Below are 57,671 nucleotides of genomic sequence, written 5' to 3'. Positions count from 1 at the left end.
ACAGTCGGTATTTTATAAAAAGAAAAGGACGTGAATCAGATGGGCGTAGTAAATTTAGCAAGAGTAGATGAACGATTAATTCATGGACAAGTGATGGTGACCTTGTCCCAAAAAAGTGGCGTTAATTCCATTTTCGTTGTCGATGAAGTGGTGGCAAAGGATAAATTTATGCGTGATTTATACAAAAGTGCAGGCAGTCGGACAGGACAAAAAACCATTGTCATTACGCCGGAAAAAGCTAAATTTTATTGGGATGAATACCAATTCAAAGAGTACAACTGTATTTTAATCGCTAAAACCGTCTCTGTAATTTATGACTTAGTAAAACACGGAGTCCCTATGAAGGAGTTAAATATCGGCGGTATTGCACAGAAGAATCCAGAAAAAGATTTATTAGTAACCAAATCAGTTTATTTAAACAAAGAAGATGCTGAAAAATTAAAAGAACTACATGAGGTGTATGGCGTAGAAGATATTTATTTCCAAGCAACGCCTTCTGCACCAAAAACTAGTTTAAAAGAGGTTTTAGGCAAATTTAATTTATAAAAAAGGCCAGTCGCTTGAGTCATTGCATGACTGTTTGAAGTAATGACTCAAGCCACTGAATTGAAGGAGGAACTTTTATGTTAGGGATTGTGATTGCTACACACGGTGCACTAAGTGACGGTGCGAAAGACGCAGCTACCGTGATTATGGGCGCAACCGAAAATATCGAAACCGTTAATCTAAATAGTGGCGACGATGTCCAAGCACTAGGCGGACAAATTAAAACAGCGATTGAGAACGTCCAACAAGGGGATGGCGTGTTGGTCATGGTTGACTTATTAAGTGCGAGTCCTTACAATCAGGCAGTTTTGGTGATTAACGAACTCGAACCAGCTCTACAAAAGAAAATCTTTGTGGTGAGTGGTACCAACCTACCAATGGTCTTAGAAGCGATAAACCATCAATTATTGGGCACACCGATTGCTGAAGCGGCGCAAGCGATTGTTGCGCAAGGCAAAGAAAGTGTGCAAGCATGGGATATTTCTATGACTTCCTTTGAGGACGAAGAGGATGAGGACGATGATTTTTAAGAATGTAGTAAAGGGTGAAAGCAATGAAATGGGGATTTAGATGGTACGGAGCGGCAGGCGATGCCATTCCGTTAAAACATATTCGACAGATTCCAGGAATTACTGGTGTTGTCGGTACCTTGTTAAATAAACTACCAGGTGATGTTTGGACAGTAGCCGAAATTCAGGCACTTAAACAATCGGTGGAACAAGAAGGATTAGCACTTTTAGGAATTGAAAGTGTCGCTATTCATGATGCCATTAAAGCGGGGACGGATCAACGAGACCACTATATTGATAATTATCGCCAGACGTTGCGTAACTTGGGGAAATGCGGAATTTCCTTAGTGTGCTACAGTTTCAAACCTATTTTTGGTTGGGCTAAAACGGACTTGGCGTATGAGAATGAAGATGGTAGCTTATCGTTGTTATTTGATCAAGCTGTGGTAGAGAACATGCAGCCAGAAGACATGTATCAATTAATTCACAGTCAGTCAAAAGGATTCCGGTTACCAGGTTGGGAAGAGGAGCGTTTGCAACAATTTCAAGAATTGAAAGCCATGTATGCCGGCGTAACGGAAGAAGATTTGGTCGAAAATTTGCGCTACTTTTTAGAACGTGTGATTCCTGTCTGTGAAGAAGAAAATATCAAAATGGGGATTCACCCTGATGATCCACCTTGGGAAATTTTTGGTTTGCCAAGAATCACTAAAAATTTAGCGGATTTAAAACGGATCCTTTCCTTGGTGGACTCACCAGCAAATGGGATTACATTTTGTACAGGTTCCCTCGGTGCGGACCCGACGAATGATTTGCCTACTATGATTCGTGAAATAGGTCACAGAATTAATTTTGTTCATTTCCGCAATGTGAAGTATTTAGGTGAGCATCGTTTTGAAGAAACGGCGCATCCGAGTGTCGCTGGTTCGTTAGATATGGCGGAATTAATGCAAGCACTGGTAGACGTAGGGTATGAAGGCGTTATTCGTCCTGATCATGGGCGGGCAATTTGGGATGAAAAAGCGATGCCTGGTTATGGTTTATATGATCGAGCAATGGGGTTGACCTATATTCAAGGACTGTACGAAGCAACCAAAGCCAAACAAAATAGGAAGTGACAGAATGGAAACAAAAGTTGAAAAAAATCAACTGTATCAACAATTAGCGACATGTAAACTTTTACCACTATACACTGCAACAGATTTACGCTATTTGCCACAAGTAGAATCAGTCTTAGTAGAAAACGAATTACCGTTTATTGAAGTCACTTTTCGGAGTCAGCTGGCCTTGCCTGCCATCAAACAACTTGCTGCTTCAGGGAATTTAATTGTGGGCGCAGGAACTGTTAGAACCTTGAAAGAAGCCCAAGAGGCAGTAGCGAACGGTGCACAGTTCATTGTTTCCCCAGCGATTGTTCCAGAAGTCATTGATTTTTGTCTGGCAAATGAGGTGCCTATTTTTCCAGGAACAGCTACGCCTGGGGAGATTCAGCGAGCGCTGGCGTATGGCTTACGAGTGGTTAAATTTTTCCCAGCCGATATTTACGGCGGGTTAAAAGCCATTAAAAGTTTAAGCGGTCCGTTTTATGATGTTCAATTTTTACCAACTGGTGGGATTGATGAAACAAACTTTATAGAGTATGTGGAAGCAGAAGAAGTATTAGCAGTGGGCGGCTCCTTTATTTTATCGGAAAAGATGCTTCAAGAAGATGAAGCTTCGGCACGCCAGCATGTTCAATCTTTACTCACGAAAATCAAAGAACGACAAGCAAAATAAAAAGATGAGGTCGGGACAGAAGCGTTTAACTCCGAGAAATAAGAAGGAATTTCCGAAAATTGTTCTGTAATTTTTGGAGAATTTCGGCTTATTTCCGAAGGAGTTGCTTCTGTTCCCGCCGTTTATAAGTTTTTGAGCGTGGAGCAAAAATCCAAAGTGATTTTTGTCCCACGCTCTCTTTTTTTTCTGTCCAAATACTACTGACATTATTTTAGTTTTCATTTTGTAAAAATAGTATAGGAGAAAAGCAATCAGTTATGTATAATTAGTGAAAGAAGGTTGCGTGAAGTAAAAATAAAAAGGAGAGCAAAGGATGTTAAAAAATGTAGAAGTGTTCTGGCAAAACTTTTTAGATAAACATGAATTAGATATTTTGATGCCCGATGTGTGGATGTTTGGTGATGGCTCTTCTGAGATGGGTAATCGTTTGGGTCAATTGGTTGTTTCTGGTCGTAAGACAGCGACATGTTCTTCTTTAGATATTTATAAGATGGAAGAAGAACAACTCCCTAAAGCTGGTCAATACGACATAATTTTAGATGGTCAGTCTCAACCGCTGGCTATTATTCGAACAACCAAAGTTGAAATTATGCCCATGAATAAGGTCTCAGAATCTTTTGCACAAGCGGAAGGTGAAGGAGATTTGACGTTGGATTATTGGTATGAAGAGCATGCACGGTTCTTTAAAGAAGAACTGGCCCCCTATCAGCTACAATTTTATCCCGACATGCTGTTAGTTTGCCAAAGTTTTGAAGTGGTGGATCTTTATACAGAAAAAGAATAGACAGAGAAGTGGTGACTGACACGATTGAAACGAGCAGTCGCCGCTTTTTTTTTACTGATTTTTTGAAAAAGTTGCGTATGTTTATATAGACAGGGTGATAGAAAAGAGATGTATATTTTAAGTGTCGAGGAAAAGATGGTACAATAACCTAAGGAATACTAACAAGGAGTGAATGTTATGAAAGAAGAATTTTCATATGAAATTTTAGAAGAAGTCGCTGTGTTATCTGAGAATGCTCGTGGCTGGCGTAAAGAATTGAATTTAATTAGTTGGAATGGTCGTCCACCAAAATTTGATTTGCGTGAGTGGGCCCCTGATCACGAAAAAATGGGTAAAGGCATCACCTTAACCAACGAAGAATTTGCTGAATTAAGCAAAACAATTAAATCCATGTAAAAGGAGCACCCTGTCAATGAAAAGTATGACTGGATTTGGAAAAAAGACCATTCAAAATGAAAATTATCAATTGGATATCGAAGTCAAAAGTGTCAACCAGCGGTTTTTAGATATTCAATTGCGTATGCCAAAGGAACTGAATGCCTATGAACTGGTGATTCGGCAAGTAATCAAACGCACGTTAAAACGTGGACGTGTGGAAGTCTATGTAAATCTCCAAAAAATCGGCAACAATCAAAAAGAAGTGCGCGTGCAGTGGGACTTAATTGATCAATTATTAAATTCGGTAGATCAACATTTAAAGGAAAACTATCCGGAAGCAACGTTTGATGCAGGGGACACGGTCAACCATTTATTAAAGCAAAATGATTTTGTCGAAATAGTGGAAGCAGAAATTGCTGATCAGACATTTGAACCATTTCTTGTTCAAGCATTTGAAGCAGCCATCGCTAGTCTTGACCAAAGCCGTGTGCAAGAAGGAACGCAAATTAAACAAGTCCTGCTTGACTATGTAGCAGTGTTGACCCAATCAATTCAAGAGCTGCAAGCGTTTGTGGGCGTTTTTGAACAAGAATACCGTCAACGTTTTGAAGCGAAATTAAACGAATGGTTAGGTAGCCAAGTGGATGAAACACGCTTATTAACAGAAATGGCCATTTTATTGGAAAAAGGCGATATTCATGAAGAATTGGATCGTTTGAATATCCATATTGATAAGTTGCATCAGTTGCTTGACGAAACAGAACCAGTGGGCCGAGAACTAGATTTCTTAATTCAAGAAATGAACCGTGAAGTCAATACGATTGGTTCGAAATCAAGTCCAATTGAAATAAAAAATAGTGTCGTTCAAATGAAAACAACCTTAGAAAAGATTCGTGAACAAATTCAAAATGTCGAATAGAGAAAATGGTTTCGTGTTTTTCCAGAAAACGCTATAATATAGAAGTAACGAATAAATGACAGAGGTGAAAGCAATGACTAAATTTTATGATGTAACCTTTCAAGAATTAAGTGGTCGTTCTGTGGTAAAAACAGAAGTCGCTTCAGACAGAGAACCATTTGACGTCTGGCAAGATGCTTGTGCAAGCTATTCTGAAACAGAATTAAATATCCAAATTAACGAAGACACGTTTGTTACTTTGAATCGTCACTTTGTTGTTCGCATTGACGTGAAAGAAGTTGACGGCCCTGTCGACAAACAAGTTCGTCGTCGCGATGAATTGATGAACGTGGTCAATACGCTTTCTAATATGGGCTTATAAAAAATGCCACCAAGCATTTCACGCTTGGTGGTATTTTTTTTTAATTAGAATAAAAGAAACAAGCCAACGGCGCATAGGAAAGAAAGAACTGCGGCACTTAAAAAGATTGTCCGCATGGCTGCAGTTTTACTGCTTTCTTTGCCGTGTTTTTTCTGACGTTCTAAACGTTTTTGAAGCTGACGGGTAATTACTGAGAAGATCAGCCCGAAAAGGACTAAAACACTTGTGGCAATCGATTTGGGAATAAAATGATTCGGTTCTGCAACGGTGGTATCCCCAGAATGTTCGTTTGATTCTTCCGCAGCTTCAGCTGTTGTTTGTTTTGGCTTAACTTCTTGGTAAGCCACTTTAGGCGCTTGAACAGTACTATTTAACAATGTCAAAGGCGTGTCGACTTGCACCTGCCCTGCTACTAATTTAAAAGTAGGCTGACTGCCTTTGGGAACGACACCGTATAAATCGTTAGCCAAAGTGACTTTTTTGTGATCAATGGTTTGTGGTCCTTTGTCTAAAAGTTTTTTGCGTTCGTATGTCGTATAGGCATAGTCCAGCAAAGCATTCCCAGCAACATGCCGTTCGTATTCACCATCTTGGTTTTGCCAATTACCAACGCCTAAAATGACTTCAATTAAACGGAAATCTCCTTGTTTGACAGTCGCAATATAGTTAAAGCCGCCTGTTGGACTAGAGCCTGTTTTTAAACCATCCACGCCTTGATAACCATACTTAGCGCCTGGTAAAGAATAATTGTACGCTTCAAACGTTTCCTCGTAAGGCGTGCCGACCATTGTTTTCACCACTGGTTTATTGGTGATTTCTAAAATTTCTGGATAATTTTTCAGAAAATGATAGGTTAGTGAAGCTAAATCTCTAGCTGTAGAGACGTTATCGCCATTTGGGTCAATTCCTTGCATTTGATACAGGCCGTTAAAGGCACTTGCTTGCGCCCCACTGCAGTTGTAATAGGTAGTATTTGTCATCCCTAATTCAGCCGCTTTTTGATTCATTAAATGAACAAAGTCAGTAGGCTGGTTCCCTGAAATTAAGTTTGCCAACATGAGAGTCGCCACATTAGAAGAGGGGACAGCAATCATTTTTAACAGTTCACGGACTGGATAAGCAACACCTAACGTAATTTTGTTATTACTAATGGCATATATTTTAGAAATATCGACATCTTTTTGCGTAGCAGTCACAGTCGTATCCATTGTAAATTTTCCTTGCTCCATTGCTTCAAAGGCCAAGTACATGGTCATCACTTTGGCAATACTGGCAGGATTCCACGCTAAATCTGGTTGCTGCGACCAGAGAATTTCTCCAGAATCAGCATCAACAACGATGGCTGCTTTGGGAATGCCATCCGCTTTCAGGGTCGTCCCCATTTTTTTAGCAATCGCGGTAATATCTTCTTCTGCGTGAGTCACAGTAGGTTGGGCAAAAAAGGCCCCACAACTGACAACTAAGCCTAGCAGAAACAATGTAAATGGTTTAATTCGTGCGATGTTTCTCAGTCCTTTCTTATTCACGTTTTTTCATCCTAAAGGAGTCATCACTTCATTTTACTTAAAAAATGGCTGCCTGTATAGGAATTCTAGGTAATTTGTTTAAAAAAAGAACAAGTTATGAAAGCCAAATTAAAGAAGAAATGTTATTTTTTCAGTGAATCTCCAAGAAAGTCTTGAAAATTGCAGAAAAAAAGTGCAAAATAGAACTAATACTGTGAAATTATGTTTTGAAAGGAAGTCGTTATGTCAGAGCGCGGGTTATTAATCGTATTGTCAGGTCCTTCAGGAGTGGGGAAAGGGACTGTAAGAAAGGCTATTTTCGACAGTGAAGAAAATGATTTTCAATATTCAATCTCAATGACCACTCGGAAACAGCGAGAAGGCGAAGTGGATGGAGTAGATTACTATTTCCGTTCAAGAGAAGAATTTGAAGCGATGATTGAAGCTGGAGAAATGTTGGAATATGCGGAATATGTTGGTAACTATTATGGGACACCATTAACGTATGTTAACCAGACGCTAGATGAAGGCAAAGACGTCTTTTTAGAAATCGAAGTCCAAGGGGCTAAACAAGTCAAAGACAAAGTGCCTGATGGCGTATTTATCTTTTTGACACCCCCCGATTTAGCGGAATTAAAATCAAGAATTATTGGCCGCGGAACAGACGAAATGTCTGTGATTGAAGAACGAATGGCTGTGGCCAGAGAAGAAATCGAAATGATGGCGCTGTATGATTATGCGGTAGTGAATGATGAAGTTCCTTTAGCCGTGCAACGAATTAAAGACATTATCGCGAGTGAGCACTTCCGTGTTGACCGTGTAATTGGAAAATATATTAAAATGTTAGAGGAGATGTAGCCTTATGATGTTAAAACCGTCAATTGACTCATTGTTAAAAGAAGTCCCTTCAAAATATTCTTTGGTTATTTTAGCAAGCAAACGTGCGCATGAATTAGATGAAGGCGTTCAACCAACCGTTGAATCCTTTGATTCTGTAAAAAGTGTGGGTCGTGCGTTAGAAGAAATCGAAGCAGGAACAGTGATCAGTGATCCAAATCCTGAAGAAAAACGCGAACGTCTACGCATTGAACGTGAAGAACGCAAACGCCAACGTGAACAAGAACAAAAAGAATTAGAAAACCGTTTACGTGACGAAAAAAATTAATTGAATGAAAAACAAGTCTATGATTGAAGCTTTCTTCAAGTAAAGGCTTGTTTTTTTGTGATTGCAAATGTTGTGGGATGACTTTTGTGGTATACTGTTTTTGTAGATAAGTTATGACGGTGGCAAGCGCAAAAGAAAATGTGCTTTGCGACGAGAATCGCAATGAAATGAGAATCGTAGGAGCATACTGGAGACCCTTTTGGTGGTGCTTATGAGCATAAGTACTGAAATCTATGAAAGGGGAAAGCCGTATTTGTCCGCATTAGATGTAATTGGACTAATTTTCGACTTTGGTTTATATACCATTGCGTTGATTAGTTTGGTTGTCACTTTGCTAAAAAAAGACAAAAAGAAATAACCAGTCATAAACTTTGAACGGTTAACTGGTTATTTCTTTTTAATTAAGTAAAAACTAAGTTACTGTCATGATTCTACAGTTAGAGAGATGGACCAACATCTCTCTTTCAAAATGATTATACCATAAAAAAATGTAGAGTGCTAACACTAGTTAGCAGTGTAAGTTTCAAAGTATTTTAAGAGGATTACTAAAAGCTACTTTCTTAGATCATTTGTTTAGGAAAGCTAGCTTTTTATATTTTAAGGAGAAATTAACTAAGCTTAACAACAACGAGACACACAAGACAAATCAGTCAATCTTTAGTACAATAGGCAAAGAGAATTTACATAAAAAGGAGGACGCACCATGCAAAAAGTAGCCAAAGTTATTGTGGATGTACCAACGATGCAAACCGATCAACCATTCACTTATTTAGTTCCTGAAAATTTAAATGAGCAATTGGCTGTCGGCATGCGTGTAGAAGTGCCTTTTGGTAACGGTAATCGGCATGTTCAAGGGTTTGTTCTAGCCATTGAACCAATGGCTGCAACGGTTCTTGACGAAGCCAACGTTCAGTTGAAAGAACTAGTGGCGGTGTTGGATTTAAAACCTGTCTTAAATACAGAAATGTTGGCTTTAGCTGATTATATGAAGGAAAAAACGTTTGCCTTTAAAATCACTTGTTTGCAAACCATGTTGCCTAGCGTAATGCGTGCCGATTACCAAAAATATATTTATTTAACGGATGAGCTTTCTGAAGAATTACAAGATCAGTTATTTTATGGTTTAGAGGAAATTTCGTGGGACCAAGCGCAAGAACGTGGGCTTTTGCCTCAACTAATGGCGTTGCGTAAACAGCAAAAAGTCGATATTCGCTACGAAGTTACGACGAGAAATAAAGTCAAAATGGTCCGCTTCATTCAAGCCGCTAAGGAATTTGAACAACTAGAGGAAATTCGTTTGGGGTTACGCAAGGGAGCTAAGAAGAAAGAGCAACTTCTTTACTATTTACAACGCTTGGGCACTGAAAAAGTCACCGCTGTGAAGGAAATGAAAGAATTAGGTTTCAGTACCGCGCTTTTAAATGAAGCGGCCAAAAACGGCTGGTTAACGTTCATTGAAAAAGAAGCGTATCGTGATCCGTTTGCCAATCAGACGTTTGAAAAAACGACTGCGTTATCTTTGAATACAGAACAACAGGTGGCTGTGGAAACAATCTTACAATCGGTCCAAGAACAGCAAAGCCAAACCTACTTATTGGAAGGTATTACAGGAAGTGGGAAAACAGAAGTTTATCTACAGGTCATTGCAGAAGTTCTTAACCAAGGCAAAACAGCCATTATGCTTGTCCCTGAAATTTCTTTAACTCCACAAATGGTACAACGCTTTAAAAGTCGCTTTGGCGAACATGTTGCTGTAATGCACAGTGGCTTATCGCAAGGTGAAAAATACGATGAGTGGCGGAAGATTGAACGAGAAGAAGCGGAAGTTGTGGTTGGTGCGCGTTCTGCCATTTTTGCGCCAATCGAAAACATCGGTGTGATCATTATTGATGAAGAACACGAGGCAAGTTATAAACAAGAAGAAACCCCCCGCTACCACGCGAGAGATTTAGCGATTTGGCGTTCGGAGTACCATCATTGCCCTGTTGTTTTAGGTAGTGCCACGCCGTCCTTGGAATCACGCGCTCGCGCACAAAAAAATGTTTATCAGCGGTTACGATTAACACAGCGTGCCAATCAAGCGGCAACCTTGCCTACGATTGATGTAGTGGATATGCGGCAAGAAGTAGAAAATGGCAATGTCTCTTCTTTTTCCATGTCGTTGCAAGAAAAACTCCAAGAACGCTTAGAGAAAAACGAACAAAGTGTTCTCCTACTTAATCGCCGTGGCTATTCGTCATTTGTGATGTGTCGCGATTGTGGCTATGTGTTGCCGTGTCCGAATTGTGATATTTCCTTAACTTTGCATATGGATAGTAAAACAATGAAATGTCATTATTGTGGACATGAAGAACGGATTCCTTATCGCTGTCCTAACTGTGGCCAAGATAAAATTCGCTACTACGGAACAGGCACACAAAAAGTAGAAGAAGAATTACAAACGTTGTTACCAGACAGTCGTATTCTCCGAATGGATGTTGATACGACCCGTCGCAAAGGTGCACATGAAAAGATTTTGCGAACATTTGGTGAAGGACAAGCGGATATCTTATTAGGCACACAAATGATTGCCAAAGGACTGGACTTTCCAAATGTGACGTTAGTCGGTGTCTTAAATGCTGATACCGCCTTGAATTTACCCGATTTTCGTTCCAGTGAACGGACCTTCCAGTTATTGACACAGGTCAGCGGTCGCGCTGGTCGCGCTGAAAAACCGGGGGAAGTCATCATTCAATCTTTTAACCCCGAGCATTATGCGATACAATTGGCAAAAGCCCAAGATTATGAAGATTTTTATACAAAAGAAATGTATATCCGTCATCGTGGGGATTATCCGCCGTACTATTTTACGGTCCAAATTACGGCTAGCCATCCTGAAGAAAATGAAGCAGCGAAACAAATGTTTCAAATTGCGACGAAATTAAAACAAGGCTTATCGCCGCAAGCTATTTTGTTGGGACCAACGCCTAACGCAATTATGCGTGTCAATAATCGATACTTTTATCAAGTGATTATCAAGTATAAACAAGAACCAATGCTTCAACCATTATTGAAAGAAATTTTAACCGATACACAACGAGCAACGGCTCGTGGTTTAAAGCTTTCCATTGATGCAGAACCCATGAATTTTATTTAAAAAATACAGCTTTGAAAGGAGCACTTATGCGCTATCCAGTTGTGATTCACCCGAACGAACACTTAAAAATGAAGGCTCAACCTGTGACGATTATTACCGATGAAATTGTGCAGTTACTAGAGGATATGTATGAAACAATGCTGGCCCATGATGGGATTGGCTTAGCAGCCCCGCAAATTGGCAAAAATTTGCAAATGGCAGTAATTGAAATTGATGAAGAATCTGGTCGTTTTGAACTAATTAATCCAGTGATTATTGAAAAAAAGGGAACCAGTATTGATGTGGAAGGCTGTTTAAGTATTCCAGAAACATATGGAACCGTTGAACGAGCAGATGAAGTGACTGTCCGTTATTTTGACCGTGAAGGTGAAGAAATGGAAGTTACGGCTTACGGTTATTTAGCTCGAGCTTTTCAACACGAAATTGATCATTTGAACGGCGAGTTATTTATCGATAAAATGATTGAGAAAATTGCACCAGAAGATTTAGAAGCGTATATGGAGGAACATTTTGATGACTAAAATTGTATTTATGGGCACACCAGCCTTTTCTGTTCCGATTTTAGAAAGTTTAATCGAGGCAGGCTATGACGTTCAAGCGGTTGTCACGCAACCAGATCGACCAGTTGGCCGAAAAAAAGTGATTACCCCAACGCCTGTCAAAGAAGCAGCTTTAAAACATAACTTATTAGTCTTACAACCAGAGAAAATTTCAGGTTCTCCTGAAATGGAAAAAGTGATTGACTTAGCACCAGATTTAATTGTGACAGCAGCCTTTGGTCAATTTTTACCAGAGAAAATCTTAAAAGCGCCCAAACTAGGTGCGATTAATGTCCATGCCTCACTTTTACCAAAATATCGTGGCGGCGCACCTGTACATTACTCGATTATTGAAGGAGAAAAAGAAACAGGCGTCACGATTATGGAAATGGTGAAAAAAATGGATGCTGGCGCGATTTTATCGCAACGTGCAATTCCGATTACGAAACAAGATGATGTAGGCACCATGTTTGAAAAATTAAGCATTCTAGGAAAAGAACTTTTATTAGAAACGTTACCTAAGCTAATTGCTGGCGAAATTACGCCTATTCCACAAGTGGAAGAAGAGGCTACTTTTTCACCCAATATTACCCGAGAACAAGAACGAATTGACTGGCAAAAAACTGCTGAGGCAATTGATAACCAAGTGCGTGGTATGCGTCCTTGGCCAACAGCGTTCACAACCTATCAAGGGACCAACTGGAAAATTTGGGCAGTGACACCACTGACTGAAACAACAACCAGCGCCCCAGGAACGATTATCCAGCGTAGTAAAAAAGTGCTATGGATTGCTTGTGGTGAAGGGACAGTCCTTCAAATTGATCGCCTGCAACCAGCAGGTAAAGGTCAATTAACGATTCAAGAATTTTTAAATGGCGTTGGTCAAAATGTCGCAGAAAAAGATAAGGTGGACTAACAAAAATGGCTGAAAAAATCCCCAAGAAATTAAAACGTTCTGTTCGATACGTTGCTTTAGAAACCATCGAACGTGTGGATAAAGGTGGGGCGTACTCCAATCTTTTACTTAATGAAATGATGACAAAATCAGAACTAAGCGAGAAAGATGGCCGCTTGTTTACAGAACTTGTCTACGGCACAATTAGTCGCAAATTATTGTTGGAATACTACTTAACACCATTTGTTAAGAAACCGCAAAAAGTCGATAATTGGGTGAGAAATTTATTGATTTTATCGTTATATCAATTACTTTATTTAGATAAAGTGCCTGATCATGCAGTCATTAATGAAGCGGTTGAAATTGGCAAACGTCGTGGCAATCCTGGGATTGGTAAATTCGTGAATGGCGTGCTGCGGGCGTTCCAACGAAATGGAGCACCTAGTTTGGCAGCAATTAGCGATCCAGTTGATCGTTTAGCAACGGAAATTAGCATGCCACGTTGGTTAACAGAAAAATTACTTGCCCAATTAGGCGAAGAAGAAACACGGCAGTTAGGTTTATCATTATTTGAAAAAAGTCATGCGAGTGGCCGAGTAAACACACGGTTTATTTCACGAGAAGAAGCGCTGGAAGAATTACAAGAAACAGGGATTGCCGCGAAGGAAAGTCAACTTTCCCCTTATGGTGTTGTCGCTGAAAAAGGCTACTTAGCTGGCAGTGAACTGTTTATTAACGGTTGTTTAACCATTCAAGATGAAAGCTCTATGCTCGTGGCTCCAGCGATGCAAATTGAACCGCATCATCGTGTCTTGGATGCTTGTGCGGCTCCTGGTGGCAAAACGACTCATATCGCAACTTTTTTAGAGGCTGAAGCAGGTGGTCGTGTGACTTCTTTAGATATTCATGCGCACAAAATTAAGCTAATTAATGAAAATGCGCAACGCCTCCATGTGGCGGATGTCGTCCAAGCAGAAAAGCTTGATGCGCGACAAGTGGCCGAAGAATTTCCCGCAGAAACCTTTGATCGGATTTTAGTTGATGCACCATGTTCAGGCTTAGGGCTAATGCGCCGTAAACCAGACATTAAATACCATAAAACGGCCAATGATTTTCAAAATTTACCTAAAATTCAGTTAGAAATCTTAGAAAGTGTTGCCCCAACACTAAAACAATGGGGTATAATGGTCTATAGCACTTGTACTATTACGCCAGAAGAAAATCAGGAAGTAGTGGCAGCCTTTTTAGCCAAACACCCTGAATTTGAAAAAATTGAAATTGTTGCAAATGAAAATGTCCAAGCAGTAGTAAAAGAGCAAGAACTGGTTCTGTATCCCCATCAATACATGACAGATGGCTTCTTTATTTGCTGTATGCGGAAAGTTAGTTCAAATGAGGTGAAATAATTTGGAAATCAACGTTCAATCAGATGTCGGTCGCAAAAGAAATACGAACCAAGATTATGCCAACGTTTTTGAGAACCAACAACACATAACCTTTGCTGTTTTAGCAGATGGCATGGGTGGCCACCAAGCAGGTGATGTCGCTAGCCAAATGGCAGTCAATAATTTAGGTGAGAGTTGGTCCAATGCGTCTGTCGACTCAGCTGAAAAATCTGCACAGTGGTTAATTCAAGCAATTCAAAAGGAAAATGAAAAAATTTATGAACGCGGACAATCGAAACCAGAGTATTTAGGAATGGGGACAACCGTGGTTGGTGCCATTCTTTTACCGGATTCATTTGTCTTAGCAAATGTGGGGGACAGTCGTGCTTATTTAGTTCGTGACCAACACATGTTACAATTAACAGAAGATCATTCTTTAGTGAATGAACTAGTAAAATCAGGGGAGATTACTCGTGAGATGGCTGCAAATCATCCACGAAAAAATGTCCTAACACGTTCTTTGGGAATGCCTGGTACTGTCGAAGTCGATGTAACCAATCATGAATGGCTGCCTAATGACTATTTACTGTTATGTTCGGACGGTTTAACCAATATGGTTCCTGAGACAAAAATTTTAGAGATTTTAGAGACGTCAGATCCCTTAGAATCCAAATTAAGCCAACTCGTTGCCCAAGCAAATGAAGCGGGTGGTTTAGATAACATTACCGTGTTAGTGATACACTTTGACGAACAGAAGGAGGAAAACCAATGATAGAAATCGGCAAGAAGCTGAATGGTCGATATCACATTATTGGCAGCATCGGAAGCGGCGGCATGGCCAACGTCTATTTAGCACACGATTTAATTTTAGACCGAGACGTTGCAGTAAAAGTCTTGCGCTTTGACTTCCAAAACGATCAAGCCGCCATCCGACGTTTTCAGCGTGAAGCACTAGCCGCAACTGAGCTGGTTCACCCGAATATCGTCAGTGTGTACGATGTAGGCGAAGAAGATGGACTACAATATTTAGTCATGGAATATGTGAAAGGAATGGACTTAAAACGTTACATCCAAACGCATTTCCCAATTCCTTATTCCACAGTTGTGGACATTACGCAACAAATTTTATCTGCTGTCGCAATGGCACATGAACATAGAATTATTCACCGGGATTTAAAACCGCAAAACATTCTGATTGACGAACACGGCACAGTCAAAATTACTGACTTTGGGATTGCGATTGCCTTGTCAGAAACGTCAATTACGCAAACGAACACAATGTTAGGTTCGGTGCATTACTTATCGCCAGAACAAGCACGCGGAAGCATGGCGACCAACCAATCAGATATTTACGCTGTGGGAATTATTCTCTATGAAATGCTAACGGGGAATGTACCTTTTGATGGTGAATCAGCCGTAACGATTGCCTTAAAACATTTTCAAGAAGAAATTCCCTCTGTTAAAATGTTTGATCCAGGGATTCCTCAATCATTGGAAAATGTGGTTCGTCACGCAACCGCAAAAGACCCAAGCGATCGCTACAAAACAGCGAATGAGATGGCAGAAGACTTATACACGTCCTTGTCAGCCAGTCGTTTAAACGAACCTGCGTGGGAACCAACGGCTTTATTAGGAGAAACGAAAGTATTAACTCCGATTCCCGAAGACATCGCTGAACCGGAAGAGACAACGCCTGTCGAAGTCCCAGAAGATATCGCAGATGACATTTTAGCTGAACAACCACCGAAGAAAAACCGCAAAAAATTGTGGATTGGCTTAGCAATTGCGGCATTAATTGCTTTAGCAATAGGTGGCTTAGCCTTTGCAATGTCGGGTGGTAAAGACGTTGAAGTTCCTGATGTTACAAATGAAACGAAAGCGGACGCTTCACAAGCGCTACAAAGTGCTGGGCTGAAAGTCGATAGTGAAACCAAAAAAATTCCCGATGATAAGATTGAAGAAGGCAAGGTGGTCAAAACAGACCCCGAAGCAAAATCATCTGTGAAAAAAGGCCGATCTGTTACTTTGTACATCAGCTCTGGAACAGAAAAAATTGAGATGGCCGATTATACAAACGAATCGTATGAATCTGCTGTCGAAGCCTTGAAAAAACTAGGGTTTTCAGAAGACCAAATTACAACGAAAAAAGAATATAGTGATTCTGTGTCTACAGATAACATTATTAAACAAAAACCAGCTGCAGGTAAAAAAGTTGATCCGAAAAAAGACAAAGTCACTTTAACGGTCAGTGAAGGACCAGAAGCGGTTACTTTGCCTAGTTACGCCGGTTATTCTTACACAAATGCAGTAAATGCACTGGCACAGTTAGGCATTTCTGAATCTCAAATTACGCGTGTCGACCAAGCAAGCGATACGGTAGAACCAGGTTTAGTCATTACGCAAGACCCCGCACCAGGTGGCACCGTGACACCTAAAAATGGCCAAGTGACGTTATATGTAAGTAAAGGTAGCGACAAAGTGACACTTTCTGATTATAGCGGAATTTCTTACGATAATGCGGTAAGTCGCTTAATTGCTTTAGGTATCCCAGAATCTCAAATTAAACGAGTGGACGAAGAAAGCGACAAAGTTGAAAAAGATACCGTGATTAGTCAAGAACCAGCTTCTGGTACCGCTGTTGATCCGAAAAATGACACGATTACTTTACATGTCAGCAAAGGCAGTGACTCAGTAACTGTTCCTGATATTTCAGGTTATTCGCCAAAAGCTGCAGAAGACAGCATCAATAACGCTGGCCTTAAAATCAATGAACAAGGATTATCTGGCTCTGGCGATGGCCAAGTCGTTGAACGAACTAGCCCATCCGCTGGCAGCAAAGTCAAAAAAGGCGACTCTGTTACAGTTTATTATTCAAAAGCAAATGATTCAAAAAGCACCACTAGTGAAAGTAGTACGAGTAATTAAGACAAGAGGTTGGGATAGGAGGGTTTAGCTTCAAGAACCAAGTAGGTACTGTTTAACATCTATTTGCTTTTCAAATAGTGTTTCTCAGCAATAAGAAGAAGCTGTTCCTGTCCCGCCATTTATCTTAAGATTTAGGTCTAGGAAGGTAAGTCATTTCGACTTATGTCCTAGGCTCTTTTTAATTAATAGAATCGAGAGGCTCCCTTGATTTCTCTGCCACTATCCTGTATATTCGAAAGTAGTTAGGAGTGGTTTATCTGAAAGGTCAAATCAGAAAAGCGTTAAGCGGTTTTTATTATGTATACGCAGATGGAGAAACATATCAAACAAGAGCGCGAGGGAATTTTCGTAATCGAAAAATTACGCCACTCGTGGGAGATGAAGTACTTTTTGAAAGCGATAATTTAACAGATGGTTATGTGTTGGAAATTTTACCAAGACGAAATGAATTAGTGCGCCCGCCTGTTGCAAATGTGGATCTAGGCGTGGTTGTCATGAGTATGGTTTCGCCAAATTTTTCGTTTAATTTGTTGGATCGTTTCTTAGTCAGCTTAGAGTATAAGGATATAGAACCAGTTATTTATTTAACGAAAGTTGATCTATTAGATGAGCCGCAACGTCAAGAAGTCACTGAAATTAAACAGATTTATGAAGCGTTAGGTTATGCGGTAATCGCTTCGGAAGACGTAGAAGCCACCAAAGAATTAGAACGCTTTTTCCCAGAACGATTGACTGTTTTTATGGGACAATCAGGCGCTGGAAAATCAACATTGTTGAATCAAATTTCACCAGAATTACAACTAGCAACTGCGGAAATTTCCCAATCTTTAGGACGGGGCAAACATACGACCCGTCACGTGGAATTGATTCCGTTATACGACGGTTTGGTTGCTGATACACCAGGATTTAGTGCCATCGATTTCTTGGAGATGGAAGCAGTGGAATTACCAAAGCAATTTCCTGAATTTGTTGCCGCGGCCTCTCACTGTAAGTTTCGTGAATGTATGCACCACAAAGAACCTGGTTGTGAAGTGAAACGTCAAGTGGAAGCGGGAACCATTGCGACGAGTCGTTACGAAAATTATTTACAGTTTTTAATGGAAATCGAGAATCGACGACCTGTTTATAAGAAAAAATCATAGCAAATATAAAGGGAGCGAGCCAAATGAAACTAGCACCATCCATTTTAAGTGCCGATTTTGCCAATTTAGAAAGAGATATCCGTTTAGTAGAAGAATTAGGAGCAGATTATATTCATGTTGATGTTATGGACGGTCAATTTGTGCCCAACATTACCTTAGGACCGAATATCGTTTCAGCGATTCGTCCAGTGACAAAACTACCATTGGATGTTCATTTGATGATTGTACAACCTGAAAACTATATCAATGCCTTTGCGGAAGCCGGTGCGGATATTATTACCGTCCATCAAGAAGCAACACCCCATATTCATCGTGCCTTACAAATGATTAAAAATGCGGGTGTGAAAGCTGGCGTAACCATCAATCCTGGGACACCACTTTCGATGATTGAAAATGTATTAGACTTAGCAGACCAAGTCTTGGTAATGACTGTCAATCCAGGTTTTGGCGGACAATCATTTATTGAAAACTCACTAGAAAAAATTGCTCAATTAAAAGAATGGAAAGAAACAAAAGGATACACCTATGAAATTGAAGTCGATGGCGGGATTGTTCCTGAAACTGCCGCACGTTGTAAAGAAGCCGGTGCGGAAGTGTTTGTTGCAGGCTCCTACATTTATAATGCTGAAAATCCTCAAGAACGAATCGATGCACTGAGAGCAGTGCTAGACAAATGAGTCGTGTCTTACTGGTAGCTGGCGGTAATCCAAGTGATTGGCCAACCTTTGAACCAGCTACGTATGATTATTTCGTAGGTATTGATCGCGGCTGTCTCCATTTATTAGAGGCCGATTTACCGTTACAATTAGCGGTAGGCGATTTTGATTCATTATCACGAGAAGAATACCATTTTGTCCAAGAAACTGCCGAAACACTCATTCAAGCACCTGCTGAAAAAGATGATACAGATACACAATTAGCGCTTCAAGAAGCTTTACAACGATTTCCACAAGCAGAGATGACGATTATCGGTGCGACAGGGGGCAGAATTGACCACCTGTTAGCCAATCTTTGGTTACCCTTTGAACCACGATTTCAAGGCGTACTTCGCCAAATCCGTCTATGCGATCGTCAAAATAGCATCCAGTATTACGCCCCTGGTTCGTATATCGTACCAAAAGAGCCAGATAAAGAATATCTGGCCTACTGCTGTTTGACGCCTGTAGAAAACTTGACGCTACGACGCAGTAAATATTTATTAACCAATCAAGATGTTCCTTACCCAACATCGTATGCAAGTAATGAATTTATCGAAGAAGCCGCTGCTTTTTCCTTCGATGCAGGGATGATTGCGGTTATTCAAAGTAAAGATAAGTAAAAAGAGGTTGGACCTTCAGTAAAGTGATGAAGGTCCAACCTCTTTTTTTATGCAATAAAAAAAGCCGAACAACGAACGTCCAGCTTTGCTTATTTAAGTTTATTAAACACGTTCGATTTTACCAGATTTCAAAGCACGAGTTGACACCCAAACTTTTTTAGGTTTACCATCGATTAATACGCGAACTTTTTGTAAGTTAGGTTTCACAGTGCGTTTTGTTGAGTTCATCGCATGTGAACGGTTATTACCACTTGAAGTCTTACGACCAGTGAAGTAACATACTTTTGCCATTTTAAGTTTCCTCCTTTGCCTTGATCTTGGAGCGATAATATTCAGCTCATACTAACTTAATTTATCATATTAGGCACTGATTTGCAAGAAGATTTTTTTCTATGATTTGACTTTAGCAATCAAAAAGAGTAAATTGAAATCTTGCTAGAATGTTCACTTAGAAGTGGAAGAATGAAAATATCTGACGAACTTCCTTTTAATTAAAGGCTGGATATGATAAAATGTTATGGAAGAAAATAGGGCGAATGTGCTCTTATAAGGAGGCTTTCATCAATGGCTGTAAAAATTCAAACACCCGCAGGTACCATTGAGATTACCAATGATGTGATCGCTACAGTAGTTGGCGGAGCTGCGACAGATATTTACGGAATTGTCGGAATGGCAAGCAAAAATCAAATTAAAGATAACTTAAACGATATTTTACGTCGTGAGAATTACTCACGTGGTGTCGTTGTTCGTCAAGAAGACAACGGAATCGCAGTGGATGTCTACACGATTGTTAGTTATGGTACAAAAATTTCTGAAGTTTCTCGTAACGTCCAAGAAAAAGTAAAATATAATCTTGAAACATTATTAGGTGTCACTGCGAATTCAGTTAACGTTTTTGTTCAAGGAGTTCGTGTATTACCGGATTAGAGGTAGTGTACTGTCAACGATGCAATTGCACAAGGAAGTCGTGTGTTGCCGTTAGCGGTAAATCTGAAGGAGGATTTTTTAGGTGAATGTAACAGAAATCAGCGCAGGTCAGTTCCAGGAAATGGTCCAGGCAGGTGCGACTCGTCTGCACACAAATGCAGAATATGTCAACTCATTAAACGTTTTCCCTGTACCCGATGGTGATACAGGAACAAATATGAACTTATCAATGACCAGTGGTGCAAAGGCTGTGGCCGATTCTCGCTCTGAAAAAGTAGGAGAATTAGCAGGTGCGTTATCCAAAGGGTTATTAATGGGTGCTCGTGGAAACTCTGGGGTTATTTTATCTCAATTATTCCGCGGCTTCTCAAAACAAATTCCTGAGGTTACAACATTAAATGCCAAAGACTTGGCCGCTGCATTTACACATGGTGTAGAAACAGCGTATAAAGCAGTGATGAAACCCGTTGAAGGAACAATCTTAACTGTTTCTCGTGAAGCGGCGCGTTCTGGTGAACGTAAAGCGAAAGAAACAGATGACTGTATCGAAGTTATGACAGCTGTTGTAGCAGGCGCTAAACGTGCCTTAGCGAAAACACCTGATTTATTACCTGTCCTAAAAGAAGTCGGCGTTGTAGATAGTGGGGGTCAAGGACTACTATTTATCTATGAAGGATTTTTAGAAGCGCTTAGTGGTGAATTTTTACCAACTGAAACGTATGAACCAAGTCCTGCCGAAATGGACGAAATGGTTAATGCTGAACATCATCGTGGTGTTAGTGGTCACGTTGCGACAGAAGACATTAAATTTGGCTATTGTACAGAAATTATGGTTCGTATCGGCGAAGGCCCAACCGTGGACAGCGCTTTTGATTATGAAACATTCAGAAACTACTTAAATGAACTAGGCGATTCTCTATTAGTCGTTAACGATGACGAAATTATCAAAGTTCACGTGCACACTGAGCATCCAGGTGAAGTGATGAACTACGGCCAAAAATTTGGTTCGTTAGTAAAAATAAAAGTAGACAATATGCGTTTACAACATGAAACGTTAGTTGAACGCGATGCTCAGCAAGAAGCGTTGACTGAAAAAGTTCGCGTACCGTTTGCTGTGATTGCTATTGCAGCCGGTGAAGGCGTTCAAGAATTATTCCGAAGTTTAGGTGCAAGCTACATTATTAGTGGTGGCCAAACAATGAACCCAAGTACGGAAGATATTTTAAAAGCAGTCAAAGAAGTGAATGCAGAGCAAGTCATTATTTTACCAAATAACAAAAACATCTTTATGGCGGCTGATCAAGCAGCAGAAGTTGCCGATGTACCAGTAGCGGTTGTTCCATCTAAAACCATTTCTCAAGGAATGACAGCAATGTTAGCTTTCAATGATCAACAATCATTAGAAGAAAACAAAGCAAGTATGACGGAAATGTTAGACAGCGTTGTGAGTGGTCAAGTAACCACAGCTGTTCGTGACACAACCATTGATGACGTTGAAATTAAAAAAGATGACTTCTTAGGAATGATTGATGGTAAAATCGTCGTTTCTGAAGCAGATCGTTTTAATGCATCATTAGACACGTTGAACCGCATGATTGATGAAGACACTGAAATCGTGACAATTATTGTCGGCGAAGATGGTTCGGTTGAAGAAGCTGAAAAGCTAATCGCTATTTTAGTTTCTGAAAACGATGAACTAGAAACAGAACTTCATGAAGGTGGACAACCTGTGTATCCATACTTATTCTCAGCAGAATAGGTTTTCGTGATGAAAAAATAAAAACGAATAGGCTGGTTCATTAGTTAGGGCTAATGAACCAGCCTATTTAATGAATGATCCATTTTTTTGCGTATATTAATGAGGAGGGGATTTTATGGACATCACAGATTTAGTCAGCGTATTGCCCGGTGTTGGCCCAAAACGTGCTGAAAATTTACAAGAACTGGGGATTGCTACAATTGAAGACTTATTGACGTATTATCCCTTCCGCTACGATGATATCCAAGAAAAGGATTTAAGCGAGATTCAGGATCAGGAAAAAGTTACGCTAAAAGGGCTAGTGGTTTCGGAAGCAGTCGTTAGTCGGTACGGTTATAAGAAGAGCCGGTTAACGTTTCGAATGATGCAAGAACATGCGGTCATTAATGTTTCCTTCTTCAATCAACCTTTTTTAAAAGACAAAGTAGTTCTTTCCGAAGAAATTGCTGTTTATGGCAAATGGGACGCCAAGAGAAAATCATTAAATGGCATGAAAATCTTAGCTTCTAAAGGAGACAATGAAGATTTCGCCCCCATTTATCATGTGAATAAAAAAGTCCGCCAAAGCACGTTGGTTCAGTTAATCCGCACTGCTTTTGAAGAGTATGGTTCACTGGTTGAAGAGATTTTACCGAATGATTTATTAGAAAAGTACCGCTTGATGCCTAGAAAAGAAGCAATGTGGGCGATGCATTTTCCCAGTAATCCAGAAGAAAGTCATCAAGCTAAACGACGAGTAGTCTTTGAAGAGTTTTTCCTTTTCCAACTTAAAATGCAAGGATTGAAGAAACAAGAAAAAGCGGAAAAAAATGGTTTAGCTATTCAATATGACGTGGATCGCTTAAAAACGTTCACCCAAGGACTGCCTTTTGAATTGACAGGCGCCCAAAAAAAAGTGACCAATGAAATTTGTCGAGACTTGCGAAGTCCGAAGCATATGCAACGATTGCTTCAAGGTGACGTGGGGAGTGGGAAAACGGTAGTGGCTGCGATTGCGCTATACGCCACCATGACCGCTGGCTTTCAAGGGGCGTTAATGGTTCCGACTGAAATTTTAGCGCAACAGCACATGGAAAGCTTACAGCAGTTGTTTGATCCATTAGAAGTGCGAACGGCCTTATTAACAGGTTCCACCAAAACGAAAGAACGTCGTCTAATCCTCGAAGAACTGGCCAATGGCGAGATTGACATTGTGGTAGGGACCCATGCTTTGATACAACAAGATGTCAGTTTCCATCAATTAGGTTTGGTAATCACCGATGAGCAACATCGTTTTGGTGTGAACCAGAGAAAAATATTAAGAGAAAAAGGCTTAAAACCAGATGTTCTATTTATGACGGCCACTCCGATTCCTCGAACGCTGGCCATTACAGCCTATGGCGAAATGGATGTATCAATCATTGATGAAATGCCAGCTGGACGGATTCCAATCGAAACACGTTGGATTCGGCCGCCGCAGTTAGATACTGTTTTAGAATGGATGGAAAAAGAGCTGGCTCGAGGACATCAAGCCTATATTATTTGTCCCTTGATTGAAGAATCAGAAGCCTTAGATGTGAAAAACGCAACAGAAATTTTTGAACATATGCAAAGCTTTTATTCCCCAAGATATCAAGTGGGATTGCTACACGGTAAAATGAAAAACCAAGAAAAAGATGACATTATGCAGGAGTTCAAAGACAATCAGCTACAATTATTGGTTTCTACCACCGTTATTGAAGTTGGCGTGAATGTACCAAATGCCACGGTGATGTTAATTATGGATGCGGACCGGTTTGGGTTAGCACAGTTACATCAGTTACGGGGACGTGTGGGGCGTGGCTCCAGTGCATCTTATTGTATTTTAGTGGCCAATCCGAAAAATGAAATGGGCGTTGAGCGTATGAAAATCATGACAGAAACCACCAATGGTTTTGTCTTGAGTGAGCGTGATTTGGAACTTCGCGGACCTGGGGAAGTGTTCGGTGCACGGCAATCAGGGGTGCCTCAATTTGCGGTAGGAGATATCGTGACGGACTTTAACATTTTAGAAGTTGCGCGCCAAGAAGCAAGTGCCCTATGGCAAGTGAAAGAATGGTGGCAATATCCTGCTTATCAAGGCTTAGCCAATCGAGTGAAACCCCAAGATGAGGCAGCCCAATTTTTCGATTAGAAGAGGTAATTTTTGAAGCCAGAAAGTAAAAGCCAATGCGTATTTCTTTGAAAAAAATATGTTATACTTGTTAGGAAACAAAAAAGTAGGAGGGAATCACTCATGAAAATTGCTGTAGATGCAATGGGTGGAGATAACGCCCCACAAGCAATTGTTGAAGGGGTTATGCTAGCCAAACAAGACTTCCCAGACATTGAATTTCAATTATATGGAAAAGAAGCCGAAATAAAAAAATACATCACCGATGAAAAAAACATTACGATTATTCATACCGATGAAAAAATTGCTAGTGACGATGAGCCAGTTAAAGCAATCCGTCGTAAGAAAACTGCTTCCATGGTTTTAGCAGCGCAAGCAGTTAAAAATGGGGAAGCCGATGCGATTTTTTCTGCAGGCAACACCGGAGCGCTATTAGCAGCGGGTCTGTTCATTGTCGGCCGCATCAAAAATGTGGAACGTCCCGGTTTGATGTCAACTTTACCTGTCATGGGAGAACCAGACAAAGGGTTTGACATGTTAGATTTAGGAGCCAATGCAGACAATAAACCAGAACATTTGGTTCAGTATGCCGTTTTAGGTTCATTCTATGCTGAAAAAGTTCGGAACGTTCAGAATCCTCGTGTCGGTCTATTAAATAACGGAACTGAGGAAACAAAGGGCAGTGAATTAACGAAAAAAGCCTTCGAATTGTTAGCAGCAGATGAAACGATTAATTTTGTCGGAAACGTTGAAGCACGAGAATTATTAAATGGCGTAGCTGACGTGGTGGTGACAGATGGCTTCACAGGAAACGCCGTTTTAAAATCCATCGAAGGCACAGCTATGAACATGATGAGTTTGCTGAAAACAGCGATTCTTTCTGAAGGTGTCAAAGGAAAAATGGGCGCCTTATTATTAAAGAATGCGTTGCGTGGCATGAAAGACGAAATGGACTACTCAAAACATGGGGGAGCGGTTTTATTTGGCTTAAAAGCGCCAGTCATTAAAACGCATGGGGCCACGGGTCCTGATGCCGTCCGCTACACCATTCGTCAAATTCATACAATGTTAGAAACCCAAGTTGTCCCACAATTAGTGGAATATTATGAAGGCAAAGCAGAGTAATTTGCAATTGTCTTGACATCAGTTTGTTACTCAAATGAAAAAAAGATGGACAAATACCCAAATTGTGAGTACAATGTATCTTAGCGTTTTAGTAAAAGAAAGAACCTTTTTTCAAAAGCAGTGGAGGTGAATACAGTTGACTCGTGAAGAAGTACTTCAAAAAGTAGCGAAGATTATCTCAAACCACTTTGATATTGAAGCGGATCAAGTAACAGATCAATTAAACATTAAAGATGATTTGAACGCTGACTCAATTAGCGTAATGGAGTTTGTTTTAGAACTTGAAGATGAATTTGGAACAGAGATTTCAGATGAAGATGCAGAAAAAATTGAAACAGTTGGTGCCGCTGTAGATTATATTGTGAGTAATTCATAAAAAATAATAAGACAAAGTCGATTAACATTCCTGTTAATCGACTTTTTTTGCGTACATAATGGTTATTTTATTAAGCAATAAGGCTATTTTTACACATATTTTTGTAAAAAAAATCATACATGTAAAAAAATAACTGCGAAAAAAGTTATTTTATCTTGCTTTTTATGGAATAATTCTATAAAATTATGAAAAAACAATGAGCTGTAAATTAACATTGATAAAAATTAGAAAGTGCTATCATTAAATATTAGTTAATTTATATAATGTTTTTGAAAGGACGTAAGGGGTGCGTATGGATGCAAGGAAATGAACAATTACTAGAGGTTTCAGGATTAGAAACAGCATTTAGAATCAAAGATGATTATTATAATGCCGTCGATGATGTTTCATTTGAATTGAAGAAAAATGAGATTCTGGCAATCGTCGGAGAATCTGGTTGTGGAAAAAGTACCTTAGCAACAACGATTATGGGCTTACATGATCCCAATCATACCAAAATTACTGGGGAAATTTTATACAACAATTTAAACTTAACTACGTTTAATGAAACATTGTACAACAAAGTCAGAGGAAACGATATTGGGATGATTTTCCAAGATCCGTTGTCTGCACTGAATCCGCTCATGCGAATTGAAGACCAAATTAAAGAAAGTCTCACGTATCATACCAAAATGACCGCACAACAAAAACAAGCACGGGCCATTGAACTGTTAGATCAAGTGGGGATTCCCAACCCAGAGCGTGTCGGGAAACAGTATCCTCATGAATTGTCTGGCGGCATGCGCCAACGGGTGATTATTGCCATTGCAATCGCGTGTAAACCACCGATTTTAATTGCAGATGAACCCACAACGGCCTTAGACGTTACCATTCAGGCACAAATTCTCGATTTGTTAAAAGATTTGCAAGAAGAAACAGGGAGCGGCATTATTTTAATTACCCATGACTTAGGTGTAGTTGCGGAAATGGCTGATCGTGTAGCGGTTATGTATGCGGGTCAGTTTGTAGAAGTAGCCACTGCTGAAGAATTGTTTAGTCATCCGAAACATCCATATACACGTTCCTTACTTCAGTCCATTCCCCAAGAGAATTCAGATGAAGAAGAACTTCATGTGATTGAAGGGATTGTTCCTTCGTTAACCAAATTACCTAGAAAAGGTTGTCGGTTTGCTCCACGAATTCCTTGGATTGATGCATCGGAACATGAAGAAAATCCAACATTACATGAAGTTGCACCGAATCATTTTGTTCGTTGTACATGTTATAAACATTTTCATTTTAGAGACGGGGAAGGGGAAGCGTAATGACAGAAATTATTCAAATTAAAGATTTAAAAGTTCATTATCCAATTCGCAGCGGCTTCTTCAATCGAATCACTGATCATGTTTTGGCGGTTGATGGTGTGGATTTCATGATTGAACAAGGTAAAACGTATGGGTTAGTTGGTGAATCGGGTTCTGGAAAATCAACGACAGGAAAAGCAATTATTGGTTTAGAAAAAATTACAAATGGTGAAATTATTTATCAAGGACAAGATGTAACCAAGCCGCGAAGTCGAAAAGCGATTGGATACAACAAAGATGTCCAAATGATTTTCCAAGATTCGATGTCAAGTTTAAACCCTAAAAAACGAGTACTAGATATTATCGCCGAACCAATTCGAAATTTTGAACGGTTAAGTGACCAAGAAGAAAAGAAAAAAGTCAAAAGTTTGTTGGATATTGTGGGGATGCCAGAAGATGCGTTGTACAAATATCCTCATGAATTTTCTGGTGGACAACGCCAACGTTTAGGCGTCGCCCGAGCGGTGGCTACTAGCCCCAAATTAATTATTGCAGATGAACCTGTTTCAGCACTGGACTTATCTGTGCAAGCACAGGTATTGAATTTTATGAAGAACATTCAACAGGAATATGGGTTAAGTTACTTATTTATTTCCCATGATTTGGGCGTAGTTAAACATATGTGTGACAACATTGCCATTATGTACAAAGGCCGTTTTGTAGAAATCGGTACACGCCAAGATATTTACACTAATCCACAACACATTTATACCAAACGCTTACTTTCAGCAATTCCTAAAATTGACGTAGCGAACCGAGAAGCTCACAAAGAAGAACGAAGAAGAGTTGAGCAAGAGTATCGGGAAAATCATAAAGACTATTATGATGAAAATGGGCGGGTTTATAACTTACATGCGATTAGTCCAACCCACCAAGTAGCGTTAAAAAATGGAGGTGCTGAATAATGTGGAAAACAATTTTACGCCGTTTGTTATTGATGATTCCGCAAGTGATTATTTTAAGTGTCTTGATTTTCCTATTGGCTAAAATGATGCCAGGTGATCCGTTTACAGGATTGATTAATCCGAACCAAGACCCGAAAGTGATTGAAGCCATGCGCGAAGCTGCCGGGTTAAATGATCCTTGGTACGAACAATATTTCCGTTGGATTGGCAATGCCTTACATGGAGATTTTGGGCATAGTTTTATCTTTAAATTACCTGTGTCCACGCTCATTGCTGGTCGGGTGGGGAATACGATTGCATTGGCCGCTGTATCAGTCATAATCACTTATTTAATCGCCATTCCTTTCGGTTTAATTGCTGGCCGTTACCAAAATTCATGGTTTGACAAAATGGTGGTTATCTACAACTTCTTCAGTTTTGCCGTGCCATTATTCATCTTTGCCTTGATTATGCTCTTTATTTTTGGGTATCGCTTAGACTGGTTCCCAACGAGTGGAACCGTGACTGTTGGTTTGGCTGAGGGAACATGGCCGTATTATTTAGATAAACTGAAGCATTTAATTTTACCAGGGGTCACTCAAGCGTTGCTAGGGACAGCGGTCACTATTCAATATTTGCGCAGTGAAGTGATTGATGTTAAAAACATGGACTTTGTTCGTACTGCTCGTTCAAAAGGAGTGCCAACGAATAAAATTTTTAATCGACACATTTTTAGAAATGCAGCATTACCAATTGCCTCTCAATTAGGTTATGAAATTACTGCTTTGATTGCCGGATCAGTCGTTATTGAAAAGATTTTTGCTTTCCCAGGAATTGGAAAATTATTTATTGATAGTATCATTCAACGTGACTATTCCGTTATTACCGCTCTCGTGTTGATTTTGGGATTGGCAACCCTTATCGGAACCTTAATTTCTGATATTGTAATGAGTATTGTTGATCCAAGAATTCGAATTCAGTAGAAAAAACACGAAGAAAGGGTGATAAAAATGGAATTGACAGAAGAAAAAAGAGAAGAAGTCTTACAAGAAAGTATTCCACCAATGGGCTTTCGGATGATTGCGCGAGAATTCGTCAAAGAAAAAATGGCGATGTTTTCTTTAATCCTTTTGGTTATTATCTTATTAGCCGTTTTTATCGGTTCGTTAGTGTTAGACCAAAGTGCCGTTATGCATGTAAGTATTTTAGATAAATATGCGGAACCAGGTACCGTTACAATGAATGGCACCAAGTTCATTTTAGGAGCCGATGAAGGGGGTCGTGATGTTTTAGGACAATTGATTATCGGGGCTAGAAACTCGATTTTAATCGGTTTTGCCATTACGATTATTACGTCTATTATCGGGGTCGGTTTAGGGATTATTTCCGGTTATTATGGAGGCATGATTGATAATATTTTGATGCGTATCGTGGATTTTATTATGATTTTGCCAATTATGTTAATTATTATTGTGTTCGTTTCCGTGATTCCTAAATATAGTATCTGGTCCTTTATTTGGATTATGTGTGCGTTTTATTGGGTTGGAAAAGCGCGGTTGTTCCGCAGTAAAACGTTATCTGAAGGGCGCCGAGATTACGTTAGTGCCTCTAAGACAATGGGAACAAGCGATTTTAAAATTATGTTTCGAGAAATTATGCCGAATTTAAGTTCGTTAATTATTACGAACTTAACGATTAATTTCGCGGCCAATATCGGGATCGAAACAACGTTAACTTTCTTAGGCTTCGGGTTACCACAAAGTGTCCCAAGTTTAGGAACCTTAATTGGCTACGCCAGCAGTGGAGATGTATTAGTCAATAAACAATGGGTTTGGTTACCTGCATCAATTCTAATTTTAGTCTTGATGTTAAGTATAAACTATGTTGGACAAGCATTTAAGCGCTCAGCAGATGCACGACAACGATTAGGCTAATTAGCCAAAAAATGAGGGAGGAAAAGAGATGAACAAGAAACGGATTTTAGGTGCAATCACGTTAGCTTCTGTGTTAGTATTCGGGTTAGCTGCATGTGGTGGCGGCAATAAAGGCGGGGGCAATAAAGCAACGGAAACAGAAGACATTTCAAAAATGCCAATCGCTGTTAAAAATGATAAAAAAGCAATTGATGGCGGGACATTAGATGTCGCTGTAGTTATGGATACACAATTCCAAGGACTTTTCCAGCAAGAATTTTATCAAGACAACTATGATGCACAATACATGCTTCCAACGGTACAGCCATTATTTAACAATGATGCAGACTTTAAGATTGTCGATGGGGGTCCTGCGGATCTGAAATTAGATGAAGATGCCAATACAGCAACCATTAAATTACGTGACAATTTGAAATGGTCTGACGGTAAAGATGTGACGGCAGATGACGTGATTTTCTCTTATGAAGTCATTGGTCATAAAGACTATACAGGGATTCGTTATGATGATAACTTTACGAATATTGTTGGCATGGAAGACTACCATGATGGTAAATCGCCAACCATTTCTGGCATAGAAAAAGTCAATGATAAAGAAGTTAAAATCACTTATAAAGAAGTTCACCCAGGAATGCAACAATTAGGTGGCGGTGTTTGGGGTTCAGTTTTACCAAAACATGCCTTTGAAGGAATTGCTGTTAAAGACATGGAATCAAGCGATGCAGTTCGTAAAAACCCTGTGACTATTGGACCATACTACATGAGTAATATTGTGACAGGTGAATCTGTTGAATACCTACCAAATGAGCATTACTACGGTGGCAAACCTAAATTAGATAAATTAGTGTTCAAATCTGTTCCTTCTGCGAGTATTGTAGAAGCGATGAAAGCGAAACAATACGATATTGCATTATCAATGCCAACAGATACGTATCCAACCTACAAAGATACTGAAGGGTATCAAATCTTAGGACGTCCCGAACAAGCCTACACGTATATTGGCTTTAAAATGGGTACGTTTGACAAAGAAACCAATACAGTGAAATACAATCCAAAAGCTAAAATGGCAGATAAAAGCTTACGTCAAGCCATGGGCTATGCAATTGACAATGATGCAGTCGGCCAAAAATTCTACAACGGCTTACGAACAGGGGCAACAACGTTAATCCCACCAGTCTTCAAGAGCTTGCATGATAGCGAAGCGAAAGGCTATACGCTTGATTTAGACAAAGCGAAAAAATTATTAGACGATGCTGGTTATAAAGACGTAGACGGCGATGGCATTCGCGAAGACAAAGAAGGCAAACCACTAGAAATCAAGTTTGCTTCAATGTCAGGCGGCGAAACTGCACAACCACTTGCTGATTACTATGTCCAACAATGGAAAGAAATTGGCTTAAACGTAACGTATACAACAGGACGCTTAATTGATTTCCAAGCATTCTATGATAAATTGAAAAATGATGACCCAGAAGTAGATATCTATCAAGGCGCGTGGGGCACAGGTTCAGATCCTTCACCAACCGGCTTATATGGTCCAAACTCAGCCTTTAACTATACACGTTTTGAGTCAGAAGAAAATACTAAATTACTTGATGCGATTGATTCAAAAGCATCATTTGATGAAGAAAAACGTAAAAAAGCCTTCTACGATTGGCAAGAGTATGCCATTGATGAAGCGTTTGTAATCCCAACGCTTTACAGAAATGAAGTCTTGCCTGTCAACGACCGTGTAGTTGACTTTACTTGGGCAGTTGATACGAAAGATAATCCATGGGCAACAGTGGGTGTCACTGCGGAAAAACGTTAAACAACGTTCCGCTGATTTAATAGAGATAGAACGAGGTCGGGACAAAAGTGTTTAACTCCGAGAAATAAGGAGGAGTTGCTTCTGTTCCCGCCGTTTATCAGTTTTTGAGCGTGGCGCAAAAATCCAAAGTGGTTTTTGTCCCACGCTCTTTCTATCTCTTACGTAAACAAACGCTTTCATCTCAGTCATAGCTCTATTTATTTATTTTTTTCTAAAAAATAATGAGAACACAGTGAATAACAGGCTTTTTCTGAATAGAACCATTTAAAAAAAGTGAAAAAAAAAGTATAATGAAACAAGGTGTAAATAAATGTAAAGGAATGTGGAGAATGGACAATCAGTTAACAACAGAGTTAAAAGAACGTTACGGCATTGTTTTCCATGATGTCAATCTATTAGAGCAAGCTTTTACTCATTCATCCTATGTGAATGAGCATCGCTATTTAAAATTATCCGATAATGAACGTCTTGAATTTTTAGGAGATGCAGTTTTAGAATTAATTGTTTCACAATATTTGTATTTAAAATTCCCAGAACTTCCAGAAGGAAAATTAACGAAGATGCGCGCAGCCATCGTTCGGGAAGATAGTTTAGCCAAATTTGCGAAAGAATGTCACTTCGACAACTACATTTTATTAGGTAAAGGAGAAGAAGCATCGGGCGGACGAACACGTGCATCATTATTATGTGACTTATTTGAAGCCTTTTTAGGTGCCCTCTACTTAGACCAAAAAGTTGGCGCAGCCAAGAAATTTATTGAAGACGTTATTTTTCCGAAAATTGATGCCGGTGCTTTTTCACATGAGATGGATCACAAAACACAATTACAAGAAGTTTTACAACGCAAAGGCGATGTTTCAATTGAATATCGCTTAATTAAAGAAGAAGGCCCTGCTCATGACCGCACCTTTTTCACTGAAGTTTACATGAATGGTGAACTCATTGGGTTAGGCCAAGGAAAATCGAAGAAGTTAGCTGAACAGGATGCCGCTGAGCGGGCACTGAAAAGTATTCCTCAGTAAGGCTGGAAGGAGCAATATTCGTGTATTTAAAACGAATTGAAATTACAGGATTTAAATCATTTGCAGATAAAACCATTATTGAATTTGAAGATGATGTGACAGCAGTGGTTGGTCCGAATGGAAGTGGGAAAAGTAATATCACGGAAGCCGTTCGTTGGGTATTAGGTGAACAATCTGCGAAAAACCTTCGCGGTGGCAAAATGAACGACATTATCTTTGCCGGTTCGGAAGGTCGTAAGCCGCTAAATATTGCGGAAGTTACCGTGACGTTAGACAACAGCGACCATTATTTAGCATTGGATTATAGTGAGATTAGTGTCACCCGTCGTTTAAAACGAACGGGCGAAAGTGACTTTTTTATTAATAAACAAGCGTGCCGTTTAAAAGATATTCAAGATTTATTTATGGATTCAGGGTTAGGCAAAGAATCTTTTTCAATTATTTCGCAAGGGAAAGTTGAAGCGATTTTTAATAGTAAACCTGAAGACCGTCGAGGGATTTTTGAAGAAGCAGCGGGCGTTTTAAAATACAAACAACGAAAGAAAAAGGCTGAACAAAAGCTTTTTGAAACCGAGGACAACTTAAGCCGTGTCCAAGATATCATTTACGAGTTGGAAGACCAATTAGTTCCTCTAGCCGCCCAAGCAGATGCGGCTAAAAAGTATTTAGCTTTGAAAGAAGAACTTACCGAAATTGATGTCAATTTAACTGTGACCGAAATTCAAGAAGCAAAAGCTATTTGGGAAACGAAAACGCAAGAATTAACAGCCATTGAAGAAAAGTTAGCTGGCGCAAGTAAACAAGTCCATGACCTAGAAGGCAAATTGGTACGTTTACGAAGCAAGCGCAATCGTTTAGATGAACAAATTGAAACGGAACAACAACAATTATTACAAGTGACAGAAGCGTTGAAACAAGCAGAAGGACAAAAAAATGTTTTAATTGAACGTTCCAAACACACCTCCCAAACGGCAAGCGAATACGAAGAGACATTGGCAGAAACGGCCGAAAAAATTGTTCGTTATCGAGAAGAATTGCAGACGCTGGAAACAGCAATCGCAGAAAAAACGGCACAACGTCAGACGTTAAAAGAAGCATTGGCTTTGGCAACGAAAGATGTGGAAAAATATAGTAAGTCTTCTAAAGAATTAATGGAAGAATTGCGCAGTCAGTATGTGGAAGTCATGCAAGAACAAGCCAATACAGCCAATGACTTAAAATATTTAGAACGACAATATCAACAAGAAACAGCTAAAAATCAACAATCGCTAGCAAAACACGAAGCGCTAGAAGAACAGACGGTTGAAGCTCTCGCAATGAAAGAAACGCTAGAAAAAGAGCAAAAAGTCGCAAAACAAGGCTTACAAGAACAGCTGGAAGAATACACTGCGTTGAAAGCAACGCTTGAAGCCAAACGTGAACGATTAGCACAGCGTCAAAATGATATGTACCAAGCAATGAATCAAGTGCAACAAGCGAAGGCACGCCAAAAAAGTTTGCAAGAAATTCAAGAAAATTACGCTGGCTTCTATCAAGGCGTGAAAGCTGTATTGCGTCACAAAAACCAATTAACTGGGATTGTTGGCGCAGTGGCTGAGTTAATTGAAGTGCCTAAAGAATATACGTTGGCGATTGAAACGGCCCTAGGTGGTGCGGCGCAACATATTGTTGTGGAAAATGAGAAAGATGGTCGAGCAGGCATCACCTTCTTAAAACAACAACACAGTGGCCGAGCAACCTTTTTACCATTGACCACCATTAAGCCACGCTCTGTATCGGCGATGGTTCAGAATCGTTTGGCTGGTGCACCGGGCTTCGTGGGGATTGCCAGTGAATTAGTTCGTTATCCAGAACAAGTACAAACCGTTATTCAAAATCTCTTAGGCGTCACGATTTTAGCGGCAGATTTAACGAGTGCCAACCAGTTAGCAAAATTAGTCAATTACCAATATCGCGTTGTCTCATTGGAAGGCGATGTGATGAATCCTGGCGGTTCGATGACTGGGGGAGCCAATAAACGTGGCAACCAAGGAAGCCTATTTTCACAAGCGCAAGAACTTCAAACAATTACTGAACAAATGACTCAATTAGAAACACAACTAAGAAGTGTAGAACAAGAAGTCCAAGCGCTCTCGCAAGAAGTGAAAACAGCCACGGAACGTGCAGAAATGTTGCGCTCTGCTGGTGAACAAAATCGCTTAAAACAACAAGAAATTGACAATAAATTAGCCAATCAAACAGAAACGATTACTCGTTTAACAAAAGAAAAACGCTTGTTTGAATATGAATCACGGGAATTGCATCAATTCTTAACTGAATATCAAACGAAAAAAGCTACATTGACAGAGCAACAAGCAAGCTTAACGGCAACGAAAGAACGTTTAGATGCTGAAATGAAACAAGTGGAACAAGAAGCTAGCCAAATGGAAACCTTTAAAGCCCAAGCGCAAGAACGCTTGACGACAGTTCAAGCAGAACAAGCAGTAGCGGCGGAACAATGTGCCCATTTTGCTCGTCAAAAGCAAGACAAACAAGAACAATTGGACGAATTGTTGATTCGAGAAACGGCCATCCGTCAACAGCTACAACAATTAAGTAGCCATTCTAGCGATCACCAGTTAACCGAAGAAGGCTTAGCGGCACAAGTCGCGCAATTAGCGGAGAAACAAACAGCGTTGCAAACGTCTTTACAAACGGCACGCAGTCAACGACAAGCGTTGCAAGAAGAAGTAGACGAGTTAGATACAAAATTAGCGGAAGAAAACAAACGCCAACAACAGTATTTAGCAGATAAAACACAAATCGAAGTCCTAAAAAATCGTGCAGAAATGCAATTAGATAGCTCGTTAAGTTACTTACAGGAAGAATACAGCTTAACCTTTGAAGCTGCCTATGAAGCGTATTTCCCAATCGATGATTTAGCGCAAGCGCAGCAAACAGTGAAACGCCTAAAACAAGAAATTGAGCGGTTAGGACCTGTTAACTTAAGTGCCATCGAGCAATTTGAACAAGTCGATGAACGCCATCAATTTCTAGTCAGTCAACGTGATGATTTATTAAATGCGAAAGAACAATTATTTGAAACCATGGATGAAATGGACCAAGAAGTGAAAGAACGGTTTAAAGAAGTCTTTGAAGCAATTCGTGGCCAGTTCAAAGTGGTATTTCCTAATATGTTTGGTGGCGGACGGGCAGAGCTGGTGCTAACCAACCCAGAGGATCTCTTGAATACAGGGATTGAGATTGAGGCGCAACCACCAGGGAAAAAATTACAACATTTAAGCTTGTTGTCTGGAGGCGAACGGGCATTAACGGCGATTGCATTACTCTTTTCAATTATTCGTGTTCGACCAGTTCCGTTCTGTATTTTAGATGAAGTAGAAGCAGCTTTAGATGAAGCCAACGTTGCTCGTTTTGGTCATTATTTAAGCGAATTTGAAGATGGCACACAGTTTATCGTGGTGACACATCGTAAAGGGACAATGGAAGCCGCAGATGTTTTATATGGCGTGACTATGCAAGAATCTGGGGTTTCAAAAATCGTTTCAGTTCGCTTGGAAGAGGTCAAAGAAGGTGGCGCAATTGAAAAAAGCAATTAGCCAGAAGCAAGGAGGAGCGAACGTTTGATAAAATTAGTTGCTATTGATTTAGATGGAACATTATTAAATAGCCAAAAAGAGATTTCTTTACGGAATAAACAAGCACTGATGGCTGCGAAACAAGCAGGCGTGAAAGTTGTTATCTGCACAGGTCGACCTTTGGCAGCTATTGGTCCTTACTTAGAAGAATTAGGTTTACAAGAGGAAGGCGATTATAGCATTACTTTTAACGGCGGATTGGTTCAAAAAAATGATACAGGGGCCATTATTGAAAAAACATTGATGCCCTTGGAAGCGATTCATGAGCTGTACCAATTAGCAACCACACTCAACATGCCGTTTGATGTCTTATCCGATGAGGTCGTGATGCAACTGCCTTCTGCCCCAAATTATCCTTCAATTTATAGTTCTCTAAACAAATTATTAACCTTTGAGTCCTACAAATTAGAAGAGTTAACCCCGAATCGAATTTATAACAAAGTTGTTGTTGCGATTGATGAAGCGTATTTAAATGAACGCATCAAGGAAATTCCGGCCTCCTTTTATGAGCGCTTTGAAATTATTAAAACGCGAAATAACTTATTAGAATTTATGCCAAAAGGGATTACGAAAGCCTATGGTATTTCCTTGTTAGCCAAAGATTTAGGAATCCGTGCAGAAGAAATCATGACCCTAGGGGACGAAGAAAATGATTTACCGATGATCGAATACGCTGGCTTAGGTGTCGCCATGGCAAATGCGATTCCATTAGTTAAAGAAGCCGCAGATGTCGTTACAGACACGAATGACCAAGATGGCGTTGCCAAAGCGGTCGAAAAATATATTTTAACGCCGTTGGAAGGAGGCCAATAAGAATGGGATTTTTTGATAAAATAAAAAAAGCTTTTTCCGCTGAAAAAAAGGAAGAAGAAAAACAAGAGATAATTGAAGAAACAGTAGACGAAACACCTAGTGATGAATCAGCGCCTGCTGAATCAAAAGAAACCGCAGCAGAAGAGGCGCAAACAACGCCAGAAACGACAGCGGAAGAAGTCACAGAAACAGCCGATTTAACAGATAACGCTGAAATGGAAAAATTAGCTGGCGTAGAAGAAGCATTAGAAGAAGAGCCAGAAGAAATCCTGACAGAGGAAACACAAGAAGTTGTTGTGGAAGCGCCTGAGGAAGAAAGTAGTGTCGTAACTCCGTTGGCAGAACCAACAGACACGCAGGTTTCAGAAGAAATTGAAGAGTCGAAAGAAGAACAAGTCCAAGAAAAATATGAAAAAGGTTTGGAAAAAACACGTAAGACATTTGGTCAACGGTTGAACGAATTGTTTGCTAATTTCCGGAGCGTTGATGAAGATTTCTTTGAAGAATTAGAAGAAACGTTAATTGGTGCAGACGTAGGCTTTGATACATCCTTAAAAATTACAGAAGCCTTGCGACAAGAAGTGAAACTGCGAAATGTGAAAAAACCAGCTCAAGTTCAAAATACCATCATTGAAAAAATGGTTGATTTGTATGAAGAAGCAGGAATTAATGAAAATAATGCGATTAACTTACAGCCAAATGGCTTAACCGTGATTTTATTTGTTGGTGTTAATGGAGTTGGTAAAACAACCAGCATTGGTAAATTAGCCCATCAATACAAGTTGGAAGGAAAGAAAGTTTTAATGGCCGCTGCCGATACGTTCCGAGCGGGCGCCATCGATCAATTAGTTGTTTGGGGTGAACGGGCTGGCGTTGAAGTTGTGCGTGGGAATGCTGGCGGCGATCCAGCAGCGGTCGTTTTCGATGCAGTGGAACGTGCCAAAGCAGAACAGGCCGATGTTTTGCTAGTGGATACAGCAGGTCGTTTACAAAATAAAGTCAACTTAATGAAAGAATTAGAAAAAATCAAACGAGTCATCCAACGAGAAATTCCAGATGCGCCTCACGAAGTTCTCTTAGTCGTGGACGCAACTACTGGGCAAAATGCGATGACACAAGCCAAACAGTTCAAAGAAACAACCGATGTCACTGGCTTAGTTTTAACCAAACTAGACGGAACAGCCAAAGGTGGTATTGTCATTGCTATTCGGAATGAATTACACTTGCCAGTGAAATTAGTTGGTCTAGGTGAAGGCATTAACGATTTAGAACCATTTAATGCCAACGATTTCGCAATGGGCTTATTTAAAGGCTTATTAAAAGATGTTTAGTTGTAGAAAATAACAGGTTTGGGAAGAACGTGGGACAGGAGTATTTAGCTTCAAGAATGAAGAAGCTACTCCTGTCCCGCCGTTTATTTTAGGATTAGGACGGATGTTCTAAGTTCTTTCTAAATTGTTTCTGAAAAAAATGAAGGAGTGAGGGAGAAGATGACAGAACAAATGTGGATTGAGAAGTTAGGATTAGAAGCGCATCCTGAGGGCGGTTATTTTAAACAAACCAATAAAAGTGAACAATTGATTCCAACCAAACGAGGCGAACGGGCGTTGCATACAGCGATTTTGTTTCTATTAAATACAGAAAGTCCGTCACATTTTCATCGTTTAAAAGCGGATGAATTATGGTTTTTTCACGATGGTCAGCCATTAACCGTTCACTGTATTTTTCCTGATGGAACGTATCAAGCTGTTCAGTTAGGGAAAGACTTAGTTCAAGGACAACAGCTTTCGTTCTCAGTTCCTGCCGGCACAATCTTTGGCTCTACAGTAGCGACAGGATTTGCGTTAGTCAGTTGTGTGGTTACACCAGGCTTTGAGTTTGAAGACTTCGAGTTATTTACTCAAGCGGAATTGTTAAACGATTATCCACAACATAGTGAAATCATTCAGCACTTGGCTTATCGAGAATTACCTTAAGAAAACGTTTTAGTAACATTTCTTTTATGAATATGCTAGTATAAATCAAACAAGCTTGTTGATTTTGTCGCAACGCACACTTAGCTGTCGTAGATGATTAAAAGAAAGGGATGAATCACATGGGCACAATGGTTTTTGTTAACTTCCCAGTAGCGGATGTCCAACGTTCTACAGCATTTTATGAAAAACTTGGATTCAAAAAGAACGAGGAATTTTCAACAGAGGAAGCTAGTTCGATGATGTGGGATGATCAATTTTGGATTATGTTGTTGAACCATGACTTTTATGGAAAATTTATCCAAGAAAAGCAAATTATTGATGCGCAAACAACCAGTGGGGCATTAATTTCCTTTAGTTTAGAGAGTGCCGAAGCCGTAAAACAGTTTGGCGAAACCGCCAAAGCTAACGGAGGCAACTGTTACCGAGTTGATATGGGAATACCAGAAGAGCAAATGTATGGCTTAGAGGTGCAAGATTTGGATGGCAATAGCTTAGAACCTGTCTGGATGAAGATGTAAAAAGAGCCGCAAAATCTCTACAGATTTTGCAGCTCTTTTCCTACAAAAAACTATTGTAAATTATTGGCATTAGTAGCTTCAACACCATAAGAATCAGCTACTTTTTTCAAGCTAAATCCTTTTCCGTAGACTTCACTCGCACTCATTGAAATCAAAAAAGCTTCTTCATCAATCTCAAGAATGGCTTCTTTTAAGCGGGGAAAATCTTTTTCACGAATGACAGTCATTAAGAGCATGCCTTTCGCGCTTCGATAACCGCCTTCGATTGGCACCAAGGTCACACCTTTATCTAGTTCACGTAATAAGCGTTCTTGAATAGCGACATATTTTGGTGAAATAATCATCACATTCTTCGAGCGAACCAGACCAACTTGAATCATGTCAACGACACGACCAATTGTAAATAAACAAATTAAAGAGAATAGCACAATATCTGCATTAAAAGCATACATTGCTGATAAAATGACTAAACCATCGACGAATAAAATAGCAATACCTAAGGAAACTTTGAAGTATTTATTGACAATTTGTGAAATGATTGCTGTCCCACCAGTTGAAGCATTGCCACGGAAAACCAAGCCTAGGCCAGCACCTGTAATAATACCGCCAAATAATGCTGCTAGAAAAATATTATGTGTTAAAACAGGCATCCCCGAAGTAATTCCTACAAAAAATGGATAAATAAGGCTGCCATAAATGGTTTTGACACCGACCTCTTTCCCAAGAAGTAAGAAACAAAGCACTAAAAGAGGAATATTGATGGCGTAAAGAACAATGGCGGGACTAATCCCGAAAACATAATTAATAACAATACTAATGCCATTGGCTCCGCCTGCGACAAGTTTATTTGGCAATAAGACCGCATTGATTGAAATGGCCAAAATGAATGCACCGACTGTTACATAGGCGGTGTCTTTTAAACGTTGGGCTGTAAAAAATTTGTTCATAAAATACCTCCAATTATTTATTAGTTTAGTGAATGATGACATAAAAAAAGACAGAACATGAGAGACAAGCCTAATCGACTTATGTCCCACACTCTAAATCTTCAACTAATCAACTGAACACTTTTTCCTTATACTAACATGAAATACGACAAGAAAACATAGTGAACAAACAATTTTTTGGAAAAGCCCTCAATTTATTGAAGGCAAAAAAGTCAAAAAGCGGCCAGCCCAAATAGCTTCATGATGTTGGATAATTTGTGCTGCGGTTAAATGTCCATTATCCAAGGTGGAAGTGGTTTTCGGTGTCATCAAACACGTATAGCCTAAACCATGAGCCATCCGAATTGTAGTGTCCACACAAAACTCGGTTTGGACACCAGCAATTTCTAACGTTTGAACGGCTTGTTCCGTCAATAAATCATTTAAATTTGTTTGGTAAAAGGCATTCGCATGCGTTTTGCGGATGAAAAAATCTGTGGGCTGTGCATCCAGCTTTTCAAAAAGTTGCCAAGAGTCTGAGTCAAAAGGTAATTCGGTTTCTTCATGTTGAACAAAAATAATGGGCGCATGGTGTTGGCGGTAGACAGCAATACGCTGATTGACCTTTTCCAACACTGCTGGCAGACGGTACAATTGCTGCGACGGACTTTCGATGCCTTTTTGAAAGTCAATTAAAAGTAATGCACGATTTTTCATGAGCAATCCCCACTTTCTATAAACTAGTTGTTTTCAGTATAACGGAAAAAGACGCTCTCAAAAAGTGTCTCGAAAATTCTCAAGCGAACGTTCAAAAAAACAGCATATTTACTCGTTTTCCTATATAATAGTAAGAGAAACAGATAGTTTGTAGAAAGAAAGGCGACAAGATGAATTATAGAGAATTAATGCAAAAGAAAAATGTTCGTCCTTACGTATTGATGGCTCGTTTTGGTTTAGAAAAAGAAAACCAACGTAGTACACGAGAAGGGCTTTTAGCGACAACTGATCATCCCACGGTTTTTGGTAACCGTTCTTATCATCCATATATTCAAACAGATTTTAGTGAAACACAATTAGAACTAATCACGCCTGTAGCAAATAGCGGCACAGAAATGCTTCGTTTTTTAGATGCCATTCACGATGTTGCTCGTCGTTCGATTCCAGAAGATGAAATGTTGTGGCCATTAAGTATGCCGCCACAATTACCAACAAAAGATGAAGAGATTAAAATTGCTAAATTAGATCAATATGATGCAGTGTTATATCGTCGTTATTTGGCAAAAGAGTATGGCAAACGAAAACAAATGGTCAGCGGAATTCATTTTAATTTTGAATATGACCAAGCCCTGATTCAGCAATTATATGATGAACAATCCGAAGTGACAGATTGCAAACAATTTAAAACGAAAGTGTACATGAAAGTTGCCCGTAACTTTTTACGTTATCGTTGGTTAATTACGTATCTTTTTGGGGCTTCGCCAGTTAGTGAAGACGGCTACTTTAGAGTCTATGACGACCAACCGCAAGAACCCATTCGCAGTATTCGGAATAGTACGTATGGCTACAGAAATCATGACAATGTGAAAGTATCGTATGCCTCATTGGAACGCTATTTAGAAGATATTCATCGCATGGTGGAAAATGGTTTACTTTCTGAAGAAAAAGAATTTTATGCGCCTGTGCGCTTACGTGGCGGGAAACAAATGTCTGATCTGCCTAAAACAGGTATTCGCTATATCGAGTTGCGTAATTTAGACTTAAATCCTTTTTCACGTTTAGGCATTGTGGAAGATACCGTGGATTTCTTACATTATTTCATGTTGTATTTATTGTGGACAGATGAAAAAGAAGAAGCGGATGAATGGGTAAAAACTGGCGATATTTTTAATGAACAAGTGGCTCTTGGTCATCCTCATGAAACGATTAAGTTAATTGCAGAAGGCGATCGGATTTTTTCAGAAATGATTGATATGTTAGATGCTCTAGGCATTCGTAAAGGTAAAGAAGTTGTCGGTAAGTATTATCAACAACTGCGGAATCCACAAGACACCGTTTCTGGCAAAATGTGGACGATTATTCAAGAAAACTCCAACAGTGAACTGGGAAATATTTTTGGAAACCAATATCAAAGTATGGCCTTTGAACGCCCTTATCAATTAGCTGGTTTCCGTGAGATGGAATTATCCACACAAATTTTCTTATTTGATGCGATTCAAAAAGGTTTGGAAATCGAAATTTTAGATGAACAAGAGCAATTTTTGAAACTGCAACATGGCGAGCACATTGAATACGTCAAAAATGCCAACATGACTAGCAAAGATAACTACGTGGTACCATTGATTATGGAAAACAAAACCGTGACAAAGAAAATTTTGTCTGCAGCAGGGTTCCATGTGCCTGGCGGTGAAGAATTTTCATCTTTTATTGAGGCACAAGAAGCACATTTACGCTACGCCAATAAAGCGTTTGTCGTGAAACCAAAATCAACGAATTACGGTTTAGGAATTACCATTTTTAAAGAAGGCGCTTCGTTGGAAGACTTTACGGAAGCGTTACGGATTGCTTTTAAAGAGGACACAGCGGTTTTAATTGAAGAGTTTTTACCTGGAACAGAATATCGGTTCTTTGTGTTAGATAATGATGTAAAAGCCATCATGTTGCGCGTGCCAGCCAATGTTACCGGTGATGGCAAACACACTGTAGAAGAATTGGTGGCCGCTAAAAATAGTGATCCATTGCGGGGGACCAATCACCGTGCACCACTAGAGTTAATCCAGTTAAATGATTTAGAAAAACTAATGTTGAAAGAACAAGGTTTAACTATCTATTCTGTGCCAGAAAAAGAGCAAATCGTGTACTTGCGAGAAAATTCTAATGTTAGCACGGGCGGGGATTCGATTGATATGACCGATGTCATTGATGATAGTTATAAACAAATCGCCATTGAGGCCGTAGCTGCTTTAGGAGCCAAAATTTGTGGCATTGATTTAATCATTCCTGACAAAGACGTAAAAGGCGCACGTGATAGCTTAACGTACGGGATTATCGAAGCAAACTTTAATCCAGCCATGCACATGCATGTGTATCCATACGCTGGACAGGGTAGACGCTTGACAATGGACGTTTTAAAACTTTTATACCCAGAAGTGGTTCAATAAAAAAAGAATACCGCCAAAAAATTCATAATAGATTTTTTGGCGGTATTCTTTATAAAAACGTTTTCTTGGTGAACCCAATAGGTTATACTAAAACTATTACCAATGAAAGTTGTATGACGGTGGCTCTGAGTTAGAGAGGCAGGTGATGCCTATGTGTATCCGATGCACTTTAACGAAAGGAGCATTTTTTTTGTCAATCGAAGCGACATTGGAATTGATGATTAGTTTTGCAGCGTTTGTTGCACTACTGATTTTCGGTATCCTTGAAGCAACGAAAAACGATAAAAAATAACCGTTCATAAGCTTAGACGGCTGAACGGTTAAAGAACAACAAAAACTTAACTCAGTAAGCCACCAGTTCTTATAACTGGTGTTGGTATAAAAGGAGAGGTATGTACCCGCATACCTCTCTTTTTCATTTTCATAATAGCATAATTCTATTATAAATGGAAGCGCTCATAACTTTCCTTGAGCTTTTTATGAGTGAAATAGTTTTTGCCAAAAGCTTTTTTTAGCTGTTGGCTCTTCTTTTGGCGTTTCTGTTGCTTGAGGATATTTTTCTGTAACGTCAATCACAGGTTCATCGACTGCATGTTTTTCAGCTAACAGTAAGCCGAGAGAGTCAGGGTTGTTCTCCACAAAATTGTTAACAATCTTAAAGGTTGCGCCATGCTGATTTAATAATTTAATATAGGTACTTTGCAGGTCAGAAGAGATTTCGCCATTTAAAAGTACTGTAACTTCAGGATGCTTCGCTAATTCTTCTAATAAATGTTTTTGGTTCTGTGCATCTTTCATTTCAGCGACGGTCATGGAGAGACGGCAGCGTTCACGAAATGTGCCCATGTATTTGTGTTGTTCTTCAGGATTAACGAGGGGCGTACCGTACATTCCTTTATCCAGACGTTGTTGTAAGTCATCATTCGCCATTCAGTAACACTCCTTTCCTAACATTTCCCTCCATTATAGCATATCTTAGATAAGTCGTTGGTCAGTCGGCTTGAGAAGAAGTTTTTAAGAAAGGAAAAAAAGTGGTTGCATTTGTGATGGTTTTCTCATACACTGTAACTAAGAATGAGAATCATTCTCAATTAAATAAAAATGGAGTTTTCTCATGAAAAAGATTGGTTTGTTTGTTCTACTATTACTTTTCAGCTTATTGTCATTAGTGATAGGGGTGAAGGACATTGCACTTTCTCAGTTGTTTCAATTAGATGCGCAGCAACAATTTGTTTTATTTACCACCCGTGTTCCCCGCACGTTGAGTTTAATCATTGCTGGTAGTACGATGAGTATTTCTGGATTGATTATGCAGCAACTCACACAAAATAAATTTGTCGCTCCTAGTGTCGCTGGAACAACCGATAGTGCAAGGTTGGGTATTTTAGTCGCAATGTTATTTTTCCCAACAGCTCCGTTTCTCTATCGAACGGCAATTGCTTTTATTTTTGCGCTAAGCGGGACCTTGTTATTCTTAGCGCTCATTCGATTATTACCAAGTAAGAATCAAGTGATGGTCCCTTTGGTGGGCGTGATGTTTGGTAACATTCTAGGTTCAATTGCCACATTTTTTGCCTATCAATACCAATTGGTTCAAAATATGTCTGCTTGGTTACAAGGAAATTTTTCCACAGTTATGAAAGGGAATTATGAATGGTTATTCTTAATGATTCCTTTGTGGTTTGTTATTTATTTATTTGCTTATCATTTCACTGTCGTTGGTATGGGTGAAGCATTTGCAAATAGTCTTGGCGTCCATTACCAGCGAATTCAGTTTTTAGGTTTGACGCTGGTTGCTTTAGCAAGTGCCATCGTTTTATTGATGGTGGGGAATATTCCGTTTTTAGGGGTTGTGATTCCCAATCTCGTGTCTTTACGTTATGGCGATCATATGAAAAATACCTTGTGGTTAACTGGGATTTGCGGGAGTTTGTTCTTGTTAATCTGTGATATTTTAGCACGAGTATTGATTGCCCCCTATGAAATTCCTGTCAGCGTGGTTGTCGGAACATTAGGGAGCATTTTGTTCATTTTATTATTACTAAGGGGGCGCAAACAATGAAACGGCCTTTAAAAAAATGGCTTTCATTACTTTTGCTTTTAGCTGCCGTAGTAATTGTGAGCCTTTGTTATTTAACTTATAACACGTATGGCAATTGGTCCTTTGCTTTGGCGTTACGAGGCAAAAAGTTATTGGCTTTTATTTTTGTTGGAATCGCTGCGGCTTTTTCAACTATTAGTTTTCAAACAGTCACGCAAAATCATTTCCTAACGCCAAACATTTTAGGGATGGATTCCTTGTATGTCTTTGTGCAGACGGTGTTATTTTTTCTTTTAGGAGGCGCACAAGCGTTAGGCCAAGTAAGTCTTGGGTCGTTTTTGATGAACGTCTTTTTAATGGTGTTTTTAAGTACTAGTTTATCGTATTTTCTATTACGCAAAAATCAATCCGATTTATTTTTATTATTGATGATTGGCATGATTTTAGGTACTTTTTTCAGTAGTATTAGTACGTTTTTACAAGTGATTATGGATCCTAACGAATACGACTTACTCCAAGGAAAGTTGTTTGCCAGTTTTGGTAACGTCAATAGTCAGTATCTCGTTTTCGTTGGTGTGGCGGTACTCATGATTTGTGGGATACTTTGGCGGGAAAGTTACCGTTTAGACGTTTTACATTTAGGGAACCATCAAGCCCAGAATTTGGGGATTGCTGTGAATCAGTTTCAATTAGTGTTGTTGTGTTTGATCAGTAGTCTGGTCGGCTTATCAACAGCATTAGTGGGACCGATTACATTTTTAGGTTTTATCGTGGCCAATATGAGTTATCAATTCATGAAAACCTATCGCCACCGAGAACTGTTTGTGGCAGGGAGTTTAATAGCAGTCTTTTTACTGGTGTTCGGTCAATTGATGGTTGAACAGGTCTTTCATTTGAATACCCCGCTCAGTGTGGTGATTCAATTTGTTGGGGGCGTTTATTTTATATGGAAAATTATTGCAGAAAGGAAGCAACGCACATGATCCAGATGAGTGATGTATCAAAAAAATATGGCGATAAATTTGTCGTTTCAGACATTGATTTACCTATTTCTGAAGGCAAATTAACGGCCTTTATTGGACCAAATGGCGCTGGGAAAAGCACGCTGCTAGCCATGATGAGTCGCTTAATTCCCAAAGATACCGGGGAAATTTATCTGGACAAGCAAGAAGTAAAAACCTGGAAGCAATCAGCTTTTTCACAAAAAATTGCCCTTTTAAAACAAGCCAACGGTGTACAACTTAAATTAACTGTGCGAGAACTGGTCAATTTTGGTCGTTTTCCTTATTCCAAAGGTCGCTTAAAAAGCGCTGACCACGAAAAAGTAACAGAAGCACTGGAACAATTGGGCTTAACTGAAATGGCAGAAGAATACATTGATACCCTTTCTGGGGGCCAATTACAAAGGGCGTATATTGCCATGATTTTAGCCCAAGATACCGATTATATTTTATTAGATGAGCCCTTAAATAACCTCGACATGAATTATGCGGTTCAAATGATGCAGATTCTTAAACGCTTAGTGGATGAACTAGGAAAAACGATTCTGATTGTTCTACATGATATTAATTTTGCCGCAAGCTATGCAGATGAAATTGTCGCCATGAAAGGCGGAAAGCTCTATGCGCATGGCGCAACAGAAGAAGTTATTCAAACAAGTATTTTAAATGATCTTTATGAAATGAATATCCGGATTTGTGAAATTGAAGGAAAACGCTTTTGTCTTTATCACTAAATCGGGCAATTTAAAAATAACATTTTTGGAGGAAAAGAATGAAAAAGAAATTTTTAGCAATGATGGCAGTTTCAATGATGGGACTGTTAATGTTAAGTGCTTGTCAAACAAATAAAAAAACAGCAGATTCTGCAACAACAGAAACAACAGCTAAAACGGAAGTCACAGTCAAAGACACCAATGGTCAATTAACCGTTCCCAAAAATCCTCAGAAAGTCGTTGTTTTTGATAATGGTTCCTTGGATACAATGGATGCACTAGGTGTCGGTGACCGCGTGGTAGGTGCGCCAACTAAAAATATCCCTGCGTATTTGAAAAAATACCAAAAAGTTGAATCAGCAGGCGGCATTAAAGAACCAGATTTAGAAAAAATCAATCAACTAAAACCAGACTTAATTATTATTTCTGGTCGTCAACAAGATTATCAAGAACAATTAAAAGCCATTGCGCCAACCATTTACTTAGCTGTAGATGCCAAAAATCCTTGGGCATCAACGAAACAAAATATCGAAACGTTAGGCACTATTTTTGATAAAGAAGAGGTAGCTAAAGAAAAAATAACTGGCTTAGAAAAAGAAATTGCTGACGTGAAAAAACAAGCAGAAGCTAGCGCGAATAATGCGCTTGTTGTGTTAGTTAACGAAGGACAACTTTCCGCTTACGGAAAAGGCTCTCGTTTCGGTTTAATTCATGATACATTTGGCTTCAAAGCAGCAGACGATAAGATTGAAGCTTCCACTCATGGGCAAAGTGTTTCTTACGAATATGTTTTAGAAAAAAATCCTGGGATTCTCTTTGTGGTAGATCGCACCAAAGCAATTGGTGGCGACGATTCAAAAGATAACGTCGCTGCAAACGAATTGATTCAAAAAACCGATGCTGGTAAAAATGATAAAGTCATTATGCTTCAACCAGATGTTTGGTATCTAAGCGGTGGTGGATTAGAATCAATGCATTTGATGATAGAAGATGTTAAAAAAGGATTAGAGTAAAAAAAGCCTAGGACAAAAATCACTTTGGATTTTTGTCCTAGGCTTAAAAGCTGATAAACGGCGGGAACAAAAGCAACTCCTTCGGAAATAAGCTGAAATTCTCCAAAAATTAAAGAACAATTTTCGGAAATTTCTTCTTATTTCTCGGAGCTAAACACTTCTGTCCCGACCTTCTTAATGAAAAACAAAAAAGTTTTAAATTAAAAATGTGGTTGACGGCCTCGAAAATGTTTGCTAAACTATCCGTAAATCAGTATGATTGATGAAACAAATAAAAGAACAAAATGTGATGAGAAGGAAAGTACTTTTTAAAATAGCTTGCAGAGAGCCTCGTTTGGTGAGAAGAGGTAGTGACGTTAAAGGGGAAAATGGCCTTTGAACAGGTTGGTTGAAGCCGTTCGCTTAAACCAATTCAGGTGCGCCTGTTATAGCGCTACAGTATGATTGTACTGGAAACGAGCGGATCTTTTTTAGCGAAGAGATCAACAAAGGTGGTACCGCGATTGCATAAGCATTCGTCCTTTTTAGGACGAATGCTTTTTTTATTTGTTTAAAAAATATGAGGGGGCAACAACATGAAATTGGGGAAAAAAGTAGTAGGTTTGATTGCAACAGGGTTTCTTTTAGCCGCATGTGGCGGAACCAAAGAAGCGGCAGAGAAAGTAGATTCGGGAAATTTAGCAGCTGAACAAAAAATCAGTATTAGTTCACCTGCACCAATCTCAACATTGGATACAACACAAACAACAGATAAAAATACCTTTACAATGGCACAACATTTATTTGAAGGCCTGTATCGGTTTGATGATGATAGTGCCACGGTGCCAGCTCTAGCTAAAGATGTCAAGATTAGTGACGATGGGCGCAAGTATCACTTTACCTTGCGGGAGGGGATTAAGTGGAGCAATGGCGAGCCAATCACGGCCCAAGATTTTGTTTATTCTTGGAAAAAACTGGTGACACCAGCGACTATTGGACCGAATGCTTATTTACTAGACAGTGTTAAAAATAGTTTTGAAATACGCAACGGTGAAAAGTCAGTCGATGAATTAGGGATTTCAGCCCCTAATGACAAAGAATTCATTGTTGAATTAAAACAGGCCCAACCTTCCTTCTTAGCAGTCGTTTCGATTGCTTGGTTAGCGCCACAAAATCAAAAATTTGTCGAAGCGCAAGGCAAAGATTACGCCTTGGATAGTGAACATTTACTTTATAGCGGGCCATTTACGCTAGCCAATTGGGATGCGACTTCAGATACTTGGACATTGAAAAAAAATCCAGAATACTATGATGCGGATCAAGTGAAACTGGAAGAAGTTGCGGTTAGCACAATCAAAGAAGATAATACTGGGATTAACTTATATCAAGCGAATGAACTAGACTTAGTTCGCATTAACGGACAATATGTTCAACAATATCAAGATGATCCAGGCTATGTCAGTCATCCAGATGTGGCCAACTACTTCTTAGATTTCAACAAAAAAGAAGGAACGCCATTAGCGAATGTTCATTTACGAAAAGCGATTGGCCAAGCAATTGATAAAGAAGCCTTAACACAAAGTGTCTTAAACGATGGGTCAAAACCCCTCAACGGATTGATTCCAAGTAAACTTTATGCGAATCCAGAAACAGATGAAGATTTCCGAGCTTACAGTGGCGAATATTTGAAAAATGACGTCAAAAAAGCTCAAGCTGAATGGACGAAAGCCCAAGCGGATGTCGGTAAAAAAGTGAAACTTTCATTGCTGGCGGCAGATACAGATCAAGGAAAACGAATTGCTGAATATGTTCAAAGTCAGTTGCAAGAAAATCTGCCAGGTTTAGAAATTACCATTTCATCGCAACCAAGTAATAATGTGAACCAATCGCGACGTGAAAAAAATTATGAGTTGTCTCTTTCAGGATGGATTGCCGGCAGTAGTGAATTAGACTCTTACTTTAACTTATATGCGGGAGAATCAAGTTACAATTATGGCAATTATCATAATGCCAAATACGACCAACTGGTAGAAGATGCGCGAACGATTAATGCCAATAATCCAGAGAAACAATTTGCAGAATACAAAGAAGCGGAAGACATCTTGTTGAACCAAGATGCTGCCCAAGTACCGCTGTATCAAAGTGCCTCAAATTATCTAATCAATCCTAAATTGAAAGGCATTAGTTATCACTTGTATGGGGATTATTTCCACTTGCGCAATGCTTATTTAACAGAATGATTCAGGAAGAAGGAGTAAAAAATGGAAAAATTAGTCGAACGATTTTTAACTTACGTGAAAGTTAACACCCGTTCAGATGCCAACAGTCAAACCACACCGACGACGGTCGGTCAAGTGGTTTTAGCCAAAATGATTGAAACAGAACTTCATGAATTAGGTTTGGCCGATGTGCATTATAACGAACAAAACGGCTTTTTAACGGCACGGTTGCCTGGTAACCAACCTGCAGCGAAGAGTATTGGGTTGATTGCACATCTGGATACGGCGGATTTTTCAGCAGAAAATATTCGTCCCCAAGTCATCACTAATTATGATGGCCAAGATGTCCTCTTGAATCAAGAACAAGGCATCGTTTTATCGGTTGCTGAATTTCCCAATTTAAAAGAGTATCAAGGGGAAACGTTGATTACTACAGACGGAACCACACTTTTAGGAGCAGATGACAAAGCGGGAATTGTCGAGATTTTAGCTGCTGTTGAGTATTTTTTGGCACATCCAGAAGTAGCGCGGGGCGATGTTTGGCTCGCCTTCGGTCCAGATGAAGAAATTGGACGCGGGGCCGATCAATTTGATGCGCCGAACTTCCCAGTCGCTTTTGCGTATACAATCGACAGTGGCCGCGTGGGGCATTTCGAGTATGAAACGTTTAACGCTGCTCAAGCTGTGATAACAATTGAGGGAACCAGTGTCCATCCGGGAACGGCCTATGGTTCGTTAGTAAATGCCATTAAATTAGGCGAACAACTTGATCAATCACTACCGCAAAAGGAAGTGCCAGAACAAACACGTGGAAATGAAGGATTTTATTTACTCAATAAATTTACAGGAAGTATTGAAAAAGCAGAACTTGTCTATATCATTCGGGATCATGATCAAGAAAACTTTCAAGCGAGAAAGCAATTTTTGGAAAAACAAGTCCAACGTTTAAATGCGCTGGCGGATAAACCCAGACTAACAATTACTTTCCAAGACCAATACTATAATATGAAGGAAATCATCGAAAAAGATTGGACTCCTGTAGAATTGGCCGTCCAAGCAATGGAAAGTTGTGACATTGAACCAATCATCACACCATTTCGTGGCGGGACAGATGGTTCTAAGATTTCTTTCATGGGCATTCCCACGCCTAATCTATTTACAGGTGGCGAGAATTTTCATGGGCAATATGAATTCATTACCGTTGAATCAATGGCCAAAGCTGTTCAGACGATCATTGCCATCATTCGCTTAAACGCTAATTAAAGAAACACGCAAGGGAAATGCCGATTTTCCTTGCGTGTTTCGCTGTTTTTCGGTAAAGTATGTAGAAAAGTAGGGAGTTTTGCTCATGAATTATCCATTGATTTTTGCAGAAAACCAACGAATCGAAACCGAACGCTTGATTTTAAGGCCCGTCACATTAGCCGATGCAGAGGATATGTACGAATATGCTTCAGATGAGGAAACGGTCCGCTATGTGTTTTTGAAAAACCAAACAATCGCTGAAACAAGACAAAACATTGCTAAATTTTTTATGGGGGAACCTTTAGGAAAATATGGGATTGAAGTGAAAGAAACGGGCAAAATGATTGGCACGATTGATTTGCGGGTCAATGAAACCAATAATATTGGAGAATTAGGCTATGTCTTGAACCGTGCCTTTTGGGGCAATGGCTACATGCCTGAAGCCGCGACGGCGTTAGTTGAACTGGGTTTTGCAAAAATGAAACTCATGAGAATCTTTGCTTTACATGATCAAGACAATCCAGCTTCTGGTCGTGTCATGGAGAAAATTGGTTTTACCTACGAAGGAACACTACCCAATGCTCGAATTAGTAAAGGGAAAATTGTCACAGATGTTTATCGTGGGATGACACTGGAAACATGGCAAAATCGACAAAAATAGAAGCGGAAGACAAGTTAAGAGAGGAATTAGAGAAATGTTGATGTTTACAGAAAAAGAATTCGCAGCCTTTGAAGTTGCTGGATTAGATGAACGAATGGCGGTTATCCGTGCGCAAATTCAACCTATTTTTCAAGAATTAGACACGTATTTTGCCGAACAACTAGCGCCTGAACTAGGAACGGCGTTGTTTGTCCATATTGCGCAACATCGCCGTCGCACCGTGTATCCACCAGAAAATACTTGGTCAGCACTTAGTCCGAATAAGCGCGGGTATAAAATGCAGCCGCATTTTCAATTAGGCATTTGGGGCGACTATGTGTTTATGTGGTTGTCATTCATTGATAATCCTAAAAATGAAAAGCAGATTGCGCAAGCCTTTTTAGAGAATCAGCAATTATTCCAAGCATTACCAGAAGATACGTATGTTTCCTTGGATCATACGGTTCCTCAAATTACTCCGCTGCCAGAAACGGATTTAGAAAAAGCCTTAACTCGTTTTAGAGATGTAAAAAAAGGTGAGTTTGAAATTGGGCGCATCATTCCCAAAGATAGTGCCTTGTGGCAAACCCCTGAAAAAGCACGCGCTTATATGTTGGCAACCTATCAACAACTCCTGCCATTGTATCAATTAGCTGTTGCCCAATAAGAGAAACAGACAGTTATTTTGTGTTTTAGTGTTATTTTATCGAATTATCCAATCGTCAAAAATGAGAAAAGCTCACAATGTTAGTTTTAATTACTAACATTGTGAGCTTTTCTGTGGTTTTTTTGAAAAAAATTAAGGGATGACTGGCTGATTTCTATGGAAAAGTACGTTTTGATAGCCTTTTTTGTTTAAATAACAAGAGTAGCAACCCTTGCTTAATAAGGGATTTTCGCGAATAGATGTTGTCAAATGAAAAAAAATGATGTTTTGAACAAAGAGTTCTTTGCTATTATAAAGGTATGAAAAAGGTTGTTTACGCATTCTTTATATAGAAGAATGTGAATGAGTTAAAAGGAGGTTTTTAAATGAAAAAAAGCGTTATTTAATAATTGCGTGTTTGCTATTTTCCCCTAGTTTTTTTATAAATGTTGAAGCATCTGAGGGTGGTTCTAGTTCGGTGGGAATTGAATTTTACCAAAATCCGGCAACACCCGCTCCTAAAGATGCCCCACCGAAAACAGATGAGCCAGCTGCTGATTCCAAGGAACCAGCTGGTCCTCCGCAAGGAGATCAACGAAGTGGTGGTTCGACACAGACCACCACAACTGGCTCGCAGCTCCCTCGTACAGGGAGCAAGAGTCAGGCAAATCTTAGCATTCTCGGCTTAGCCTTAATCGGCTTGGCAGGAATGGTCCAGAGAAAGAAGGGACGACATGAAGCAAACTAAGTGGCAACGATTAGCAACCATTGGCTTGTGTAGTTCTTTAGTGATTAACGCTTTTTCTGGCGTGACCGCAGTTGCGGAAACAATCACGATTGAAAGTAGTCCGACAGTAGCAAGTAGCGCTAAGGAAGCAACATCAGCAAGTAGCGCAACGCAAGCAAGTACGGAAAGCAGTCAAGAAACGACTGAAACGAGTCGGGAAGCAGAAACGAAGGGAGCGGAGGAACAAGCCGAAGCAGAAGTACAAACGGAAACGCCAGAGGTGAGAACAGATACCACAGAACAACCTGCAGAAAAGAGTAGTGAGAGTGACCGACAAAAGAATATTTCTCCACGTTGGGTGCCGAATAATCAAGTAATTTATCCGAGAATGACCTTTGCTTTTACGGATGAAACAGGAAAAGCTTTCGCTGATGAAAACTTAACGTTATCAGGGACGTATTATAAATTAGCACGTCACGCGGCAACTAGTCAGTGGCGACCATACGCTACTAGATATCCAATTGTTTCTTCTAATGCAGGTGGTGGACAATATCGAGTAGCTGTCAATGCAGCGGTTCCTATGCCGTACGATTTTCTCACAAATTTACCAGCAGGTTACGCTGTGAATATGTACGCGATTGAACAATTAAAGATTGATAACACACTAAAATATGTCGACAGTATTGTTGCTCCGGTCGGTACTATAAGAAGGACTTATTACAGTGATCAACAAGTATCTGAAATACCTCAATTTGGTAATTACGGTAGTGCCAATTTGACTCAGAGGGATAGAACATTTTCTAAAAATAGTGCAAATATCTTTTCTCTAAATTCAGTAGCTTTGGCTCCATCAATTAATGACGTATTAACGATGATGAGTACAGATGGTACAGTGTCGGCACTAGGGAGGGACATAATATTAGTGGGCTTTGACGGCACATTGACGTATCACCAAACAATGAATTACAAAGTCACACGTAAACAAGTCACCGAAAAGTTCGTAGATACTAACGGCGTAGCCATTACACCGCCAACAGGTTTTACCCAAAATAAGAAAACACCAATGACCAGCAATGCTTTCACCTTCAAACAAGCTGGCACCTTGCCAGAGATTTACAAAGCAAGCAACGGCAAAACCTATCAGTTCAAAGGTTGGTACAAAGGCAAAACCAAGCCAAACACCTTGACCACCACCAAAGCACCAAGCTATGCGGTGACTTATAACGATAATGATGATTTGAACGTGGTGTATGAGGAAGTCGTTCCACGAGATACATGGGTTTATCCAGGTTTCTATGCTGAATTTGTCGATGAACAAGGGGAAGCTTTTACTAATCCTTTGACATTTTCAGGAAATTATACACAGTTTTTAAGAAAAAAAATTGTCAATATATTTGAAACAACAGGAAATCTGTATCCGATGATTGGTTCAAAAGATCCTAGTCAATCCAATAAATATAAGATTGAAACACAGTCACGTATTCCAATTTCGGCTACTTATGACGGAAATGTAACAGGGGATGTCTACGATAAGCGTGAATACGGGTTACACGATTTAACAATCACCAATGAGTTGAAATATGTAGATAAGATTGAAGTGATGAATACGTCATTGCAAGCTGCTGATTATCTAGTCGGATATGTTGGTATAGACCCAATCTTGATTGATTTCCCTAATATTTTACATCCTTTAGAAAGAGCTTTTATCAAAAATACTAATCAGAGATTTTCTATTAATGCTATTTTTGGAGCTAATGGATCTGCTTCCACAATACCGCGTTTGTTAAGAATAGGTGGGAAAGATCAGCCTAATCAAAGAAATGTAACTTTGATGGGCTTTGATGGGACTACTAATTACAAACATACGATGAACTACAAAGTCACCCGTAAACAAGTCACCGAAAACTTCGTGGACACCAACGGCACTAAAATCACGCCGCCAACAGGTTTCACGCAAAATAAAAAAATACCAATGACCAGCAATGCTTTCACGTTCAAACAAGCTGGTACCTTACCTGACACCTACACAACAGGTGGCAAAACCTACAAATTCAAAGGTTGGTACAAAGGCAAAACCAAGCCAAACACCTTGACCGCGACTAAAGCACCAAGCTATGCGGTGACTTATAACAATGATGATGATTTGACGGTGGTGTATGAGGAGATTGAGTTTTTTGACTTCCCAGCGCTGACCTATCAATTCGGGTTCGTAGACGAGTCTGGCAAACGAGTAGATGCTTCAACGATTGATTTGACGTATGACAATTGGCATGGAGAACTGTTAGCATCTGTCGATGGTTGGAAAACAACTAATATTGAAAAAGGGCAAGTCGCACTAACAAAAAATAATTTGAAAGAGATTGTTTATCCTAGCCATTCTTTAGAAATAATGAATGGGCGACATTCACAATATAGTGCCGCTAACTTAACATTTAAAATACCCAAGTATTATGAAAATATAAGTGTTTATAATAAGAATGGTACCTTTGATACAGCGTATCCATTTCCGACTATAAAAGTTAATACTTCTACAACTCCGTTAAGTAACAGACCTCAATTGTTTCAATTAAAGAAAAGTAATAATCAATCTTTTATCTTTAATCAAACAACAGCAGCTGCACCAGCAGACGTCCAGGTGCCTTATAATTTACGAGAAATCGTTTATGATCCTGCTGACTCAGTTGACAAAGGATTATATCATATGTTAGATAAACCAATTTACTACTATCTAACCAACCGCAAAGTCACCGAAAACTTCGTGGACACCAACGGCACTAAAATCACGCCACCAACAGGATTCACGCAGGGGAACCAGATTCCCATGACTAGCAACACCTTCAAGTACACAGCCGCAAAAGCCTTGCCAGCAACTTATACCGCAGGTGGCAAGACCTATACTTTCCAAGGTTGGTACAAAGGTAAAACGAAGCCTAATACTTTAACAACAAGCACTACGCCAACATACAATACAACCTTTGATGGCAATGACGACATGACGGCGATGTATAAGGAAGAAGTGCCGAAAGCAAGTGTCGCTTTAACTCGCACTACCGCTGAAACCGTGACTAGCGGCGGCAATGTCACCTGGCGTGCCACAATTACCAATACAAGCCAAGCACCACTAACCACGGCGACCATCAAGAAATCAACCGCTTGGACAACCGGCTTAGCAGCACCAACCGCCATGATTGTCACGCCAGCTGGCGGAACCGCGAAAACAGTTCCCGTCACAGCGACTACGTGGACCAATGGTGTTAGCTTAGGCACTGACATTCCCGTAGGAAAATCTGCCACGGTTCAGTTCACTACGAAAGCGACGGGGACAGCGGGGCAAGTCTTGCGCGCTGGGATTACCACCAGTGGGAATTACAGTGGTGTCTCTGCTTCGGCCATCGTGCGTGTGAAAGACAATGATCAAGCAATTGTAACACCAACGGCTGAAGGCTTCATCAGTGTTCCAACGTTCAATTTTGGTCAAGTTGGGGTAGCGGGAAGCACGCAACAGCACAGCTTGAAAAAAGCCGCTGATTATTATGGCAACGGCACACGCAATCCCTATCTGCGGATCAAGAAAACCCAAGCGAATTGGAGCTTAACGGCGCAACTGTCGCAACCGAAATCAGCGACAGACAGCTTGCCTACAGCAACCCGCTTATTATTAGGGACGGCGCCTGTTTCGAGTTTCTCAAATTACAACCAACCTACCGAGTTGAAAAATGCGGTCGGTACTACGAGTGCCATTAGCTTGAATGCCAACAACACGGCCACTAGGATTATTGCCAACCAGCAATTAACTGGGAGTAATATTTATCAGTTGGACTTCACCT

Annotated in this window: 54 protein-coding genes and 1 other annotated feature (2 of these 55 only partly in view); of the genes, 49 read left to right on the top strand and 5 right to left on the bottom strand. The window is 39.8% G+C overall.

Annotation, left to right across the window (positions count from 1 at the left end):
- The 9 genes from IGL37_RS12390 to IGL37_RS12350 form a co-directional block, all read left to right on the top strand.
- Positions 1-18, top strand: the final stretch of a protein-coding gene (locus IGL37_RS12390) for a PTS system mannose/fructose/sorbose family transporter subunit IID (protein WP_002354903.1). Its footprint begins 855 nt before the window's first position; 18 of the gene's 873 nt are visible here — the last part of the coding sequence; its start codon lies off the left edge, out of view; the stop codon is at positions 16-18.
- Positions 19-39: 21 nt separating this feature from the next.
- Positions 40-546, top strand: a complete 507-nt coding sequence (locus IGL37_RS12385) for a PTS system mannose/fructose/N-acetylgalactosamine-transporter subunit IIB (protein ID WP_002354904.1) — start codon at positions 40-42, stop codon at positions 544-546.
- Positions 547-623: 77 nt separating this feature from the next.
- On the top strand, positions 624-1,076 hold the full coding sequence (locus IGL37_RS12380) for a PTS sugar transporter subunit IIA (RefSeq protein ID WP_002354905.1): 453 nt from the start codon (positions 624-626) through the stop codon (positions 1,074-1,076).
- A gap of 23 nt (positions 1,077-1,099) precedes the next feature.
- Positions 1,100-2,173 (top strand): mannonate dehydratase, encoded by a 1,074-nt coding sequence (gene uxuA, locus IGL37_RS12375; RefSeq protein ID WP_002388613.1) that lies wholly within the window; start codon positions 1,100-1,102, stop codon positions 2,171-2,173.
- 4 nt (positions 2,174-2,177) lie between these two features.
- A complete protein-coding gene (locus IGL37_RS12370) occupies positions 2,178-2,831 on the top strand; it encodes a bifunctional 4-hydroxy-2-oxoglutarate aldolase/2-dehydro-3-deoxy-phosphogluconate aldolase (protein WP_002359031.1) in 654 nt (217 codons plus the stop codon).
- 313 nt (positions 2,832-3,144) lie between these two features.
- Positions 3,145-3,615: an ASCH domain-containing protein gene (locus IGL37_RS12365; protein WP_033918105.1), complete on the top strand. Its 471-nt coding sequence runs from the start codon at positions 3,145-3,147 to the stop codon at positions 3,613-3,615.
- A gap of 177 nt (positions 3,616-3,792) precedes the next feature.
- Positions 3,793-4,011: a YdbC family protein gene (locus IGL37_RS12360; RefSeq protein ID WP_002381076.1), complete on the top strand. Its 219-nt coding sequence runs from the start codon at positions 3,793-3,795 to the stop codon at positions 4,009-4,011.
- A gap of 16 nt (positions 4,012-4,027) precedes the next feature.
- Complete coding sequence (locus IGL37_RS12355; protein WP_033918104.1) at positions 4,028-4,912, top strand: YicC/YloC family endoribonuclease; 885 nt, start codon at positions 4,028-4,030, stop codon at positions 4,910-4,912.
- A 55-nt stretch (positions 4,913-4,967) separates the two neighbouring features.
- Positions 4,968-5,273, top strand: a complete 306-nt coding sequence (locus IGL37_RS12350; protein ID WP_002383233.1) for a hypothetical protein — start codon at positions 4,968-4,970, stop codon at positions 5,271-5,273.
- Positions 5,274-5,317: 44 nt separating this feature from the next.
- On the opposite strand, the gene IGL37_RS12345 is transcribed toward IGL37_RS12350, so the two are convergent.
- Positions 5,318-6,799 carry a DUF1958 domain-containing protein gene (locus tag IGL37_RS12345; protein ID WP_002389422.1) on the bottom strand — a complete coding sequence of 494 codons (1,482 nt, stop codon included), beginning with the start codon at positions 6,797-6,799 and terminating at the stop codon, positions 5,318-5,320.
- A 222-nt stretch (positions 6,800-7,021) separates the two neighbouring features.
- On the opposite strand from IGL37_RS12345, the gene gmk reads away from it, so the two are divergent.
- From gmk to IGL37_RS12285, 12 genes are all read left to right on the top strand, one after another.
- Entirely contained in the window at positions 7,022-7,636 is a 615-nt protein-coding gene (gene gmk / locus IGL37_RS12340; protein WP_002354915.1) for a guanylate kinase, read from the top strand.
- A gap of 4 nt (positions 7,637-7,640) precedes the next feature.
- Positions 7,641-7,943 carry a DNA-directed RNA polymerase subunit omega gene (gene rpoZ / locus IGL37_RS12335; RefSeq protein WP_002354916.1) on the top strand — a complete coding sequence of 101 codons (303 nt, stop codon included), beginning with the start codon at positions 7,641-7,643 and terminating at the stop codon, positions 7,941-7,943.
- Between the two features lie 211 nt (positions 7,944-8,154).
- Positions 8,155-8,301 carry a putative holin-like toxin gene (locus IGL37_RS12330; RefSeq protein ID WP_002383235.1) on the top strand — a complete coding sequence of 49 codons (147 nt, stop codon included), beginning with the start codon at positions 8,155-8,157 and terminating at the stop codon, positions 8,299-8,301.
- 345 nt (positions 8,302-8,646) lie between these two features.
- The gene (priA, locus tag IGL37_RS12325; RefSeq protein WP_033918103.1) at positions 8,647-11,079 is read left to right on the top strand and encodes a primosomal protein N'; all 2,433 of its coding nucleotides are present in this window, start codon (positions 8,647-8,649) and stop codon (positions 11,077-11,079) included.
- Between the two features lie 26 nt (positions 11,080-11,105).
- Positions 11,106-11,600: a peptide deformylase gene (def, locus tag IGL37_RS12320; protein ID WP_002371656.1), complete on the top strand. Its 495-nt coding sequence runs from the start codon at positions 11,106-11,108 to the stop codon at positions 11,598-11,600.
- Positions 11,593-12,534 carry a methionyl-tRNA formyltransferase gene (gene fmt, locus IGL37_RS12315; RefSeq protein WP_002367438.1) on the top strand — a complete coding sequence of 314 codons (942 nt, stop codon included), beginning with the start codon at positions 11,593-11,595 and terminating at the stop codon, positions 12,532-12,534. Before def ends, fmt begins: the two co-directional genes overlap by 8 nt.
- Before the next feature lie 5 nt (positions 12,535-12,539).
- Positions 12,540-13,919 (top strand): 16S rRNA (cytosine(967)-C(5))-methyltransferase RsmB, encoded by a 1,380-nt coding sequence (gene rsmB, locus IGL37_RS12310; RefSeq protein ID WP_002367437.1) that lies wholly within the window; start codon positions 12,540-12,542, stop codon positions 13,917-13,919.
- 1 nt (position 13,920) lies between these two features.
- Positions 13,921-14,670, top strand: coding sequence for a Stp1/IreP family PP2C-type Ser/Thr phosphatase (locus tag IGL37_RS12305; RefSeq protein ID WP_002354922.1), 750 nt, complete (start codon positions 13,921-13,923; stop codon positions 14,668-14,670).
- Positions 14,667-16,823: a serine/threonine protein kinase IreK gene (gene ireK / locus IGL37_RS12300; protein WP_002365367.1), complete on the top strand. Its 2,157-nt coding sequence runs from the start codon at positions 14,667-14,669 to the stop codon at positions 16,821-16,823. Before IGL37_RS12305 ends, ireK begins: the two co-directional genes overlap by 4 nt.
- 248 nt (positions 16,824-17,071) lie before the next feature.
- Positions 17,072-17,965 (top strand): ribosome small subunit-dependent GTPase A, encoded by an 894-nt coding sequence (rsgA, locus tag IGL37_RS12295; protein WP_002359046.1) that lies wholly within the window; start codon positions 17,072-17,074, stop codon positions 17,963-17,965.
- A 23-nt stretch (positions 17,966-17,988) separates the two neighbouring features.
- Positions 17,989-18,642 (top strand): ribulose-phosphate 3-epimerase, encoded by a 654-nt coding sequence (rpe, locus tag IGL37_RS12290; protein ID WP_002354925.1) that lies wholly within the window; start codon positions 17,989-17,991, stop codon positions 18,640-18,642.
- Positions 18,639-19,283, top strand: coding sequence for a thiamine diphosphokinase (locus IGL37_RS12285; RefSeq protein ID WP_002354926.1), 645 nt, complete (start codon positions 18,639-18,641; stop codon positions 19,281-19,283). The genes rpe and IGL37_RS12285 overlap by 4 nt, the downstream gene beginning before the upstream one ends.
- A 102-nt stretch (positions 19,284-19,385) precedes the next feature.
- Here IGL37_RS12285 and rpmB read toward each other — a convergent pair whose 3' ends face one another.
- Positions 19,386-19,574 carry a 50S ribosomal protein L28 gene (gene rpmB, locus IGL37_RS12280; RefSeq protein WP_002354928.1) on the bottom strand — a complete coding sequence of 63 codons (189 nt, stop codon included), beginning with the start codon at positions 19,572-19,574 and terminating at the stop codon, positions 19,386-19,388.
- A 273-nt stretch (positions 19,575-19,847) separates the two neighbouring features.
- Between rpmB and IGL37_RS12275 the strand changes: the two genes are divergently transcribed.
- The 16 genes from IGL37_RS12275 to IGL37_RS12200 all read left to right on the top strand — a co-directional run bounded on the left by IGL37_RS12275 (position 19,848) and on the right by IGL37_RS12200 (position 39,536).
- On the top strand, positions 19,848-20,210 hold the full coding sequence (locus IGL37_RS12275) for an Asp23/Gls24 family envelope stress response protein (protein ID WP_002354933.1): 363 nt from the start codon (positions 19,848-19,850) through the stop codon (positions 20,208-20,210).
- 82 nt (positions 20,211-20,292) lie between these two features.
- A complete protein-coding gene (locus IGL37_RS12270) occupies positions 20,293-21,969 on the top strand; it encodes a DAK2 domain-containing protein (protein WP_002354936.1) in 1,677 nt (558 codons plus the stop codon).
- Between the two features lie 115 nt (positions 21,970-22,084).
- Positions 22,085-24,121 carry an ATP-dependent DNA helicase RecG gene (gene recG / locus IGL37_RS12265; RefSeq protein WP_002359051.1) on the top strand — a complete coding sequence of 679 codons (2,037 nt, stop codon included), beginning with the start codon at positions 22,085-22,087 and terminating at the stop codon, positions 24,119-24,121.
- 102 nt (positions 24,122-24,223) lie between these two features.
- On the top strand, positions 24,224-25,225 hold the full coding sequence (plsX, locus tag IGL37_RS12260) for a phosphate acyltransferase PlsX (RefSeq protein WP_002354938.1): 1,002 nt from the start codon (positions 24,224-24,226) through the stop codon (positions 25,223-25,225).
- Positions 25,226-25,361: 136 nt separating this feature from the next.
- Positions 25,362-25,601, top strand: a complete 240-nt coding sequence (gene acpP, locus IGL37_RS12255) for an acyl carrier protein (RefSeq protein ID WP_002354939.1) — start codon at positions 25,362-25,364, stop codon at positions 25,599-25,601.
- Between the two features lie 263 nt (positions 25,602-25,864).
- Entirely contained in the window at positions 25,865-26,905 is a 1,041-nt protein-coding gene (gene opp2D / locus IGL37_RS12250) for an oligopeptide ABC transporter ATP-binding protein Opp2D (protein WP_002365359.1), read from the top strand.
- A complete protein-coding gene (opp2F, locus tag IGL37_RS12245) occupies positions 26,905-27,849 on the top strand; it encodes an oligopeptide ABC transporter ATP-binding protein Opp2F (RefSeq protein WP_002354942.1) in 945 nt (314 codons plus the stop codon). Before opp2D ends, opp2F begins: the two co-directional genes overlap by 1 nt.
- Positions 27,849-28,811, top strand: a complete 963-nt coding sequence (opp2B, locus tag IGL37_RS12240; protein ID WP_002354943.1) for an oligopeptide ABC transporter permease Opp2B — start codon at positions 27,849-27,851, stop codon at positions 28,809-28,811. Before opp2F ends, opp2B begins: the two co-directional genes overlap by 1 nt.
- A 27-nt stretch (positions 28,812-28,838) precedes the next feature.
- Complete coding sequence (opp2C, locus tag IGL37_RS12235; RefSeq protein WP_002365358.1) at positions 28,839-29,762, top strand: oligopeptide ABC transporter permease Opp2C; 924 nt, start codon at positions 28,839-28,841, stop codon at positions 29,760-29,762.
- Between the two features lie 28 nt (positions 29,763-29,790).
- Positions 29,791-31,569 carry an oligopeptide ABC transporter substrate-binding protein Opp2A gene (gene opp2A, locus IGL37_RS12230; RefSeq protein WP_002354945.1) on the top strand — a complete coding sequence of 593 codons (1,779 nt, stop codon included), beginning with the start codon at positions 29,791-29,793 and terminating at the stop codon, positions 31,567-31,569.
- Positions 31,570-31,898: 329 nt separating this feature from the next.
- Entirely contained in the window at positions 31,899-32,591 is a 693-nt protein-coding gene (rnc, locus tag IGL37_RS12225; RefSeq protein ID WP_002354946.1) for a ribonuclease III, read from the top strand.
- A gap of 20 nt (positions 32,592-32,611) precedes the next feature.
- Complete coding sequence (smc, locus tag IGL37_RS12220; protein WP_033918102.1) at positions 32,612-36,190, top strand: chromosome segregation protein SMC; 3,579 nt, start codon at positions 32,612-32,614, stop codon at positions 36,188-36,190.
- Positions 36,191-36,214: 24 nt separating this feature from the next.
- On the top strand, positions 36,215-37,042 hold the full coding sequence (locus IGL37_RS12215; protein WP_002354948.1) for a Cof-type HAD-IIB family hydrolase: 828 nt from the start codon (positions 36,215-36,217) through the stop codon (positions 37,040-37,042).
- Between the two features lie 2 nt (positions 37,043-37,044).
- Positions 37,045-38,373, top strand: coding sequence for a signal recognition particle-docking protein FtsY (gene ftsY, locus IGL37_RS12210; RefSeq protein WP_002385216.1), 1,329 nt, complete (start codon positions 37,045-37,047; stop codon positions 38,371-38,373).
- 159 nt (positions 38,374-38,532) lie between these two features.
- Positions 38,533-39,018 carry a cupin domain-containing protein gene (locus IGL37_RS12205; RefSeq protein WP_002381091.1) on the top strand — a complete coding sequence of 162 codons (486 nt, stop codon included), beginning with the start codon at positions 38,533-38,535 and terminating at the stop codon, positions 39,016-39,018.
- Between the two features lie 119 nt (positions 39,019-39,137).
- Entirely contained in the window at positions 39,138-39,536 is a 399-nt protein-coding gene (locus IGL37_RS12200) for a VOC family protein (protein ID WP_002354951.1), read from the top strand.
- 50 nt (positions 39,537-39,586) lie between these two features.
- Here IGL37_RS12200 and IGL37_RS12195 read toward each other — a convergent pair whose 3' ends face one another.
- On the bottom strand, positions 39,587-40,483 hold the full coding sequence (locus IGL37_RS12195) for a YitT family protein (RefSeq protein ID WP_002365354.1): 897 nt from the start codon (positions 40,481-40,483) through the stop codon (positions 39,587-39,589).
- Positions 40,484-40,672: 189 nt separating this feature from the next.
- Entirely contained in the window at positions 40,673-41,179 is a 507-nt protein-coding gene (locus IGL37_RS12190) for a cysteine hydrolase family protein (RefSeq protein WP_002378810.1), read from the bottom strand.
- A gap of 170 nt (positions 41,180-41,349) precedes the next feature.
- Between IGL37_RS12190 and gshAB the strand changes: the two genes are divergently transcribed.
- Positions 41,350-43,620 (top strand): bifunctional glutamate--cysteine ligase/glutathione synthetase, encoded by a 2,271-nt coding sequence (gene gshAB, locus IGL37_RS12185; RefSeq protein ID WP_002378809.1) that lies wholly within the window; start codon positions 41,350-41,352, stop codon positions 43,618-43,620.
- Positions 43,621-43,810: 190 nt separating this feature from the next.
- Positions 43,811-43,912, top strand: coding sequence for a putative holin-like toxin (locus IGL37_RS12180; RefSeq protein ID WP_224561205.1), 102 nt, complete (start codon positions 43,811-43,813; stop codon positions 43,910-43,912).
- A gap of 185 nt (positions 43,913-44,097) precedes the next feature.
- Here the strand turns inward: IGL37_RS12180 and IGL37_RS12175 are convergent, their stop codons facing one another.
- Entirely contained in the window at positions 44,098-44,550 is a 453-nt protein-coding gene (locus tag IGL37_RS12175) for a YueI family protein (protein WP_002378807.1), read from the bottom strand.
- Between the two features lie 184 nt (positions 44,551-44,734).
- Between IGL37_RS12175 and IGL37_RS12170 the strand changes: the two genes are divergently transcribed.
- From IGL37_RS12170 to IGL37_RS12125, 10 genes are all read left to right on the top strand, one after another.
- Positions 44,735-45,682 (top strand): ABC transporter permease, encoded by a 948-nt coding sequence (locus tag IGL37_RS12170; protein WP_002354960.1) that lies wholly within the window; start codon positions 44,735-44,737, stop codon positions 45,680-45,682.
- A complete protein-coding gene (locus tag IGL37_RS12165; protein WP_002371665.1) occupies positions 45,679-46,644 on the top strand; it encodes an iron chelate uptake ABC transporter family permease subunit in 966 nt (321 codons plus the stop codon). Before IGL37_RS12170 ends, IGL37_RS12165 begins: the two co-directional genes overlap by 4 nt.
- Positions 46,641-47,396 (top strand): ABC transporter ATP-binding protein, encoded by a 756-nt coding sequence (locus IGL37_RS12160; protein ID WP_002354962.1) that lies wholly within the window; start codon positions 46,641-46,643, stop codon positions 47,394-47,396. The genes IGL37_RS12165 and IGL37_RS12160 overlap by 4 nt, the downstream gene beginning before the upstream one ends.
- Before the next feature lie 38 nt (positions 47,397-47,434).
- Positions 47,435-48,388 carry a siderophore ABC transporter substrate-binding protein gene (locus IGL37_RS12155; RefSeq protein WP_002359060.1) on the top strand — a complete coding sequence of 318 codons (954 nt, stop codon included), beginning with the start codon at positions 47,435-47,437 and terminating at the stop codon, positions 48,386-48,388.
- 280 nt (positions 48,389-48,668) lie between these two features.
- Positions 48,669-48,914 (top strand) — a binding site (T-box leader).
- 49 nt (positions 48,915-48,963) lie between these two features.
- Positions 48,964-50,607, top strand: a complete 1,644-nt coding sequence (locus IGL37_RS12150; RefSeq protein ID WP_002359061.1) for a peptide ABC transporter substrate-binding protein — start codon at positions 48,964-48,966, stop codon at positions 50,605-50,607.
- A gap of 21 nt (positions 50,608-50,628) precedes the next feature.
- A complete protein-coding gene (gene pepT / locus IGL37_RS12145; protein WP_002354968.1) occupies positions 50,629-51,849 on the top strand; it encodes a peptidase T in 1,221 nt (406 codons plus the stop codon).
- An 85-nt stretch (positions 51,850-51,934) separates the two neighbouring features.
- Entirely contained in the window at positions 51,935-52,492 is a 558-nt protein-coding gene (locus IGL37_RS12140) for a GNAT family N-acetyltransferase (protein ID WP_002386268.1), read from the top strand.
- A gap of 34 nt (positions 52,493-52,526) precedes the next feature.
- Entirely contained in the window at positions 52,527-53,138 is a 612-nt protein-coding gene (locus IGL37_RS12135) for a YktB family protein (protein ID WP_080296922.1), read from the top strand.
- 385 nt (positions 53,139-53,523) lie between these two features.
- Positions 53,524-53,865, top strand: coding sequence for an LPXTG cell wall anchor domain-containing protein (locus tag IGL37_RS12130; RefSeq protein ID WP_202583910.1), 342 nt, complete (start codon positions 53,524-53,526; stop codon positions 53,863-53,865).
- On the top strand, positions 53,852-57,671 hold the 5' portion of the coding sequence (locus tag IGL37_RS12125; protein WP_202583898.1) for a WxL domain-containing protein. Its footprint extends 95 nt past the window's final position; the window shows 3,820 of its 3,915 coding nt (coding positions 1-3,820); the start codon lies at positions 53,852-53,854; its stop codon lies beyond the right edge, outside the window. The genes IGL37_RS12130 and IGL37_RS12125 overlap by 14 nt, the downstream gene beginning before the upstream one ends.

It is taken from the genome of Enterococcus sp. AZ119, from assembly GCF_050546175.1.
Taxonomy (GTDB): domain Bacteria; phylum Bacillota; class Bacilli; order Lactobacillales; family Enterococcaceae; genus Enterococcus; species Enterococcus faecalis.
The sequence above is the reverse complement of the archived record's forward strand: the minus strand, read 5'-3'. Positions and strand labels throughout refer to the sequence as shown.

What these genes read in the sequence shown, in the direction of transcription:
- IGL37_RS12135 (WP_080296922.1), top strand. Translation starts at nt 52,527, where the DNA reads ATGTTGATGTTTACAGAAAAAGAATTCGCAGCCTTTGAAGTTGCTGGA.
- ftsY (WP_002385216.1), top strand. Translation starts at nt 37,045, where the DNA reads ATGGGATTTTTTGATAAAATAAAAAAAGCTTTTTCCGCTGAAAAAAAG.
- rpe (WP_002354925.1), top strand. Translation starts at nt 17,989, where the DNA reads ATGAAACTAGCACCATCCATTTTAAGTGCCGATTTTGCCAATTTAGAA.
- def (WP_002371656.1), top strand. Translation starts at nt 11,106, where the DNA reads ATGCGCTATCCAGTTGTGATTCACCCGAACGAACACTTAAAAATGAAG.
- IGL37_RS12200 (WP_002354951.1), top strand. Translation starts at nt 39,138, where the DNA reads ATGGGCACAATGGTTTTTGTTAACTTCCCAGTAGCGGATGTCCAACGT.
- opp2C (WP_002365358.1), top strand. Translation starts at nt 28,839, where the DNA reads ATGGAATTGACAGAAGAAAAAAGAGAAGAAGTCTTACAAGAAAGTATT.
- IGL37_RS12155 (WP_002359060.1), top strand. Translation starts at nt 47,435, where the DNA reads ATGAAAAAGAAATTTTTAGCAATGATGGCAGTTTCAATGATGGGACTG.
- IGL37_RS12285 (WP_002354926.1), top strand. Translation starts at nt 18,639, where the DNA reads ATGAGTCGTGTCTTACTGGTAGCTGGCGGTAATCCAAGTGATTGGCCA.
- opp2A (WP_002354945.1), top strand. Translation starts at nt 29,791, where the DNA reads ATGAACAAGAAACGGATTTTAGGTGCAATCACGTTAGCTTCTGTGTTA.
- rnc (WP_002354946.1), top strand. Translation starts at nt 31,899, where the DNA reads ATGGACAATCAGTTAACAACAGAGTTAAAAGAACGTTACGGCATTGTT.
- IGL37_RS12165 (WP_002371665.1), top strand. Translation starts at nt 45,679, where the DNA reads ATGAAACGGCCTTTAAAAAAATGGCTTTCATTACTTTTGCTTTTAGCT.
- plsX (WP_002354938.1), top strand. Translation starts at nt 24,224, where the DNA reads ATGAAAATTGCTGTAGATGCAATGGGTGGAGATAACGCCCCACAAGCA.
- opp2D (WP_002365359.1), top strand. Translation starts at nt 25,865, where the DNA reads ATGTTTTTGAAAGGACGTAAGGGGTGCGTATGGATGCAAGGAAATGAA.
- IGL37_RS12190 (WP_002378810.1), bottom strand. Translation starts at nt 41,179, where the DNA reads ATGAAAAATCGTGCATTACTTTTAATTGACTTTCAAAAAGGCATCGAA.
- IGL37_RS12355 (WP_033918104.1), top strand. Translation starts at nt 4,028, where the DNA reads ATGAAAAGTATGACTGGATTTGGAAAAAAGACCATTCAAAATGAAAAT.
- opp2F (WP_002354942.1), top strand. Translation starts at nt 26,905, where the DNA reads ATGACAGAAATTATTCAAATTAAAGATTTAAAAGTTCATTATCCAATT.
- IGL37_RS12205 (WP_002381091.1), top strand. Translation starts at nt 38,533, where the DNA reads ATGACAGAACAAATGTGGATTGAGAAGTTAGGATTAGAAGCGCATCCT.
- rpoZ (WP_002354916.1), top strand. Translation starts at nt 7,641, where the DNA reads ATGATGTTAAAACCGTCAATTGACTCATTGTTAAAAGAAGTCCCTTCA.
- IGL37_RS12195 (WP_002365354.1), bottom strand. Translation starts at nt 40,483, where the DNA reads ATGAACAAATTTTTTACAGCCCAACGTTTAAAAGACACCGCCTATGTA.
- IGL37_RS12330 (WP_002383235.1), top strand. Translation starts at nt 8,155, where the DNA reads ATGAGCATAAGTACTGAAATCTATGAAAGGGGAAAGCCGTATTTGTCC.
- rsmB (WP_002367437.1), top strand. Translation starts at nt 12,540, where the DNA reads ATGGCTGAAAAAATCCCCAAGAAATTAAAACGTTCTGTTCGATACGTT.
- rpmB (WP_002354928.1), bottom strand. Translation starts at nt 19,574, where the DNA reads ATGGCAAAAGTATGTTACTTCACTGGTCGTAAGACTTCAAGTGGTAAT.
- IGL37_RS12360 (WP_002381076.1), top strand. Translation starts at nt 3,793, where the DNA reads ATGAAAGAAGAATTTTCATATGAAATTTTAGAAGAAGTCGCTGTGTTA.
- recG (WP_002359051.1), top strand. Translation starts at nt 22,085, where the DNA reads ATGGACATCACAGATTTAGTCAGCGTATTGCCCGGTGTTGGCCCAAAA.
- opp2B (WP_002354943.1), top strand. Translation starts at nt 27,849, where the DNA reads ATGTGGAAAACAATTTTACGCCGTTTGTTATTGATGATTCCGCAAGTG.
- IGL37_RS12385 (WP_002354904.1), top strand. Translation starts at nt 40, where the DNA reads ATGGGCGTAGTAAATTTAGCAAGAGTAGATGAACGATTAATTCATGGA.
- uxuA (WP_002388613.1), top strand. Translation starts at nt 1,100, where the DNA reads ATGAAATGGGGATTTAGATGGTACGGAGCGGCAGGCGATGCCATTCCG.
- IGL37_RS12370 (WP_002359031.1), top strand. Translation starts at nt 2,178, where the DNA reads ATGGAAACAAAAGTTGAAAAAAATCAACTGTATCAACAATTAGCGACA.
- pepT (WP_002354968.1), top strand. Translation starts at nt 50,629, where the DNA reads ATGGAAAAATTAGTCGAACGATTTTTAACTTACGTGAAAGTTAACACC.
- IGL37_RS12175 (WP_002378807.1), bottom strand. Translation starts at nt 44,550, where the DNA reads ATGGCGAATGATGACTTACAACAACGTCTGGATAAAGGAATGTACGGT.
- IGL37_RS12140 (WP_002386268.1), top strand. Translation starts at nt 51,935, where the DNA reads ATGAATTATCCATTGATTTTTGCAGAAAACCAACGAATCGAAACCGAA.
- gmk (WP_002354915.1), top strand. Translation starts at nt 7,022, where the DNA reads ATGTCAGAGCGCGGGTTATTAATCGTATTGTCAGGTCCTTCAGGAGTG.
- IGL37_RS12160 (WP_002354962.1), top strand. Translation starts at nt 46,641, where the DNA reads ATGATCCAGATGAGTGATGTATCAAAAAAATATGGCGATAAATTTGTC.
- IGL37_RS12170 (WP_002354960.1), top strand. Translation starts at nt 44,735, where the DNA reads ATGAAAAAGATTGGTTTGTTTGTTCTACTATTACTTTTCAGCTTATTG.
- IGL37_RS12350 (WP_002383233.1), top strand. Translation starts at nt 4,968, where the DNA reads ATGACAGAGGTGAAAGCAATGACTAAATTTTATGATGTAACCTTTCAA.
- gshAB (WP_002378809.1), top strand. Translation starts at nt 41,350, where the DNA reads ATGAATTATAGAGAATTAATGCAAAAGAAAAATGTTCGTCCTTACGTA.
- IGL37_RS12150 (WP_002359061.1), top strand. Translation starts at nt 48,964, where the DNA reads ATGAAATTGGGGAAAAAAGTAGTAGGTTTGATTGCAACAGGGTTTCTT.
- IGL37_RS12380 (WP_002354905.1), top strand. Translation starts at nt 624, where the DNA reads ATGTTAGGGATTGTGATTGCTACACACGGTGCACTAAGTGACGGTGCG.
- fmt (WP_002367438.1), top strand. Translation starts at nt 11,593, where the DNA reads ATGACTAAAATTGTATTTATGGGCACACCAGCCTTTTCTGTTCCGATT.
- ireK (WP_002365367.1), top strand. Translation starts at nt 14,667, where the DNA reads ATGATAGAAATCGGCAAGAAGCTGAATGGTCGATATCACATTATTGGC.
- priA (WP_033918103.1), top strand. Translation starts at nt 8,647, where the DNA reads ATGCAAAAAGTAGCCAAAGTTATTGTGGATGTACCAACGATGCAAACC.
- IGL37_RS12365 (WP_033918105.1), top strand. Translation starts at nt 3,145, where the DNA reads ATGTTAAAAAATGTAGAAGTGTTCTGGCAAAACTTTTTAGATAAACAT.
- IGL37_RS12275 (WP_002354933.1), top strand. Translation starts at nt 19,848, where the DNA reads ATGGCTGTAAAAATTCAAACACCCGCAGGTACCATTGAGATTACCAAT.